Origin of the sequence: Nocardia sp. alder85J (genome assembly GCF_020176955.2) — a bacterium.
GTDB lineage: Bacteria > Actinomycetota > Actinomycetes > Mycobacteriales > Mycobacteriaceae > Nocardia.
The window spans coordinates 1-57,671 of sequence record NZ_JAIUCZ020000013.1; the positions used below are offsets into that span (position 1 = coordinate 1).

Genomic DNA, 57,671 nt, shown 5'->3' on the forward strand with positions numbered 1-57,671 from the left:
CTAACGCTAATCAATCCGAACCGTCTGACGGTAGATGGCCCCGCACTTCGGATCAAACCAGTAGGTACGCGTCCACCGATTCGCTGATATCCGCCTCCCTCGGGTCAGCGCAGGATGCAGGCGTGAGTTGTTCACCGGTATGCGGCATCACAGTGCGTTCGGCGATGCGGTGCCGATCAGGTCCCACGAGGACGACTCCGAGATTCCGGCAAACCTGCTATCGAGAACATCGGACCCGCCGTACAGCCGATGCGCCGACAGGAGTTGGCAGGATGTTGTCGCACCAGCAGGGGGTGTTAGGGCGCAGTACCGCCGGGACGAGTCCAGCGGTCGAGTGGCGGGACCTAATGGAGCGTGTGCTGGTGGCGACCCATGCCGCCCGGCGCAGGGCTCATCCCCGCACGCGCGGGGAGCGGGCGACACACCGTTTCTGCGGGCGGTGCAGGACCTGTGGCTCATCCCCGCACGCGCGGGGAGCGGGCCGAGCAGCTGGCCGCCGAGTTTGAGCAGCGGGGCTCATCCCCGCAAGCGCGGCGAGCGGGTGACCATAGTCGAGGGCAGTTACCTGTTGTGGGGCTCATCCCCGCACGCGCGGGGAGCGGGCAGAGGGCACACGACACATGGATCTGAGAGAGGGCTCATCCCCGCACGCGCGGGGAGCGGGGCGGGGTCGGCCACCGCGGGCCCGTCGCCGAGGGCTCATCCCCGCACGCGCGGGGAGCGGGATCAGGCCCGCGTCGGCGAACGCTTCGTACAGGGCTCATCCCCGCACGCGCGGGGAGCGGCCGAGAAGGTATTCGACGTCCTGGGTGCGGGCGGGCTCATCCCCGCACGCGCGGGGAGCGGTGTTGCAGCTTGGCCAGGTTGAGCCGGTACATGGGCTCATCCCCGCACGCGCGGGGAGCGGCTCGGATGCGAGCCTTTCGCGGTGTGCCGCGAGGGCTCATCCCCGCACGCGCGGGGAGCGGTTGTCGCCGGGCTTACGGCGTTGCGTTTCGGGGGGCTCATCCCCGCACGCGCGGGGAGCGGACGGTTCCGGTGCCGGTGGTGCTGTGGGAAGAGGGCTCATCCCCGCACGCGCGGGGAGCGGTCCAGGGCCGCCGCAGCCAGCGCGGCGGGCACGGGCTCATCCCCGCACGCGCGGGGAGCGGTGCGACGGAGTGATCGCCGACCGCACCTGGACGGGCTCATCCCCGCACGCGCGGGGAGCGGGCCCGTTCGCCGATCTTCGCGCCGGGCGAGGCGGGCTCATCCCCGCACGCGCGGGGAGCGGCCTACCCCCAGTCCCCCTCCCAGCGGGAGGGGGGGCTCATCCCCGCACGCGCGGGGAGCGGCACCGGCCGCCTCGGCGGCAGGTAAGGCAATCGGGCTCATCCCCGCACGCGCGGGGAGCGGCCCGGGTTGCCGCCGATCGTGGCACCGGACCCGGGCTCATCCCCGCACGCGCGGGGAGCGGAGCTGTCCGGCGCCCCGGTGCGGGGAGTTGGGGGGCTCATCCCCGCACGCGCGGGGAGCGGCGCCTCATCCACGGGCCCGAAACGAGAAGGGGCTCATCCCCGCACGCGCGGGGAGCGGCGGGCCGAGTGGGATCCGGCCGCCGCGCAGATGGGCTCATCCCCGCACGCGCGGGGAGCGGCGATCCTGGGAGGCCGATCTCCAGGGGCGGCGGGGCTCATCCCCGCACGCGCGGGGAGCGGACTTCCTGACCAGGGGGTTCCTGTGCGGTAACCGTGTTTCTCTTTCACTTTTCGTCGCCGTTGTGGGCGGTGCGGCGTTGGGTTGCTTTGCGGTATCTGCTGGCTTTGCTCCAGCCTGGTCGGGGTTTGACGGTGGTGCTGGTGTTGCCGGTGTGAGGTCGGCGCATGAGGTGGATGCCGTCGATGTCGACGGGTTCCCAGTCGTGGCGGTGGACTTTGAATGCGAGGCGTTGTTCGGTGCGGGTGGAGTAGATCATGATGGCGCGGCCGTCTTTGGCGAGTTCGACTACTCGCTGCCAGGCGAGGTCTCGGACGCGGGCGGTCGGCACGCCGACGAACACTCCGGGGCTGATCTCTAGGAACCAGCGGGTGAGGTGGCCGCGCAGGCCGGCTGGGCAGGCGGTGAGGACGAGTACTACCACGGGACTTCCTCGTCGTCGTAGGAGATTCCGGCGGTGACGTTGCCGGATCGGTCCCATAGTTCGACGATGTCGGCGTCCCAGGTGTCGGCGGCGTCGGGTTCGTCGGGCAGGAGCAGTGTGTGGATGTCTTTGCTGCAGCGGCCGAGTAGGCCGCCGGCGTGGATGGCGTCGCGGACGGCGCGGCGGGTGGCCGAGGGGATGTCGTCCACGTCGTCGGCGGCGATGTCGAAGGCGATGGGGATGGCGTATTCGGCTTTGTAGAGGTCGGCGAGGTCGAAGACGAACGAGCGTTCGTGGCCGGTGTGTACGAAGCCGAGTCCCGGGGTGCAGCCCAGTGCGACGACTACTGCGTGGACGAGGCCGTAGAGGCAGGTGGTGGCCGCGGAGAGGGCTTGGTTGACTGGGTCGCTGCCGCTGAAATCGTTGGGGTTGTAATCCCTTCTGGTCCATTCGATTCCGGTGCGTTCGGCGTGTTCGCGGTAGATCCGGCGGACGCGGGCGCCTTCGCGGCCGCGTAACTGTTGCATGGTCAGGCCGCTGGTGTCGTCGTCGGGGAATCGCATCGCGTACATGGCTCGGGCGACCTTGAGCCGGGTGGTCTGGTTGGACACGGCCAGTGCTTGGGCTTCCAGCAGTCGTGATGTTCGGGCCAGTGATCGGCCGTGTGCGTAGTAGCGGACGCCGCGCTCGCCGACCCAGACTGTGGTGGAACCGCTTTCGGCGAGCAGCATCATGGCGTGGTGGGTGATGCGGGTGCCGGGTCCGAGGATCAGCGCGCCGAGGGTCGCGGCGGGAATGTGGACCACGCCGCGTTCGTCGGTGGCGGTGATGGCGTTGGCGTCGCGGTGCACTACCGCTCGCTCGAGGTAGATGAACGACAAGCGGTCCTGGGCGCGGACGAGTTCGCCGATGCGGACCGGCCGGACGCCGGGGATCTCTTTCATTGGGTCGGCGCGATTGTCAGCAGGCCGCATCCGTATCCTTTGGCGCGGCCGATGCCGCCGGTCAGCGCTGCGCGCAACAGGATCGGATCGGACACGGTCAGTGTCCCTTCGAAGGTCGCGACGGACAAAGTGACCGGGGTGTTGTGGCGCTGAAACCGGAGTGTGTCGCGGGCGATGAGTCTGACGTCGTCCTCACGCTGGTCTTCCGGCCCGCATTCGGTGAGGATGAATCCGGCGCGAGTTGCTTTGCGGCGCAACCAGTCCAGTTGTTCGGCGGCGCTAAGGCCGGCGATTTTCCCGCGGTCTTTCACATGCCGGCCGGTGTTTTCGGTGCGGGTCCGGTCCAGTGTGGAGCGCACGGGGTTGGCGGTGAGCCGGAAGTGCCAGCGTTGCCCGGTGGTGAGGGTGTCGAGCAGCTGGTCGTATTTGCGGGTGGCCCATGCCGCGGTGGTCGGCCATCCGGTCTGCTCGACGATGTGGGTGAAGTCCGGTTCGTGGGGGCTGACGACGTAGAGGTGGATTGTGGCATCGCGCTGGTCCAGTCGCCACAGCACGCGGCCCTCGCCGGATGCAGGGCCGGGGGTGTCGGGTGGGAACGCCGACAGGACCGCGGCGTGGATGACCTGTGGTGAGGCGAGGAATTTGCGGGTGTCACGGCGGGCGGGGTTGATGGGGATTCGGGAGAGAAACATCAGGCACCGCCGAGCGCGGACATCGGGTCGTGGGTGTGCGCGGTGCCGTGCGGGTTGTCGACCGGTGCGTGGTCGGTGATCACCGTGCGCCAGGCGTATTCCCGATGGGTGGGGTCGAAACTCACCGGGACGTCGCGGACTCGTTCGGTGAGGACATCGACGGCGTCGGGTGCGCCGGTGTCGGTGTCGCGTAGCTGGTCCCGGAAGATGGGCAGGTGCAGTAGTTGTGGTTGCCGGCACCTGTACCAGTGGGCGGCTTGCCAGGTGCTGGTGTCGTGCAGCACGTCCGGCAGCAGGCCCTCGCGGATGCCGCCGAGGACGACAGGTTCGGTCACCGGGCAGGATCTGCGGCCCAGATACAGCGGGAACGCGGGGTTCAGCAGGGCGGTCCGGATACCGTCGAGCAGATTGCGGTCGCCTTGGATACCGGCGACGAAGACCGCGTCGGCGAGGTAGTAACGCTGTGACAGGGGCAGTTGTTTGCCATCGGTGCGGCGGACCGCGACCTGGAAATCGCGGATCAGGGTGCCGGGCTGGTCGATACGGACGCCGAAGGCCAGGCCGACGAGTGCGGTTTCGATCGGGTCGGTGCGGCGGCGGCCCTGGGCGGCGGCGATCAATCCGAGTACGCCGCTCTTGGAGGGGTAGTGCTGGGTGTCGCGGCGGGCGAATCTGCTGGCCACACCCCAGGATTGCAGCGGCGCGGCCAGTCTGAGCAGCAGGACGCTCACGACGCCTCGCCCAGCGCCGCGGTGACCCTGGCTGCGACCTCGGTGACGATGTCCGACAGCGGTGCGGGTTCGGCGAGGGTGGTGAGTTCGGCGGCGCCGTCGCCGGCGGCGACGACGAAATTCACGGTGCCGCCGTTGCCGTAGGCGTTTTCGATGGCCTGGTAGCGGTCGGCCAGTGCTTTCGCGGCACCGATCGCGCGGGCGGATCCGGCCGCGTTGACCGGTTCCTCGAACGCGGTCACCAGGTTCACTGGTTGATCGGTGCGCAGGCTGACCAGGACCGCGTCGGGGAGGGTGCGGTGGGCGAAGGTGTTCTGTTTCCCGGTCGGCATACTGCGGACGAACGCGGTCACGAACGCGGCGACCGCGCGGACGGTCGCGATGTCGTCGCCGAGGTTGGTGCGCAGGGCTTCGATGTTGACCGTGGCGTATCGGTACAAGGTGGAGGAGTTGAATTCGACGAAGCCGATCATCCCGGCGCCGGTGTTGTCCTCGGGGGCACGGTCGTCCACGGCGGTGTAGTAGTCGAATTCGTTGTTCACCGCGTGAACGCTGATCGCGTGTGCCACTTGTGCTGCCGCGTCCACGTTGAGGTCGGCGGCGTCGGCGACCATGCGGCCGAATAGGGCGACGTCGATACTGTGCGTGGATTGCGCCGCGGCGCGCGCGGCGGCCTTGTCGACCGGTTCCCCGGTGCGGGCGGCCTCGATCGCCAGTGCTGCCAGACGCTGAATCTGTGTGGCACTGAGGAAGATCAGATATTTCGATTGTTCCACCTCGTCCTCGGCGGCCTCGTTCTTCTTGCCGCGTTTGGGTTTTTCGAGGTCCTTGACGCCGGCGGCCTTGATCACCTCGATCGCGGCGGCTTCGGGTTCGGTGATATCGGTGGAGGTGGCGGTGATTGCGGCGGCGACCAGTTCCACGACCCGTTTGGTGCGGACTCCGAGTGTGGCGGGGTCGACCAGGTCGGCGAACATCGTCCGGGTCGCGCGTTTCCATGCCTGGCTTGAGACCCGGGCTCGTGGAACACCCCCGTAGACAGCGGATTTCGGGCTGCCGGTGTCGTCGCGGTTGACGTTGCTCGGCGGCACCGTCTGCAGGACGTGTACGTCGACGAACAAGCGGGTCATTCGGAATCGCCTTTCACTGTGGTGTTCTTGAGGTCGTCGGTGCCGGTGTCCGGCTCGTTGCGGTGGTAGTCGCGGCCCCACTGCAACAGCACCCCGGTGGCAGTGGCCCGGTCACCGAGGCGGCGGAGATCCCGGGCCAGGCGCCCGTAGTCCACGGGAATCGCCTGGGTACGCAGCTGGCTGAGCAGCGCGCGCAGGGATGTCATTCGCAGGTCCCGGTGTTGCGCGGTGCCCAGGACGTGGAACCGGCGGCGTACTGCGTCAACGGCCTCGGTGCGGCGGCCGAGGGTGTTCAGTGCGGCGCCGAACGAGGCGCCGCGGCGGTGCATGGGTTCCGGTCGTGACTGTTGGTGCCACGCGTGCAGGGTGATCGCGTCGTGTGCGGCCTGCTCCCACGCCGTCGGTGCCCCGTCCCGCTCGGCGGCCCGGAACTCGCGGGGATCGGTCAGCGATTCGGGCAGGTCGCCGAGGGTCGGTTTCCAGATGTCGGGCCGGCTTCCGGCCGGGGTGGCCACTGCGCGGCGCAGCCGGGCCATGATGGCGACGGCCTGTGGGTCGTCGCGCAGGTATTTCTTTTGCAGGGCTGCGACGCGGTCGGCGACGAATGTCTCCAGCGCGCTGTCCTTGTCGCCGAATGTACTCACGCAGCAGGCTCTTTCTCGGTCGTCGTGCGGGGATACGCCGCGGGCAACGTGCGGCGTAGTCGGGCGTGGAACCACTTCTGGGCCAGGCCGGTGTCGAGGTGCCGGCCCTGGACTTCCCGGCCGACCCACGCCGGTGCACCTGCCGCGGACACCAGATCGTGTGCGACGGGCTCGATCACGGTGCGCACCGTCTGCTGCCAGTGGTCTTCGTAGGGGGCGCTGCGCTGGTCGGCGCGTGGTGCCAGCCCGGCCAGCCAGCGCCGGTACGGGGCCTCCAGATCGAAGAAGCTGCGTTCGCGGGCTCTGTCCCGTGCGCCCTGAGAATCACCACCGGCGGCGAGGGCGAGGTTGCCGGCCAGGGTGGCGATCGCCTCGACGCAGTCCTCGGCAACCTGCACGGCGCCGATCGCGCAAGTACGCAGGTCGGGGTCCGACGACAGCAATCCGACCCGGAACCCCAGGGTGTCGTCGAAGATGTCGCCGACCACCGACTGGTTGTTGATGTACTGCATTCCCGTCGCGTGCAACCGCACGGGATGCGTCGGGGACAGCGCTTCTTCGTCGAGGAGGTAGCGGATCCATTCCATCACCCCGGCAGCGATCGCCCGTTGCTGGGTGTCGCCGGTGTTGGCGACCTCGGCGATCAGCGACGCGAACCCGCGCCACAGCGCACGCCGAGGATCATGGGTCATCGGATAATGCTGTGGCCGACCGGATTTCTTGGTCTGCGCCGGGCTGTACCGCCACGCGGTCATCGGTTCCAGCAGATGCTGATTGGCCGGGTCGAGTGCGTCACCGTTGCACAGCACCACCCCGGTGACGTGTGCCCCGTCGTGCACCAGACGGACCCGCCGGCTCTGCCAGGTGCACAGATCCGCAGGACCGGCCGGGCGGCGGTCCTGCCGTTGCGCCGGGCCGTACGGATCACGCTCCCACACCGGCAGATCGTCACCGTCGAACCGTGCTCCGTTGGTGTCCAGCAGGACCAGATTCAGCAGCAGCGTCTCGCGCACGGTCGCACCCTCGACGAACACCCCGCCGAGATTGCCGGTCCAGGCCACGCCGATCGGATACCCCTTGTTGTTCTTCACCCGCGCGTCACCGACCGCGCCGGTCTTGATTCCCGACGGATCGAACGCGTGCACGTGCACCACCCAGCGCGCGGCCTCGGCGAAACCGATCCGCTGCACAGCCTCACCGGCACGGGTGGTGAAGTACTTCTCCCCGTTGGGCACATCCGCGATCACCCGGTCCAGACCGCTGACCGCGTCGGCCGCCGACCGCAGACCCGCCACCTGAAAGAACGGCTTCTCCGGATCGAGCAGATGGAAACGGTCCGCATACCGGGCCAGGTACTCATCGATCTCGGCCACCGGCAGTATCGGGGCCCGCCACAGGTCTTCCCACACGGTCGCCGCCGATCCCGGCCGTGCGGCGACGCTGCGGCGCAGCACCGTCAGCAACAGCCGCAGGATCGCGAACGCCTGGGTGGGCAACTCGCCGGTGATCGCCGACAGGTCGTGCGCGGCCGCGAACACGTCACGCAGCGACAACTGCTGTGGTGTTCCGTGGGTGTCGATCGCCGATATCCAGGGCTGGTCCAGAAGGTCGAAATCGTTTGTGCTCGTTGTCATGTCAGTTCCCGATCCGTTCGATGAGCAACCCGAGACGGTTGTCGTAGCGCAGCTGGTGGCCGGCGACCACCGCGCAGCCGTCCTCGTCGAGCTCGAGGACGAGTTCACCGGCCAGCCATGGTGATTGCTGCCATCCCGGATAACACGCGGCTTCCAAGGCGTCGATGACGACACCCATCCTCCCGTAATTGGTCAGCATCGCCGGAAGCCGGATCGTGCACGCCGCCAACGCTTTCGCCAACCCAGGATCCGGCGGCGCGTCGGTGGGGACCAGCCGACCACCGTAACCCGCCGCCTCGTCCAGCGCGTACACCTCGGCCCCGGCTCTGCGGACCATGATCGCCTCGATCGTGTCCTCCGCGTCACGCACCTGCGCCTGGCCTGCCACACCCTCGAGGTCGTCGGGTACTCCCACCGCGATCCAGCCCCGCAACGTGGACATCTCCCCGTACGGACTGCCGAGCAGGTAGTCGCGCGCGCGAACCTGCTGTCCCGCAACGAATTCACGCCATCTTCGCTCCGCGCCGGCCATCACGTCCTCCCAGCCGCCGGGACACACCACGGTCTCGGCATACGCGCCGGCCACCAGCTGTGGCACCTCGTCCGGAATCCGGATCACCGGATCGGACCGGCCTTCCAACACCGCCGCGGCGCGCAGCAGCCGCGCAGCGCCGTACACTGCCACCGACCCTTTACCGGGTACCGGCACCGCCGAGGTCCGGTCGACACCCCGAATCGGGCAGCGCGGCAGCGTAACCCGTGACGGCCGGTCCGGGCGGACGTGCCGGTGCAGGCGGCCGATCCGTTGCAGCAGCAGATCCATCGGCGCCAGATCGGTGATCAGCAGATCGACGTCGATATCGAGCGATTGCTCGATCACCTGCGTTCCCACCAGCACGAACCGGCCCGGCCGGACCGCCTTCGACGGTGGCCCGAGCGCGGCGCGCAGCCGAGCCTCCAGCGCGGCCCGATGCGAGGCCACGAAACGCGAATGCACCAGCAGCAACTCGTCCTCGGCGAATCCTGGATCCTCGGACAAGGCCGTGAACATCTGCTGCGCGCGAGCGACCGTGTTACAGACGATCCCCGCCACACCGCCTCCGGCCAGCGCATCACGTACCACCGCCACGACCCCGGCCAGATCGTCGGCGATCCACTCCGACACCACCTCGATAGACCGACCCGACGCCGGCACCGGCGCCGGATCCACCCCCGGTGGCCACACCGTCACACTCGGATAGGTCTCCGCAGTCACCGCCGCGACGGCCGGATTCCCGCCGGACGCACCCCGGCTGTAGGCATCGACCAGCGAAATACGCTGCGCTGGAGGCAATGTCGCAGACAACAGCAGCACCGGCACCCGGTAGGCGCCGAGCCACTCCAAGCAACGAGCCAGATACGTCGACATGTAACTGTCGGCGGCGTGCACCTCGTCGACGATCACGACCTTGTTCGCCAACGCCAGATGCCGCAACATCACATGCCGCGTCTTCAACGCCGCACGCAACACCTGATCGATGGTCCCCACCACGACATTCGCCAAAGGGCCCTTCTTGCCCACATACCAGGAATGCGCCGCGACGCCCGAATCGCCACAGTCGACACCGATCGACGCGAACCCCTTGTGGCGCAGCTCGCTGAACGAGGAGTTCAACGCCGCTTTCCCATGCGCCAGGAACATGCTGCCCACCGCATCCGGTAGCCGCTGCGCCCACTCCCGCACACGATCGAACATCGCATTCGACGTCGCCATCGTCGGCAGCGCCACGAATACCCCGCCGAACCCGAACCGGCGCGCCAAGATCTCCGCCGCCAACAGCGCCGCCTCGGTCTTCCCCTCACCCATCGGCGCCTCGACGATCATCAGCCCCGCCACCGGCATCCGCTCCGCCACCCGGACACACTCCGCCTGCAACGGCCGCACACCGGCACCGGCAGGCAGATCGAACCGGGCACGGAACAATTCCGTACCCGACAACCGCGCCGACGGGCGCCACGGTGCCGGCAAACCCAGCACCTCCCACGCCTCCACCGCCGCCACCGACGACACGCGTGCACTGTCCAGCGGGAACAGGTCCTGGTTGCTGGCAATCCAATCCGACACGATCACCGCCGCCGTCAGCAACGCCTGCACCGTCACCGGCAACGCGATCCGCTGCCACTGCGGCAAACGCCCCAGTACCCCCACCGATTTCGTGACATGCAACATCAACTCGTCACGACTGGAAATCCACTGCCCCTCACCGAGTAACGCCCGCTGATGCGGTGCCGACTGCGACTCCGAACGAGTCGGCGGCACACCGTGATGACTACCCACCACGATCGAATACGACTGCGCCACTTTCCTTCCCCACCCCAACCCCAGCAGGAACCGCTCCAGCTCGGCCTGCCCGGCCAGCCCGTGCGGCAACGCCCGACGATTCGCTGGAGGATTGCGCAGATCCAACCCCTTGTCATGCATTACATCAGCCAACGCCGGAACCTGACACGCGAACGCCGGCGTCAACTTCCCCACATCATGGACACCCGCCAGCCACCGCAACAACAGCCGACCATCGGCCGGTCCCTCTGGAAACCCCTCGGAAATCACACGTTTCGTGCTCTCCGGAAGCCACCGGTCCCACACCAGCCCCGCCACCGCCGCAGAATCCGCCAGATGCCTTACCAGAGAAAGGCTTCCGCCGTCACGATCACTTTTCGCCCACGCGGACAACGTCGACGCCGACAACATGAACCCCCCCGATCCAGAAGCAACGAGCTATGACAGCAACCCCAACGGCAACAGACTAGCGGGCACCATCGACACAAACAGCCGATCCGACCGAACACCCACATCGACGCGGCAGCGACACATCAACACAGTGACCATCGCTGCCAACTTCGCCGAGCTCCCCTCGCGGTGCCTCTGGAACCCCTCGCCGCCACCCGCGAGCCGTCGGAGAACCTCATCGGCCCGGACGTCTGAAGACCGCGACGGTTGCGATGAACACATTGGCGGCGACTTCCCAATCCGCCAGCACGCCAGCAACAGTCGCGAAGAACGACCCCATCACCAGGATCAGCACTGGATGAACACCCCATGTGGACGAACCGTCATCGGGTGAGCCATGGGAAGAGCTCTTCGCTGGCGGCCCTGGCAACTTCATGTCCGAACTCCTAACCTCGTGACCCTGAATTCATCTGTGCATCAACCCCTCCCGAGAGACGGGCGACGCAATCGAAGCTGCCGGGAAGCCAGCTTGTTTGACGTTGTAAACGCAAGCTTACGTCTCCAAGGTTGGCAATCAAAATGTAGTCGGTCAGCCGCGAGGGGAGGCACTGTTCGATAGGGGCAACCGGTCTCGTGTGGTTCATGGTGCCGGCCAAGCGGCGATGGCCGCGAGGATGGCCTTCGTTGCATGAAGGCCACCGACTCGGGTTCTGGAACCGGCGATCCCCGCAGGCGCGGGGAAGGTACTGCACAGCCCAGGTTTCGACGTCACCAAGGGGCTCATCCCTGCACGCGCGGGGAATGCGAACAGACTACCGAGCGTCCTGATACAGGGACCTGCTGGCCAGTGCTGCCGCGGCACAACGGATCACGGATATCGTTGCGACGAGGTCGGTTGTAGGCAGGGCCAAGTCGGGGTCGTGGTTTGCGAGCTACCCTGATGTCTACGGTGACATCGACACGTGTCAAGATCGACTTGGGTCGATCGAAAGTGAATGAAAAACCGGCTTGGGCGCCAAGAACCGCGAGGCCAATAAGTGCTCCCCGCACGCGCGGGGATGAGCCCGGGCAATGCCGCCGTGCGTGGCCGGGTTGCCAGTGCTCCCCGCACGCGCGGGGATGAGCCCTACTGGCTGGCGTCGCGCTGGCGCTCGAGGAAGTGCTCCCCGCACGCGCGGGGATGAGCCCATGGATTTCATCCCACGCGGCCTCAACCGCCCGTGCTCCCCGCACGCGCGGGGATGAGCCCGAGGCCGCGGGTGCGATCTTGGCTACCGGGTCGTGCTCCCCGCACGCGCGGGGATGAGCCCTCACGCAGCACGATCAGAGACCGGGTACCGTCGTGCTCCCCGCACGCGCGGGGATGAGCCCTCCAGCTCGACGCGCACCGGTCCGGCCAGCACGTGCTCCCCGCACGCGCGGGGATGAGCCCGGATCTTCGCCGTCGTGGGCCTGGTAGTGATTGTGCTCCCCGCACGCGCGGGGATGAGCCGTACGTGTGGCTCACGCAGGGCCCCGACGGGGTGTGCTCCCCGCACGCGCGGGGATGAGCCCATTCCCACCGGTGTCAACGGCCAGCGTGATGTCGCCGCTGGTGGCCGACCGAAGTCTCCACCGCTTCGCCCTGGAATGATCAGTTCACCGGTCACCTCCTCCCTGTCGTGCGGTGCCGCATCCGGTAGGAATCACCCTCGGTGACCACCACCGTGCAGTGATGCAGCAACCGATCCAAAATGCTTGCCGCGGTGGTGTGTTCGGGCAGGAACCGCCCCCACTGTTCGAACGGCCAATGCGACGCGACAGCCAACGACCGCCGCTCGTAAGCCGCCGCAACCAGCCGGAACAACAACTGCGTCCCGGTATCGTCGAGCGGCGCGAACCCGACCTCGTCACAGATCACCAGGTCAGCCCGTAGAACCGACTCGATCACCTTCCCCACGGTGTTGTCGGCAAGACCCCGGTAGAGCGTGTCGATCAACTCGGCGGCGGTGAAGTACCGGACCTTCAACCCCGCCGTCACCGCGGCGTGTCCGAGCCCGACCAGCGTGTGGCTCTTGCCCGTTCCCGGTGGCCCGATCAACGCCAGATTCTGTTGCGTGCCAACCCATTCGAGACTTGCCAGGTAGTCATAGGTCGCAGCCGGGATCGACGACCCGGCGACGTCGAACGTGTCCAAGGTCTTCGTCACCGGGAACGCGGCGGCTTTGAGCCGGTTCGCGGCGTTCGACGCGTCCCGGGCAGCGATCTCGGCCTCGATCAGCGTGCGCAGCACTTCTTCCGGGGTCCAGCGTTGCGTCTTCGCGGTCTGCATCACCTCCGCCGCCAACCGCCGGACCGTCGACAACTTCAACCGCCGCAGGCCGGCGTCCAGGTCCGCGGCCAGTTCCGGGACCGGTTTCGGCGCGGCCGTTCCCGGACGAGCAGCGGTGGTCATGACGCGCTCCCGTCACCGGTGATCCGGTAGGCGTCCAGCGACCTGGTCGTCGCGGCGGGCAGGTCGAGGACCAGGGCGTCGCCGGCCGGGCGGGGTTGCGGGGCCCCGGCGCCCGCGGCGAGGATCGACCGGACGTCCGCGGCCCGGAACCGTTTGAACGCCACCGCCCTGCGCAGGGCGGCGACCAGATTCGTCGTGCCGTGCGCGGCCCCGAGCGCGAGCAGGATCTCGAGATCCTGGCTCAGACGGGTGTTGCCGATCGCGGCGGCACCGACCAGGAACGCTTCCGCGTCCTGTCCGAGCGCGCAGAACTGTTTCTCGACAGGGGTTTTCGGGCGCGGTCCCCGGTTCGGGGCCGGGCGCGGCCCGTCGTAATGCTCGTCGAGGATCGACGTCGAACCGGGTGCGACGAGTTCGTGTTCGGCGATGATCACCCCGGTGCCCGGTTCGATGATCAGCAGGGCGCCGCAGTCGACGACGAGCGCGACACTGGCGCCGATCAACCGCATCGGGACCGAGTAACGCGCGGATCCGTAACGGACACAAGAGAGTTTGTCGACCTTGCGGGTCACCGACGCCGCCGCGATCTCCAACCGCAGCGACGGTAACGCCGCCAGGACCTCCCGTTCGCCGGTGAGGCGTTCGTCGGGAACCGCGCAGATCTCCGAATGCATCGTCGAATTCACTTCCGCGCACCACGCTTTCGCCGCGATATTGGCCTCGCGCAGTGTGACGGTCCGGCCAGCGATCGCTGCTTCGGTGACCAGCGGGACCGCGAGATCTGTCTGGGCATAACCACACAGGTGTTCCACGACACCTTTCGATTCCGGATCCGAGGCGTTGCACCAGTCCGGCGAGAAACCGTAATGCGTTGCGAAGCGGACGTATTCAGCGGTCGGGACCACGACGTTCGCGACGACACCGCCTTTGAGGCAGCCCATCCGGTCGGCCAGGACCTTGCGGGGGACGCCGCCGATCCCGGCGAGCGCGTCGGCGATCATGGCCAGGGTGGTGGACTGCCGCTGGTCGGCGGCGAACGCGGCGAACCGCCACCTGGAGAACGCCAGGACCGCGCAGAACACGTGCAGGCCGGGCGCGGCTTCGGCCCAGTCGATGACCAGGAACTCGCCCGGGACCCAGATCCCGGGGCGGCGGCCGCGGTGGTTCTCGGTGCGCCACAACTGTTTCTCCTCGGCGACCAGGCGTCGGAAGTTGCGTGGTGACCCGTCGTAGCCGGCCGCGCGAGCGACCGGGAGCAGTCGTTTCGCTGTGATCCGGCCGTGGGAGGTCTTGACACGTTTCGCGACGAGGTCGCGGTATTGGTCGTAGTTGTGGGGCGCGGGCCGGTGTTCGGGCCGGGTGCCGCCGTTGGCGGCGCGTTCGACGACTCGTTTCACCGTTTTGTGTGTGGTGCCGCACAATTCGGCGGCGCCTCGGTAGGTTCCGACCTCTCGATAGGCGGAAATGATGTCCATTCGCTCTCTCGCAGACTTCAATAGAACTCCCCGGGGTCGGTGGGAGGTGACAGTTGGCGCTATCACCGTCCACCGCCCCGGGCCTGGTTCCGGGGTTGACACGAGGAGCGAAGTGGCGGGGACTTCTACTTGGCCGCCCGCGGCGACCTACACACGGCCACCAGCGGGGACTTTAGGATGGCCACGGACATCCCACCGGAGAAACCTATTCCCTCGGTGTGTGCTCCCCGCACGCGCGGGGATGAGCCCACTTCCCGAACCGGGAGATCAACCACGTCAGTGTGCTCCCCGCACGCGCGGGGATGAGCCCCGGTTGAACTGCCGACGACCGATCGGCCACGAGTGCTCCCCGCACGCGCGGGGATGAGCCCCGATCCACCTGCACTGCAAGTGCGGTGTGGTGGTGCTCCCCGCACGCGCGGGGATGAGCCCCGCGAAGGTGGTGGAAGACCGTTCTGTGTCAGGTGCTCCCCGCACGCGCGGGGATTCGGCCACCTGCGCACCCGCAATTTTCAGGGTTTCCGGGTGCTCCCCGCACGCGCGGGGATGAGCCCTACACAAAGAATACCCACTTCATATCAAGGTGGTGCTCCCCGCACGCGCGGGATGAGCCCTTAGGGTTTGGACCTGATCCGGAGGGGGTAACGTGCTCCCCGCACGCGCGGGGATGAGCCCACGCTGACGATCATTTTGATGCGAGGCTCACTGTGCTCCCCGCACGCGCGGGGATGAGCCCGCACCGGTGATCGCCAGACCGGCGGTGTTCATGTGCTCCCCGCACGCGCGGGGATGAGCCCTGCGCAGCGCCAATGTCGCTTCCGCCTGAAGACTGGCCGGGGTGGATGCTCGCGGTGACGTCGGCGATATCGGGCAGGTCCTGGTTCCCGGATTCCGCGGTGGCGGCGGTCAGGGCGGCTCGGTGTCGGGCCACGGTGCGTTCGACCGCGTCGCCGAGGTTGTTGAACAGTTGGTGATCGAAGCGGATTACCAGCTGTAGGTGGTCGACTGGGACGCTCGACCGGGAGTGCCTGGACCCCGAACTCACTCTTGTGGGTTCGGGGTTTCCCTGTGTCGGGCGAGTAGCTCGCGTTGCTGGATTGTCGCGACCGGTGCCGCCATTTGGTTGGCGTCGTGGTCCTGCCGCGCGTGGGTGGCGTGGCGCATCAAATGTGAACCCCCGCGCCGACACGACGTCCTCGACACGGTCCACCGTCGCACTGGAGTAGAGAAGAACCACACGGTCTCAGGCTTCCGCGATGGTCCCGAGTAGTTCCCGTACTTCCGGTATTCGTGAGTGTGGGCGAATGTCGTGGGCGATGCCTGTGACGATGGTGTGTAGTCGTGTGGATGCGATGGCGGTGATGGTGTCGAAGTGGGTGGTGAGTAGTGCGCTGCCTTCGGCGATGTCACCGGCGTGGATGTGGTTTTGGGCCAGTCTGACGGTGGTGTGGGCTTGGAATGGTCCGCTGTCGCCGTGCTGGAGTGCGGTGTGCAGGTGCCGGTGGGCTTGCTGGTGGTTTCCGGTGGCCATGTGCGCTATGCCGGTCAGGGCGTCGAGTTCGTGTTCGGGCAGGTACACCCAGTCCGGGTCGTGCCCGCGCGTGGATTCGTAGGCGCGGTGTGCCCGGCCGATCGCTGTGTCGACTGCGGTCTTGTCGCCGGTGGCTCCGTGGGCGACTGCTTCCCGGAGGGCGGCCAGTGCCCGCAGGTGCGGGCCGCCGTGTCGTAGTGCGGTGGGCTGGGCGGCTTCGGCGAGCTGGATTCCTTCTTTGGGGCGGGAGCCGGTGCCGTAGGAGATCGCGCCGGTGGTGGCGAGAGTGCTGGCGTTGAGCAGTGCGTGGGCGACGGCGAGAGTGTCGCCGGAGGTGTTGGCCGCTATCACTGCGCGGGCGTAGTACTGGCGTGCTTCGTCGCGGCGACCGGCGTCGAAGTGGATCCATCCGGTGGCGGTCATCATTTCCGCTGCGGCGCTGGTCAGTTCGCGGCCGATGGTGTCGGTGTAGTGGGCGGTGTCGAGCAGGTGCTCGATGTAGCGGACGTGGCTGGCGGCGGTCCGGCACAGTCCGTCGCCGCCGACGACCCAGTCGAGATCACGGATCTCGCGGATGGTGGCTTCGATGTCGGCGATATCGTTTGCGCCGACCGTGACGCTGGTGGCGGTGCGTTCTCTGGCCGGTGGTGGTGTGAGCGCTGCTGGGGCGGTGGCGGCCCCGAGTGCTGTTGCTTTGAAGAACTGGCGTCGTTTCACGTCCGCCTCCTCGTCCGAGTCCACCACCAGTATGGCAAGCGGGACGTGCAGTGCCTCGGCGATGCGCCGCAGGACCCGCACGTCGTGGACGGCGGCGCTGTTGTGCTCGAGTTGGGAGATGGCGGGCTGGGTGTAGCCGAGGAGGGCTCCCAGCTCCGCTTGGGTCATGCCTGATGCCTGACGGATCCGGCGGATGACCTCCCCGGTCGTCATCCTCATGTCTGCCCCCACAGTCGGTGAACGCGTGCGCGGGATCGCCGCGATGTCGAGATGAGTTGCTGGTCAACGGATTCGGTCCGTGACGACACGATATACGGATTGCCGAATATTTCACAGGGATCGCGTATACGCACCGGGGGACGTCGCGGACCCCGATCTACGGTCGGGTCCGCACCCGGCACCGGGCCGGTACATCCGGCCCGGCGGCGATGGCACCGGCAGCGCTGCACCGCCGGTCGCGTGCCGCTTTCGATGCCGAGTGCGCCTGTCGAAGCCGCTGATCGGAACGAGGTCCGATATGCACACCCTGGCCATGCACCAGACGGTCGCCATGATCGCGCAGGAACACCACCGGGCACCGTCGACACCGTTCACGGTCGCCTCCGCCCACCGGGTGGCGCAATTCCACATCGCCTGCCGCGCGCAGCGCTGCCCCCGCAAAGCCGCCGCGCTGGAGGCCCTCGCCACCGCCGGCCGACTCGTGCCCTCGACCAGACATCCGCGGTGACCCCCGATGAATGCACCGTCCAGTCACGGTGGCCAGGCTGCCGGGAGCGGTACCGGTCGGCGTGTATCGCAGGGGAAGTGATCGGCCATGCGGCCCACCCGTGCGCCCCGGCGTATCCGCCATCTCCATATCGAGTCCGGCGCACTGACACTGGACTACCAAGCCTGCGCCGAACAAGCCCAGCAGGTCGCTGCCGAACTGGCGGCCACCTTCGCCGACACCGGGCTGACCGTGACCGTCGACGACAACGTCAGCGCCGACATGCCACCGCTGCCGTGCGCGCGACTGTGGCCGTGACCACCACAGTGACTGCCCGGCAGCCATTGCCCCCCAACCTCGATATCAAGGAGCGCCGTGACCAGCCAGCTCGCCTGGATCCTGTGGCCGGGCTCGGTCTTCGCCACAGCGGTGATCAGCTACCGGATCGGGACACGCGTCCGCGCACACGACAGCACCAGCCGCGACCCGGCAGAGGGCCCGATACCGGCCCAGGATCTGCGAGATAGTGTGCCGATGAACCGCGACGAGGCCGAGTTGCCGCCGTTGCCTCCGCCTCCGGTGCGCTGGTGGATCGACGAGGACGACACCGCGATCTTGCCTCGCATTCCATGACCCGGCACCTCCCGGTCCGCCGCAGACCCCCTGCCTCCTCGCCTCAGTCCGGCAGGTGCTCAACCATGGACACGACACCGGACTCTGTCGGCCGATCTGCCGATACATGTCACGTCAACATATAATCGAAACTATGTTCTCCAGGGTTGTCCCTGGTGATTCAGTCTTCAACGTAGTCGTCGTAGGGGTTTGTCCTGCTTGGCTTCTGGCCCTGGGCTGTTATCTCGGGTGTCCGCGACGGGCTGTTGGTGATCGTTCGGCGCGTTGCCTCCATCGAGACGTCGGCCCGCCACTTCGGCGCCGGGCGGCCGAGAAGCTGGCATGCTCTCGCCCGTATTACGGCGTCCCGCAGCGGATCCGGCGGTGACGGCCTATCGTTTCGGGATATGTGGCTGTATGCCGTATGGGGGTGTGTCGGCGCGGCCGTCAACTGCGGAATCATCTATGTCGAGGCCACCCGGAGAGTGAAGGGCTGGCCCTGGTCCAAGCCCCACGGCCCGGGTGGCGGTCCGTACGCTGTCTCGATTCTGGTGCAACTCGGCATCGGGGCAGGTGCCGCCGCCGGTATCGTCGACAGTGGACTGATCGTCACGAACGTCGCGGCGAGCGGCTTGGCCTTCGTGATCGGTACGGCCACACCGGTGGTCGTGAAGAAGGTCAGCCAATACGTAGAAGCGCTTCTGCCCGACGAGGACGATTTCGCGAAGAAAGGCCACGGCGACCGCGACACCATGACGGAACAGCCGGTGCCGCAAGGCGAGATGGGCCTCGCGAACAGGAGCCGCGGCGACCTGGAGTCACCATGAGCACTCGTCTCTTCGGCCGCCAGTTGCTGGCGGCGCTGGCCGGGTCGACCCCGGCATTCACCCCGGTCGCGACCGAGGAACCCCGTAACAGTGCGTATCGCATCCTGGCGGCGCTGGCCGGGTCGACCCCGGCATTCACCGCAGGTAGCTCTGACGAATGTCGACGCCAGTCCGCCTCCCCACAATCGCCTGAGGAGCCAGCCGATACGAATTCCGCCCAGGCAACCCCGCCTATCGACCCAGCTGCGCTCGGCGACACTGATCGAGACCTTGCTGGTGAAGACCTGCACAACACGGACCTGAGCGACGCGGACCTTTACAGCCGGAACCTGTACAACGTGAACTTGGCCGGCGCGGACCTGACCGGCGCGGACATGGCCGACAGGGACCTGGAAGACGCGAATCTGACCGGCGCGGACCTGACCGGCGCGGACTTGACCGGCGCGGACCTGACCGGCGCGGACCTGACCGGCGCGGACCTGGAAGACGCGGACTTGACCGGCGCGATCCTGACCGATGCGATCCTGACCGTCGCGGATTTGACCGGCGCGATCCTGACCGACGCCAACCTGACCGGCGCGGACTTGACCGGCGCGATCCTGACCGGCGCGGATTTGACCGGCGCGATCCTGACCGGCGCGAACCTGCCGGTAGTAAGCAGTATCTCTAACGTGGCGTGGTCGGATGAAACCAGGTGGGGCCCTGCTGCCGATGAGATTCGTGCCCGCTCGGTCCGGCAGAGCGACGACACCTACATTCTGAATCCCGGTAAAGGCCAGCGAGCAAAAATTTTCACCGGTGCCAACCTCCTGTCGTAGTGACTCCTGCACCGAGTCCCGTGCGGGCCCGCGCACATCGCGGCCCAGCTACTCTCGGCCGCCGCCCCCGCTGTCCCGGGGCGAACGGTTCACTGCCGCCAGCGAAGCGGCATAGATTGCTGTCCGTGAGCGGCTTCTCCGGCTTCCCGCCCCATAGCGCGGCCATACAGCGGCCCGGCCGAACCGCACCGCGACCGATGTCCCGCGCCGAACGCACCGGTGCCTGCCGCACTTGCGGCGAATTGCTAGCCCGAGTCGAGCAACTTGAGCAGCGGATCGCGCGACGGGAAGCGCGTCTCGACGTTCTCAGGCAGCCGCCCCCGGTGCCGTCGCGGCCCGCGCAGCGCGTTGAAACCGGCTGAGATCCTCACTATCCGTGCGCGGTACCTCGAAGACGAGACCTTGACCTAACGGCCGTTGAGTTCGGCTGCGGCTACGTCACATCGCCAAGATCGGCGACGGAAAGATCCACGACGGGCCCGGCGGGCGCTGGTCCTCGCCATTGGGCACCACACCCGCCCGCAGCCGCACGCTGGGACCATCCGCGCCGGAAGGAAGCACCACCTACCTCAACGCCACATCAAAGACACCGTCCACACCGCAAACAGCACGGTCACGGGCGTTGCCGACACGCAAACCCTGGGGAACGTATGTTCGAAGACTGGCCAGATGCCTTTCAACCGTCGCCGCGACGAGTGATCGACCCGCCCAGGCCAGTGATGGTCCACCTCCCGACCCTCCTGCCCGCCAACGCGCCACGAGGATTCGGCCAGGACAAGATACTGATGCGAGTCAAGGCCGGCGGGCTCGATCTCACCTGTACCGTCCCGGGCCTGCTGCACGCGTGGGTCCTCGGTAACGAGGGCACCTGGTACGGAATCGTCGAGTTGATCGTCTACACCGGCAACGGCCATGGCCGGTTGAGGGTAACGCAGCTGTGCCCGGCCTCGTCCCTTGCCCGGCCAGGCGAAGCCGGGGGCGGTCGATAGTCGTGTATCGCCACTCCCGCTGAGCCCCACGCGATCGCTGGGGCCGATACGCGACCTTGCGGGTAACTTGTGACTGCGGGACGACCAAGCGGTTGTTCGCATGCGCGGGGAATACTGCGAACATAATGCAGACGTTTAAGAAATTCTCGCACTAATGACTATTTCCCATAGTTCGGCGGCTCATCTTGTGGATCGCTCGATATTCTGAAGATATTTTCAGCTAGCTGCATGGCTGAACTCGTCGTTTCTTGGGCGATCAGGTGCGAAAGTGGCTCGTGTGAGTCGCGGCTCAGATGTGTTCCGTCATGTCCGGAATGTGCAACGGTAGCAGCATCCGCGAACCTAACTTTTCGCTTCTCGGCAACGCGGTGTATTGCCGGACCAAGCTCGCATGATTTGCGTACAGAATCGAGGTCATATTCTGAACTGAGTTCAGCGAATCCGGGCTTAGCGGCATCAAGATGTGTTGGACTGACCAATAGTATTGCAGGCACGCTACTTGTCCGGGTCCAGGCTATGCGCTCGATGTCATCAATATATCCATCCAGCGCCGCCGCAATCTCGTCCGGCTCTCGATTAAACCTGGATTTCAGATCATTTACACCCAGCATGATAACCACCATGTCTAATGGCGAGTGGCTACGTATGCAGGGCCGAAAATAGGTTCGGCCATTGCGATCATCGCGTTCCGGATCGTCTAGGTCAGTTGTGCGACCGCCTAGACCTTCCTCGAGAATGGAATATTCGCTACCTAAACACTCTTGCAAACGACCAGTCCAGCGTACATCGGCGGGCCATCGGCCCCGCCCTTCCGAACGTTGACCGAAGGTGTTGGAGTCGCCGTAGCACAAGACGGTGAAAGCGTTAGGGTTAACAATCAATGTTCGGATTCCTACAGGTCAGATGGGCACACCAATGTGTTCGGCAACGCTGGCAAGTCCATCCAAGCGTTGTTTGCCTCGTCGGGTCAGTAGCTCGTTGGTCAGCGCGTGGGCCAAGGGTACGTGACCGATGAACTCTGGTGCCAGCGAGCACGCCTGGCGAAGTGTACTCACCGCTTCAGTATTTTCCTGATTATGAACCTGAGCATGTGCATAGTTAATCAGCCTGCGGCTGCGCAATACCGGCGGAACCCCGTTTCCGCCGTCGCTGCCGACGGCAAGTTTAATAGCTTCGCGTGGCTGATCCGCTGCCATCTCGTTTACAACACCGAAGCTAGCGGCAGATGTACGGCCAAAAACATTGGACGCCTCGGGCCTCGTTGCATAGTCATAATCTAACTGCCTCTCGGCCGATTCGCATAAGCGCAAATACTGCCGCGCTTGCCGGTAGTCTCCCGTTCGCGAGGCCGCGAATGCGGCGTAACACAGAAGTTCTCCCCAAATAGCGACGTGACGCGGTGTAGCGGTAGACAATCGTGGTTCGATTTCTGTGGCGGCGCGTTCGGCATAAGCTGCCGAATCGTCGTACATACCATTCTTTGCCAATAGCCACGAATAGGACCCTTTGATTGCCGCTCGTGTCAGTTCATCTCCGCTTTCTGCTGCAAGTGTGTCGGCACGAATGAGCGCCAGAGCTGCCAAGTCTTCCTGCGCCACATAACCCAATAGATTCGATGAGGCATGCAGTAATTGAGCAAGCGAAATATTCACCCGACGCCGTGGCTCACCTATCGCAGCCTCGGCGGCGTTATATGCGCTTGCTAAGACGGCAGGAAGCAAACTTTCCATTTCGCCGAACCGGGCGGAAAAAACAAATTCCATGTGCGCGCTACCGCAGTCGTAAGCTCTATCGGTGTGCCTGGCGGTGTATCTGGTATTCCCCCCATGAGCACCCGGCGCAAATTGAACATACCGCCATCGGGTGAACTGCTAATTGAGCTATCAAAAGTTAGATTTCCGCTTGGGTGGGCTGCCGCTGTAAGCGGCTGTGGTGGCGAGTGGGTAACCGCGCCAAGGGAGCTTTTGGCGAGTAGGTCGGCAAGCTGTTCGGGTGTAACTTTCAGTGCTGCTGCAAGTTTCGGCCACAGCCACGCTTGGGGCTGGCTCTTGCCTGCCTCCCAGCGAACTACCGTGGAGCGCTCCACTTTGAGACGGGCGGCTAAAGACTCCTGGGTGAATCCCAGCGCTATCCGGCGCTGTGCGAATCTGCGTCGCGCCTCGCGCCCGGCAACCCCCATGCCTTTACCGCCTTCCGTCCCTGCGTAACACCCGAGCTCAGCGGGGCAATGCCTCTTTTTCGCCTCATTAGTGCACAGCGGGCGCTCTGGCTGGTGACCGCTGCGAACGGTTTGCTACAGGGTACGGCCCGCACCCATCGGGCGGCAATGGAGGCACACGCTATGACCAGCCACGACTCACCGCCGCACCTTGCCGGTGTCGCCTGGGCGGGCCAACACCACCGAGTTCATCGACCTTCGCGCGACGGTGAGTCCTGTCGGGGGTGGGGCTGATGAGTTTTACCGGTCAGTCCATCGCGGACGCGGTTGTCCTGCGTGCCAGCGATTATCGGGTCGCTGGGAGGCTGTACTGCCGGATCGACAGTACTCACCATCGAATCTTGTTGCGGGCCACCGATATCGGTGCGATCACTATGCCCGAGCGGCTGGGGTGCCTCGTGCAGGCCCGGTGCGAGAGTATTCGTGCGCGGGGGCCGGTGTTCGAGTACGGGGGCCGGTGGACGTTCCTCACGACGCCGCATCGGTGGGATGCGGATCTCGGGACCGTCGCCAGGCTGAACTCGTTGAACGTGCAGGTTGTGCCGTTCTCGGCCACCATGCTGCTGCCGTCGCCGGGTGATCCGGTCAGGGAGCGTCGCCGCTGGGTCGTGCCGCCGCGTGATCCGTTACGGCCGGCGATGGATACCGTCCTCGCCGTACTCGATGAGATCGCCGGCGGCCACCGAGCCCGATGCGCGGTGGATTCCTCTCGTAGTTCGGTCTGAAAGAAATTCGCGCGCACCGTGTCCCGGTGTCACGTCCGGGCGGTGTGGATCGAACCGGACGAACTGCCCGGGGCTCATCTTGTCCGTACGCGGGCGGCGTGAGAAGTGCGGAAGTCGTTGTCGGACAGTGATTTATGAGAGAGGAGTGATCGATGATTGTCGGTTGGGGGAACGGCACGGTACTGCTGGTGATCGGCTTGGTACTAGGGCGTGTCTCCCAATAGATCGGTGGCGGTGCGGCAGCATGGTCGTCGTGGTTGTGGTTGGTGATCGGTTTCGGGTGTTGACGGATGCGCAGTGGGAGTTGCTGGAGTTGCTGCTGCCGAAATCCGAAGGGCGCGTGGGCCGTAACTTCAGTGATAGCCGCCTGATCGTGGAGGGATTGCTGTACCGGCTGCGGGTCAGCGGGCCGTGGCGGGACCTGCCGGCGGTGTTCGGGCCGTGGCAGACGGTGTGGAAGCGCCATCGCCGCTATGCCGCTGATGGGACGTGGGACAAGGTGCTGATCGCGTTGGCCGCGCTGGCCGACGTGTCCGGTGATCTGGACTGGGTGGCGTCGATCGACACCACGATCGTGCGGGTTCACCAGCACGGTGCGAACGCCGCCCGCCACACAGGGGGCTCCCTCGAATTACACGAATCTGCTCGATGAGCCTGCCGATCACGGGATCGGCCGGTCTCGTGGCGGGCTGACGACGAAGATCCACCTGATCACCGATGGTGCCGGTCGCGGCCTGTCGGTGCTGATCACGCCCGGTCAGGCCGGCGACAGTCCCTTTCTCGGTGAGGTGCTCGACGGTGTCAGGGTGCCCCGCCTCGGCGGCGGGGCACCACGGACGAATCCGGACGCACTGCTCGGCGACAAGGCGTATTCGTCGGCAGCGAATCGGAAACTGCTGCGCCGCAGACGGATACGAGCTGTCATTCCCGAGCGTGCCGATCAGCTCGCCAATCGGAAACGCAAGGGCCGTGACGGTGGCAGGGCGCCCTCGTTCGACCGGGAGGCGTACAAGGGACGCAACGTCGTCGAACGGGCCTTCAACAAGGCCAAACAGTGGCGGGCCGTCGCCACCCGCTACGACAAGCTGGCGCTGACCTACCGTGCAGGCGTCGTCATGGCCCTCGTAGTCGAATGGCTCAAACTATTGGGAGACAAGACCTAGTACTCCAGCATCACTTCGTGATGTGATTGGGTAGCATGTGTTTTCGTGGTGGTTGGTGAGGATCTGGCTGCGTGGTCGGCTGGGCTGGAGGAGTTGTTCGGTCGGGTGGCGGGCCGGTTTCATCGGGCCGAGCCGCGGTTGCGGGCCAGGATGTATGTGCGGGGGTTGCTGGCGCCGCTGGCGGGGAAGAACGGCTGGACGCTGGCCGAGGCGGCGGGTGATCTGACGCCGATCGGGATGCAGCGGCTGTTGAACGCGGCGGCGTGGGATGTCGACGGGGTGCGTGACGACGCGCGTGCCTATGCCGTCGAGCACCTGGGCGACGTGGACGGTGTGCTCGTGGTCGACGAGACCGGGTTCCTGAAGAAGGGCGTGAAATCCGCTGGCGTGCAACGGCAATACTCGGGAACGGCCGGTCGTATCGAGAACTGTCAGCTCGGTGTGTTCTGTGCCTATACGAGCGTGAAGGGCCGGACGCTGATCGATCGGGAGTTGTATCTGCCCAAGTCGTGGACCACCGATCGGGACCGCTGCCGGGCCGCCGGGGTGCCGGACGAAGTGGAGTTCGAGACGAAACAGGTTCTGGCGCAACGAATGCTGGAGCGGGCGCTGGATGCGGGTGTGCCGGCGCGGTGGGTCACCGCCGACGAGGCCTACGGGGGTGATTCGAAATTCCGCCGCTGGCTGGAGCGGCGCCGGATCGGATACGTGGTGGCCGTGCCCAGCAGCGCACCGGTCGTGGTGTCACTGAGAGGCAGCCGGCGCGCCGACCAGATCGTCGCTGGCGCACCACCGGACGCGTGGAAGCGCCGTAGCTGCGGCGACGGCGCGAAAGGCCTTCGGATCTTCGATTGGGCCGTGGCCACCGTGCCGACCGAGAGCGAGGCCGGGCCCGGCTGGCGGCGCTGGCTGCTGTCCCGGCGGTCGCTGACCCCGAATGCCAAGGGCGAGCTCGAGATTGCCTACTACCTGTGCGGTGCCCCGATCGGCACCAGCGACGACGACCTCGTCCGGGTCGCCGGTGCCCGCTGGGCGGTCGAGGACTGCTTCCAGACCGCGAAAACCGAAGTAGGCCTCGACCAATACCAGGTCCGCCGCTACGACGCCTGGTACCGGCACATCACCCTCGCGATGCTCGCCCACACCTACCTCGCCGTCACCGCAGCGATCGCCCCAAAAGTGTTGGCAGCGGCCTCATTCCACTCACCCTCGGAGAAATCAAACGTCTCCTGGCACACCTGATCACCCCGATCCCGGACCTCACCGCGGCACTGCACTGGTCGGCCTGGCGCAGACGACACCAGTACCATGCCAAACAAGCCCACCACCAGCGGCGACGCCGATTACATCACGAAGTGATGCTGGAGTACTAGCAGGGCTTGTGTATGCGGGGTTGATGGCGTTCCCGCCACGCGTTCCCCGGCGGAGGTCCGTGAAGGTAAGCCGGCGGCGGGTCACCGAGCAGGGCCGCGCTGATGGATGACGGACCAGTCCTCGCCGCGGACGCTCACTGTCGGTTGGATCCGGCCGCCTCTGATGATCCGGACATCTTCGACGCGTTGTTCAGGGTGCTGGAGGCCGCGACCGGCCGTATATCGTTCGCGCAGCAGCCTGCGGGGATCCCGCTGCCGATGGTCAGCGGAGCCGATGGTGATTTCGCGGTGTGGGTCGCCGACGGCCCGGTCGTCCGTGTCCTCGGGATTCACGTCCGCGGCAACGAACCGCTGGGGTTCGCGCGGTGGCCGACGCTGGGCGAGTGCGTCGATCTCCTGCCGGACCGTCTGGTCGAGGCGATCCACCAGCACCGTGACGAACTGCCTGCGCCGACTCGGGCGCATGTCGGGTAGCGGCGGGCGGAGGGCGCACGCGGATGAGCCCAGCGTCGGCCAGCACACCGCTACCACCACTACCCGCTGCACCCGCGACGGCGGATTCGCCGCTGGGCAGCCCCATCTCGTTGTGATCATCTCCTTCGACTACGGAAAGACAGCAATGCTCGCGAATCAGTCCTCGTTGCTATCGCACCAGCGGCCGTTCACTTCTCGGCTGGCGGCGAGTGTGTTCACCGGTGCCCGCACTGTCGTTCTCGACAATGATTTCGGTTTCGACGCCGACGCCTCCGTCATGCTGGCCGCCGCGGCGATGCTGATCCCGAAGCTCGTCGTCGTCACCGGCGACGAATGCGGCGGTCGGCGTGCGCAACTCGCGCGGCGGCTGCTGGATCTGGTCGGCCGGAGTGATGTCCCGGTCTGGCGTGGCCTGGACGTGCCCGGCGGGCACGATCGGTTCGTCGGTGACGGTCTCGATCTCGGCCCGGAGGTGCCCGCTCCCGTCGATCTGGTCGCCGTCGCGCGCGATCTGTGTGGTGCGTCCGAGGAGCCGCTGCTGTGGCTGGGATGCGGCCCGATGACGAATCTCGCCGAGATCGCCACCCGCGCACCGGAACTGACCGACCACATGGACGTCACCTGGATGGGCGGGTGGCTCGACGGCACCGGCTATCGCGACCCCAGCCGCGCCTCGCACATTGTCCCCGCTTAGTTCCCGTGTTGCATTAGCACGGAAAAGACAGGGCACCAGCATGTTTGGGTGTTGCGTCGGGACGTGTGGTGTTCCTACCGTGGCCGGTCATGATCTTGAGTTACTTCAGCTCGGCGGGCTGGCAGTCCTGGGATGTCGAGCACCGGCCGGTGATTGCGGAGGGTATGGCGTTGTTGGTCGATGAGGATCTGTTGTTCGAGGACGGCCAGGCCGCGCCGCGTCCGGTGACGGTGATCAACCAGTGGTTGCGGTTGCTTCCGGCCAGTGGGGCGCCGGCGCCGAGTTCGTGGGAGAACTATGCGCGGGCGGTCAAGGAGTGGACGGAGTTCCTGGCTGAACATGGTGTGGGACTGTTCGATTCGCGAGATCAGCTCAAGGCCGGCTTGAGCCGTTACGCCGAGCATCGCGCGGCCGGGCCGATCCGGTCGCGGTTCGCCGCGACCACGTGGGGCCAGCACATGAGCATTCTGTCGATATTCTACCGGTGGGCGATGCAGGAGGGCTTCGCGACCGCGGAGCCGTTCACCTACCGTTCGGCGCGGGCGGTGTTCTCCGGGACCGGCCGTGCGATGCAGATGAATCTGGCGGTGCGCCGCACCCCGAAACCGCACGTCACGATCAAGTATCTGGAACCGGATTTCCTTGATTTGTTCCGTAAAGGTCTGCGTGGGCTCGCTCCGGACGGCACCCGCGACACCGGGTATTCGGGGCGGGAGATGACCCGCAACGCCGCGGTCGGGGACCTCGCGCTGGCGACCGGGCTGCGGCGCAGCGAGTTCACCCACCTGCTGCCGTGGGAAATCCCGGCACTGCCACCGGCACCGACGGCGATCCCGATCCCGTTCCCGGTGCCGGCCGCAATCACCAAGGGCCGCAAGTTCCGCACCACCTGGATCTCCTACGACGCGTTGGCCGGGTTGCACGACTACCTGCAGCTGGACCGCGCCGCGGTCACCGGCGGATCGGACTGGCGGCCACCACGGCGCTGGGGTGAGGCGCTGCTGGTGACCGACCCTGACCCATGTGGCGGCCGGGTCAACGGTGTCCGCAGGTCGTGGGGGTCGTTGACCCCGGCCGAGCGGCAGCGGCTGGTGGCACCCGAGGGCGGGTCGTGTCTGCTGGCGGTCAAGGGCGATGGTGGCCCGTTCACGGCATGGGCGACGGTGTTCGAGCGCACCGCCGACCGGATCCGCGCGAGGTTCGAACCCCGGTTTCCGCACGTTCATCCGCACCGGCTGCGGCATTCGTTTTCCATGCAGACGTTGGAGTATCTGGTGACCGGCTACTACCGGCACGCAGCGAAGCTGGTGTGTGACACCGACGCCGACGCGGCGTTGATCTTCTACCTGAGCAAGGCCGATCCGCTGCTGGTGCTGCGGGATCTGCTCGGGCATTCGACCGTGTTGACCACCGAGAAATACCTCAAACGTCTTGATACGACGCGGATTTACCGGCAAGCCTACGAAACCGCCGGAACGGCAGCGGGACTCAGCGAGGACACCGCGGCGCGGCAGGAAGCCCACGCCGAATTCGGTGACGACACCGACGGGGAATTGTGATGCCCGCCTCGGTGACCGGCGAGCCGCTGGGGCTGCACTGCGTGTTCAGTGACGGCAGCACAGCGGAATTCGACCTGGCGGGACTGCCGAACCCCACGCTGGCGTGTGATCTGGCCGTGAGCCTGGTGGAATTGATCCATCCGCACGGCAGTGTCGACACCGCCAACACCGTCGATGCCTACGCGGGTGCGCTGCGGACGATGGTTCGCCGGCTCGCCGATCAGGGCTTCACCGGCGGTGCGCCGGACTTGCGCCGCGGGCAGCTGGCACAGTTCTGGATGGCGGGTCCTCGCCGGCTGGAAGCATTGACCCGAAGCCTGGTGGAAGGCTGGGCGCGATCCGGCGGCAGCCTCGCCGAAGGCGTGTTGGAGCTGGCGGCGGGCCGCCACTTCCACATCCAGTCCTACCGCCGGCCGCTGCCGCCCTACTCCGAGCCCGAGTGGCAACGCTTGACCGTGACCTGCCGCCGGGTGGTCGATGACACCTACAGCGAGCATCGGCGCGCGCAGGCTGCGATGGTGCGGGCGGGGGATCCGGCCGGGCACGAGTGGACGTGGGAGAGCTTCTGTCAGCTGCTGGGGCAGCTCGGACCGGTCCGCACTCCGACCGCGACACAAGCAACGGGCTTGACACACAGCGCATTTCGAAAACTGCGGCCGGAATACGACGCTGCCGTGCAGGCGATGTTTCCGCACCTGGACGTCGTCATCGCCTACCGATTGCTGTTCGGCATCTACTCGGGCATCGTCCCGGACGGCATCGCCGACCTCGGCGTCGCCGATATCGACTGGGCCGGGGACTCCACCGTCCTGCTGTCCTACATCAAACGACGCACCGCCACCGAGAGCATCAACCTGCCGCGGCCGGCGGTCAGGCTGCTCGAGCATGGCTGTCGCATTCGGCACTGCTGCGCAGCTGGGTCGGACCCGCCCACCGTGATCGGCTCTGGCTGGGGCTCAGTTTCGTCGTTCAGCCCGTGTTGATTCGAGACCCCGACACCTTCCCGAACCATCGGTGGAGCCGCCGCCATGGCCTGCTCGGCGAGGACGGCACACCGATGAAGATCCTCCGATCACGCATCCGCACGACGCACCACGCGATGCGCGAGAAGAAGACCTGGACCGGCAACGCCCGCGCCACGATCGACCCGAACCACACGCCCGCGGTCGAGGGCGATCACTACCTGTCGGTGACGACGCCCGGCCAGCGGCACGCCATCGAGACCATCATCGAGGACGCTCAGCACGACCTGCTGCGGCGCGCGCATCCGCCCACGGTGCTCACCGAGGAGGACACCGCCGCGCTCGCCGAGGGCTATCCGCAACTGGTCGCGGCGATGCACCTGGACGAGGGCGCTCTCGCCGAGTTGGTCGGTGGCGCACGAGATGTGTTCACCGCGGCCTGCGGTGATCAGCTGGCCGGGCTGCACGGTCCGGCCGGCAAGCCGTGTCCGGCCCGGCCGTGGGTTTGCCTGCTCTGCCCGCTGGCGGTGTTCGCGCCACGCCACGCGGTGAACCTGCTGCGGCTCAAGGCGTTCTTCTCCCGCCAATGGCGGCAGATGCCCGCTGACCACTTCATGGCCGTTTTCGGGCCCTACGCCATCCGGATCGATCAGATCCTGGGCCGGTTCGATCCGGTCGAACTCACTGCCGCCGCGGCCCGGGTCACCGATACCGACGACGAAATCCCCCTTCGCCCGGAGGAACTCACCGCATGACGACATTCGCCGCTGGGCGCACCCACGAAGACCGGCGGTCACCGTTCGCCGGTGCCGACATCTGTCGGCAGGCGGGGCTGGCGCTGCCGGAGGGTGCTCACCGCCCACTGTTCGACGACGACATGTGGGACTTCACCGATGTCGCCGGGCTCGCGATCCACATCCCGCCATCGGTGCGGCGCTTCGATTTCACCGCGATCGGCAACCCCCGATGGCGCCTGGTCGCCAAGGAACTGATCATGGCCACCCTCGCACCGCGGCACCCCGCCGTCACCGAAATATCGAGGGCATACCGCATACCGCTTCACCTGCGCAGTGCCAACGGGCGGTTGCGCGAGCTGATCCGATTCTTCCGATGGCTGCAGCAGCGGCATCTCACCTCGCTGGCCGAGCTCGACAATCCCACCTGCGAGGCATACCTGGCGTTCCGGCGCCACGTTCTCGACGAGAACGGCGTCGTTGTCGGTGAGCTGAGCCCCATGGTCCGCGGTTCTGTCGCGCGAACCGTCATCGACCTGATCAACTACCGGGATCTCTTCACCACCGACCGCGTCCGCACCGATCTGCGGCCGTGGGGCGGCGCATCCGCAGCGTCGGTCGCCGAACCACGCGGCAGGGGCGCCAACAGCACGCCACCGGTCCCGGACGAGATGTTCCGGCCGATGCTGGCCGCGGCACTACACCTGGTGCAAGTCCTCGGGCCGCACGCGGTCGCCCTGAACCAGCAGGTCCGCGAACACGACCGCGTTCATGGCACCAAGCCCGAACAGTTGCGTCCCTTCACTGCGGTCCCGGTCGACGACATCCTCACCGTGCTGGCCGACTACACCTCGACCGGCACACCGCTGCCCCGGACCGAGGATCACATAGTCGCTATGAGATTGGCGGCAGGATGGTCCGCTGAGGACCCGCTACTGCCCGTCGCCACCGGGATGCTGGCCAGACAAGCCGGCCGCGGCGAATTCGAGTTCCGATGGATGCCGCATCTGCGCGGGCCGCTCACCGAGGCGATCGGCGCAGTCGGAGTCGAGAAGATCTTCGCCCGCGATGCCAGCCACGCGCCGGCCGCCGACGGCACGATCAAGCCCTGGAGCCTGCCGTTGCACCGGTTGGAGGCCATCGCCGTGGTCGGGGTCGTCCGGACAGCCGCGATCATCGTGCTGGCGGCATCGTCAGGGATGCGCAGCAGTGAACTGATGGAACTGCGTGTCGGCTGCCGCCGCCCGGTCACCGAACCGGTCCCGGGACTCGAGCGCTACCGCATCGCCAGCAAGATCGTGAAGGGTCGGCCCCTCGGCGGCGTCGAAGACGAATGGGTTGTGATCGAACCTGCGTTCCGCGCAGCCGAACTGCTCGAACAGTTGCACGACGATCCACACGATGGTGTTCCGTTGTTGTCCCGATTCAGCTTCCGGTCCCGCGACATCAAGTTCCGCAGCTGGGTCAACTCGCCGCCAGGACAACGCCTGGGGCTGGCTCCAATTCCCGATGGTCCTGTCTCCCTGCGCATGATCAGACGGACCGTCGCACTGGAGTTGGCCTACCGCCCCGGCGGGGTTCTCGCAGCGAAACTGCAGCTCAAACACATTGCAATCGCGACCACGGAGGGTTACGCGGCACGACCGGGAGGGGCGCAAGCCGAGTTACTGGCCGAGGTCAACAAGCACGAAGCCGAACGGAACCTGCAACTGGTGCTCACCGAGTTCCACAACTACCGCAACGGCGTCCTGCCCGCCGGACCCGGCGCACGCAACCTGATCGACTTCTTCACCAGCATCGACACCGGCCCCGGCACCGAACCGGCTGCAGCACCGAAGGTCCAGCGCAACGACCGCGACATCCTCAACCTACTGTCCAAACGCGCCGAAACCCTGCACCTCGGCACCGCGAACTACTGCTGGTTCACCGACCCCTCCCGCGCACTCTGCCTGAAACTGGCCGGCACCCCCACCGCGGACCGGCCGCTGATCGGAATGTGTGACTCGGCCCGCTGCCCGCAAGCCACCCACCACCAGGTCCACCGGCCCGTCTGGTCCCAGCACGCCGAAACCACCAAGACCTTCCTCGGCCAACTCGGCAAGACCCGCACCACCGAACGCACTCGCCTGCAAGCCGACCACGACCGCGCCCTGCGCGTCATCACCAGCATCGACACCGCCACGACAGAGAAGAAGCAATGAAAATCTCTGCTGCCCAACGTGTTCAGAACGAGAACCGGATCCGCTCCGCGATGGACAGGCTGCTACGCGGCGAGATCCCACTCGGCGGGAGCTGCGACATCAAGACCCTCGCCCGGGAAGCGGGAGTCGACCGCACCGCCTTCTACGGAACCCGCCCCTACACACACCTCCGAGAAGAGTTCGAACACCGCATCCAGCAACAACAAGCCGCCGGACACAACCCCGACCCGAAGACCGCGCAGATCGACCGGTTGAAATCCGACATCGAGAAACTCAAAACCAATCTGGCCCAAGCCAACTCGGCAATCGAAGAACTCTCCAGTTTCCGAACCCTCGCCCTGGCGCGGCTCGCCGCGCAGCACGAAGAGATCCAGCGACTCCGCGCGGCCACCCATCCAGGATCCAGCATCACCCGCCTCCCAGCGGCACGACAGAAAGTCATAGGCCCATGCTGACACTCGCGACAGTGATACCCATCACGCCATCGAACCGGATATCGCCACACGACGACGATCCACGGCGCAAACTCCACACCCGGAATCCCCACAGCTCCAATACAACACGAACCCCACCGCACACAGCCTCTGCGGACACAACGCACAATTTGCATACCGATATCCCCTCGGCGGCATGGGCTTTGCGGATGGTGCACCGGCCCCGGCTGGTGCTGTCCGAGCACACCGCTGTACCGCAGTTGCGGATCACCGCCGAACACCCGCTGTACCGGCGAGTGTCGGCTCCCGGCGCAGGGTCGTCGGCGGAGGTGCTGGCCGACGGGCTGGGGACCTGGTTCGGGTATCAGCGTGGTCGTGGCCTGGACCAGGGCAGCTGGATGCACGACGTGCTCACCCTCGCCGCCGCACTCGACCTGCCGTTCGTCCCCTTCACGCCCGCGTGCGTATCGGTGCGGACGCACGCCTGTACCACGACCCCGACGGCCGTGAGTTCCTCGTCAGCAGCGACGGGGTCGACTACGCCGCGGTCAACGACTGGATGACCGAGACCCTGCTCGCCTGACCAGCCGCAACCAGCGGACTTGCCCAATGCAGAGAATTTCGTGGAAGGACGATGCTGTGACCTTGACAGTGACGGTGCACGCGGACGCGGAGGAGGTCACAGCCGATGCGGCGGGATTCCTGGCCGCGCAGATCGGTGAGGTGATCCGGGTGCGAGGCGGGTGCGTGATCGCGTTGTCCGGTGGCTCGACCCCGCTGCCGGTGTACCAGCGGCTGCGCCGGCTACCGGTCCACTGGCCGAAAGTGGCGGTGATCCAAACCGACGAACGGCTCGACCGGCCGTATGCCGTCGAGATCGGCAGGGCGCTCGGCCTGGATCGCAGCCAGCCGCAGCACACCGATGTCGCTGTGTGGTCACCGATTCCGGCCGGGGCTCCGGGCAACGCGGCCGTGGCGTATGCCCGGCAGCTGGCAGTTCTGCGGCCCGGTGATGTGCCCGATATCGCGGTGCTCGGCCTCGGGACCGACGGCCACACCGCCGCCGTGTTCGACCACCTGACCGGCAGTGGAACCGGCGAGCCGGTGGTGGCCACCGTCTACCGGGAGGAGCCGCGGGTGGGGCTGACTGCTGCGTATCTGCGGGCGATCCCGACGAAGGTTCTGCTCGCCACCGGTGCCGGGAAACGCGACGCGCTGTCCCGGGTCGTGTCGCCGCCGGGTGATCGGCCGCGAGTGCCGGCGGCGGTGGTTCTCGCCGGGGACGGGTATGTGTTCGCTGATCGCGCCGCCTGCCCGGAAGGGTATTGAGATGACCGTCGAGACAGCGCCGGTGATCGTGTTCGATATCGGCGGAACATCATGGCGCACAGCCCGTTCGGCCGGTACCGGCATACTGACCGGGCTCGCGGTGCAGTCCGCGGTGACGCGGTCGCGTACGGGTGCGCACGCGGCGAGCCTGCACGAGGTGATGGTGGCGTTCCTACTGCGGCGAGTGCGCGAAATCCGGGAATCCGACCCCGATATCTCGACAGTGGGGATTTCCCTCGGTGCGGCGACCAACGGCCACACCGGGCACGTGCTGGCGAGCGCCCCGTTGTGGGGTGACTACACCCAGCCGTTCGACCTGCGGGCCGTCCTGACAGCGGCCGAACCGGGCCTGGATTGGTGCGTGGTCAACGACGTCACCGCGCTGGCGCTGGCGATCACCGACACCGACACCATCCGTGACAGCGGGCTGCAAGTGGTGACGGCGGTGACGGTGGGCAGCGGGATCGCCGCCCGCACCATCGATGTCGCCTCCGGCGAACCGTGCCTGGACCGCGTGTACGGGATGCAGGGTGAGATCGGGCATTTGCCTGCGGTGCTCGTGGGCGGGCCCGGTCATGATGCCCCGGTCTGCGAGTGCGGTGTCGCCGGGCATGTGTCCGCGTTCTCCTCCGGCAAGGCGATCGAGGCGCAGCTGCGGCAGCTGGCCGGCGTGCTGGGACTGGGCGACACCGACGGTGAGGACCCGGCCTCGCTGACCGGGCAGCTGGCCGCCGCCCTCGCCGCCAGACACCCCGCGGCGCTGGAGTTCCTCGACCATGTGACCGCGCCGCTGGCGCGGGCTCTGCTGTACACCCTGGCTATCGACGCGCGCGTCGACCGGGTGATGTTGTCCGGCGGGGTCGTCGACGCGCTCGGTGAGGACTACCTGGCCAGTGTGTACCGGCATCTGGAAGCCGACGGCCTCTACCTGTACCCGCCTGGCGTATTCCGGGACAAGGTCGTGTGGTGGCGCTCCGACGGCCTGGACCCCCTGCGCGGCGCAGCCGTGTACGCCCGCCGCCAGCGTGCCCAGGCCGCCGGTCCTGTCTCGGGGAACAGGTGCTGACATGGACCGGGTATGGACGGTGAACGCGACTCGGACCGTGTCCTATCAGGTTCGTACCACGCGAGGGTGCCTCGACCCCGGGAATCCGGACCTGGCCACCGCGATCGGGCCCCGCCGCCGCACCCTGGTGATCGCCGACTCCACCGTGCTCACCGGGTTCGGTGACCGGCTCACCGCGTATCTCATGGCCCACGCCGGAGATTGCACGGTGCTGCCGATCGATGCCGCCGAGTCGCGGAAGAACGCGGACTCGGCGGCGCGGATCCTGAAGGCGTTCGACCGGATCGGGGTCAGCCGCCGCTCCGATGCCGTCGTGGCCGTCGGTGGGGGTGTGGTGACCGATCTGGTCGGGTTCGCGGCCAGCGTCTATCGGCGGGGCGTCCCGTATGTGCGGGTGCCGACGACGCTGCTGGGCATGGTCGACGCGGCCGTCGGAGTGAAGACCGGCCTGAATTTCAACGGCCGGAAGAACCGGGTCGGCACCTACTATCCCGCCACCGTCACCGTGATCGACCCCGGATTCCTGGCCACGCTGCCGGATCGGCAGATCGCCAACGGGATGGCCGAAATCCTCAAGATCGCGCTGGTGAAAGACGGCGGGCTGTTCGACCGGATCGACCGGCACTGGACCACCGCCGCCGCCTTCCGCGCGGAGGCGGGGTTCAGCGGGCCGGTGATCGACGCGGCGGTCACCGCGATGCTCGAAGAGCTGGAACCGAACCTGTGGGAAGACGACCTCGCGCGGCTGGCCGATTTCGGGCACACGATCAGCCCCGCACTGGAACTCGCCGCGCGCCCGCGCCTGTATCACGGGGAGGCGGTCGCCATCGATATCGCGCTGTCGTGCGTGCTGGCCCGCGACCGCGGGCTCATCGACGGCCACTGCCTGGACCAGATCCTGAGCCTGCTGGCACGGGTCGGGTTGCCGACCACCCACCCCAGCCTGTCGGAAGACATTCTGCACGCCGGCCTGTCGGATTCGGTACGCCACCGCGACGGGCACCAGAACTTCCCGCTGCTCACCAAGATCGGGACCGCGATCTTCGCCCAAGACATCCAACCGGCCGAACTGATCCTCGCCGAACGCACGCTGCGGTCCGCCCGGCCGGTAGGAGCGTGACCATGATGGACACCTCGGGACACCGGACGCTGGTGCGTGCCGGTGACGGCCTGCGCCTGGAATACACCACCGGCGTGTCCGGGTCGGCCCGTCCCGGGCGGCGGATTCTGCGGGTGGGAGTGTGCGGGACGGATCGGCAGATCCTCCGTGGCGCGCGCGGCGACCAGGCTCGGGTACTCGGCCACGAAGGGATCGCCGACACTCTGACCGACGGGGGCCGCCGGTGGTGCGAGATCTTCAATCCGGTCGACCCCATCGACCAGGACGCGATCCTCGGCCACAGCTACGACGGCCTGCTACAGGATCGGCTGCCCGCGGACTGCCCGGTCGGCACTATCGCTGCCGACCTGCGGCTGCCGGTGGATTTCGGGCCTCTGGTCGAGCCGGCCGCCACCGCCGTCTACGCCTGGGAACTGCTGGGCCCGCACCTGCGCACCGGTGACCGGGTCTCGGTGTTCGGTGGCGGATCGGCGGCCGTGCTGCTGGCGATGGCCGGGGAAGACCTCGGCTATCGGATCCAGCTGATCCACCCCCGGCCCGAACGGCTGAGCTTCCTCGCCCACTCGCACCTTCTCCCCTCGACCGAATTCACCACCACCGCCGCATCCGGCACTGCCGCCGGGGCGGTGGTCTGCCTACCCCGCGAAGCCGCCCACGACGGGGTCGGCCACGCCGTGGACGCGCTCACCGACGGCGGCGTGCTGGACCTGTTCGGCGGCATCCCGGCCGGGTTCCGCCACCGTGTACTGCCCGGCATCGACGCCGCCGGGATCCGGCGAGCCAATGTCTGCGGAAACAATGGTGCCGCAACCACTTCGATCACCGTAGCGGGGAAGACGGTGCACGTCACCGGGCATCGGGGCACAGCGCCACGGCATCTCGAGTCCGCTCAGCAGCGCCTGCTGGCGGGGATCACCCGGTACGCGGGAGTGATCACGCACGTGATCTCGCTGGAGGAAGCCGTACATCGGATCCCGGCCATGGCCCGTGGTGGCCGGTCCGGGTCCGGCGAGTACCTGAAAGTCGTCGTCGACCTCACCATGGCGCGCCCCCACCGGGCCGCCGATCCCGCGCTCACCGTCGCCGACCAGGTGAGGAGCCCGCGATGACCCCCGAGTTCCCGCTCACCTACCAGCGCATCGAGCACCATGACGGCATCGCGATCCACACGACCGTGCCGCTGCCGCCACCGACCGGCGACGCGCCGGTGGTGCGGCTGGCACCGGAGATCGCCGGTGTGTGCCGCTCCGACCTGCGGGAAATCACCGGAAACCGGTACGCGCGCAGAGACTTCGGGCACGAGATCGTCGCCACCGTCGTCCACGCCCCGCCCGGACTCGCCGAACTCCACCAGCGGGTGCTGCTCGACCCGCACCCGGTCCTCACCCGCGGTTCCGGGTTCGCCGAATACGTCGACCTCCGCGGCACTCCCGCGCACCTGCAGGCCGCCCTGGTCCCGATCCCGCACGCCCTCCCGGCCGACGTCGCGGTGTTCGGTGAACCCCTGGCCTGCGCCGTGCACTGCACCACCCGCCTGCACGAGGTCAGCGCCGCACTGCGTTTCGACCGGCAGGAACCGATCGGGGTGTACGGGGCGGGGATGGCCGGGACCTTGATCACCGCCGCGCTGACCGCCGAGGGCCACCGGTGCGTCCTGCTCAACCCACGACCACACCGGATCGAATTCCTCCGCCGCAGCGGTGCCCTGCCTCCCGCGATCCCCAGCCACGACACCGGGCAGCGTTTCACCCGGATCGTGCTGGTCACCGCGACCGCGACACCGGCTCTGCTGACCGAGTGCACCGGCATGCTCAGTGACGGAGGGCTTCTGCTGGTGTTCGCCGGCACCAGCCCCGGCCTGCGTTACCACGGTCTCGACATCGACCGGGTACGCCGCGAGCAACTGACCGCCACCACCGCGGGCAGGACCCTCACCGTCGCCGGCACCTACGGCGCCCGCCGCGAGGACTTCACCACCGCACTGGCCCTGCTGCACCGCGAACCCGACACACACGGCTGGTCACCGGCGGATTGCGTGCGGCGGGTCACCACCGGTGTGCTCGAACTCCGCACCGCCGCCGCGTTTCTCACCACCGCCGCCGCACACGGTGCGGTCGGGAAAACCCTCATCCGGATCCGGGAGGCATCGTGAAAGTACCCCGCTACCACTACGCCGCGCAGTTCCCCGACCTGGCGGCGGTGACCGGCCAGATCCAGCGGGCCCTCACCGGCGGGGACTACATCCTCGGCGACACCGTCACCGGATTCGAGGACCGGTTCGCCGCCTACCTCGGCGCCGGGTACGTCATCGGCGTGGGCAGTGGCACCGACGCGCTGATCCTCACCCTCACCGCCCTCGGTATCGGGCCCGGCGACGAGGTGATAACCGTCGCCAACACCTTCCACGCCACCGCCCTGGCCATCACCGCCGCCGGCGCGACCCCGGTCCTGGTCGACTGCGACCCCGCGACCTACCTGATGGACCTCGACGCCACGACCGCAGCCTGTACGCCCCGCACCCGCGCGATCCTCGCCGTGCACCTGTTCGGCCGCACCCTCGACATGGACCGCCTCACCGCCCTGACCACCCGCCACGGGCTCGCCCTCGTCGAGGACTGCGCCCAAGCCGCCGGCGCCACCTGGCGAGGCCGCCGTGTCGGCACCTACGGGATCGCCGGCACCTACAGCTTCCACCCCAGCAAGAACCTCGCCGCCGCCGGAGACGCCGGAGCCGTCGCCACCAGCGACACACACCTGGCCCGCACGCTGCGGATCCTGCGCGGCCTGGGCCAAGACGGCCAGAACAACCACGTCCTCCGCGGCATGAACTCGAAACTCGATGCGCTGCAAGCGATCATCCTCACCGCGAAACTCCCCCACCTCGACACCTGGAACACCGCCCGCCGCCACGCCGCCGCCCACTACACCCAGCGCCTGGCCGCCACAGCGGTTTCCTGCCCGCCACCCGCCCCTGTGCCCGGCGATCACGTCCACCATCTGTCCCGGTCACCGTCGACCACCGGGACACCGTCCTGGCCACGCTGCGCGCCGCCGGAATCGACGCGGTCGTCCGATACCCGGTCCCCATCCACCGCCAGCCCGCCTTCGCCGACCACCGATTCGGCGGCCCCTTCCCGCACACCGACCACCAGGCCACCGCCACGGTGTGCCTGCCGATCCGCCCCGACCTCACCGGCGACGACATCGACTACGTCACCGCCACCCTGCACCACGCCAGCAATATCGGACAGGAGACCCACCCATGACCCGCATCGCCGCCGCCCTGCTCGGCGCCGACCCCCTGTACCTCGCTACCGCGATCACCGCCGTCGAGCACAGCACAGCCGCCTACCTCCACCTCGACATCATGGACGGCCACTACACTCCCGACATCTCCTTCGGCCTGCGCACCGTCCGCGCCATCGCCGCCAGCACCCAGCTCGCCCTGGACATCCACCTGCAAACCCTGCCCGCCCAGCGATACATCGAGGGTCTCGCCGACCTCGGCGCCGCCCGTATCGCCTTCCACACCGACACCGTCGACGACATCGACGACGCCCTCGACATGCTCACCGGCACCGGCACCGCCGTCGGCCTGGTCCTCAACCCCGACCAGCCCCTCGAACTACTCGACGCCTACCTCACCCGCCTGGACTACATCGTCCTCATGACCAGCCGTCCCGGCACCAGCACCTTCGAACCCGTTGTGCTGGACAAGATCCGGGCACTACGCGAACTAGTGGATCAGCGAGGCCACACCGGCATCGAACTCGTCGCCGACGGCGGCATCACCTCCCACACCGCCCCCGAGGTCACCGCCGCCGGCGCCGACATCCTCGTCGCCGCCAGCGCCCTCTTCCAGACACCCGACCACGACATCCCCGCCGCCGTCACCCACCTCACCACCGCCAGCGGCACGCGGCCTGCAAGGCACTGACGACCCGGACGCTCCCCCGGCACCGAGGGACCGGTGACGCGAAGCCAGCGGGCCATCACGCCCGGCCCGCTAAGCTGCACGCCCAAGGACACTGCCTGCTTGAACCGCGGTCCCCCTGTCCACATCTGCCGGATCCCGCACCGCCGCACAATCCGCCCGAAAGGTACTGCTCGTGCAGACACCGGATGCGCCCAGCACCACGGTCACCATCGACACCGTCACCTGGCCCGACCCCGACGTGTACACCGCGCTCGCCCGGCTCCTGCCCCAGCTGTCCACCTCCGCGCCTCCGCTGACCCGTGAACAGTTCGACGACCTGATCGCCTGTCCGGCAACAGAATTACTCATCGCGCGCACCGGCGACGGTGTCATCGCCGGGGCGCTCACCCTCGTGGTCCACCCGCTGGCCACCGGCGTCCGGGCCCGCATCGAGGACGTCGTCGTCGACCACCGCGCCCGAGGCCAGGGCATCGCGAAAAGACTCACCGCCACTGCGGTGACGATCGCCAAGACACACCACGCCCGCACCGTGGACCTCACCTCCGGCCCCAGCCGCGCCGAGGCTCACCAGCTGTACCTGAGCATGGGCTTCCAGCCCCGCGACTCCACCACCTACCGCCTCGCCCCCTGACCGGCTCGGCAGCCCCGCCGTCTCGGACCGGATCACCCGACCCCGGAAGGACCGACCCTTGAACAACCCGGCCACCTCGACTGAACAGCGACTCCGCGAGATCGCCGTGACTCTGTCGTCGATCGGTAACAACGGCCTCGTCTTCGCCACCGATGTCTTCGACAGGCAACGCTACGAGCAAACCCGTTCCGCCGCAGCGGAACTGATGGCGCTGATCAGCGACGGCACCCCCGAACAACTACTCGAGATCATCTCCGCCGAACACGGCTACATGACACCCAAAGTCGACGTCCGCGGCGGCGTCTTCAACGACACCGGCCAGATCCTGCTGATCCGCGACCGCAGCGACGAACAATGGACCCTGCCCGGCGGATGGTGCGACCCCCTCGAACCCCCCTCCCTCGCCGTCGAACGCGAAGTCGAGGAAGAATCCGGCCTCACCGTCCGCGCCACCAAACTCGCCGCCGTCCTCGACCGCGAAAAACAAGGACACCAACCCGTCTTCGCTTACCACGTGTACAAAATGTTCTTCCTCTGCGAGAAGATCTCCGACGGGACACCCAGCCCCATCGAAACCCTCGACGTCGACTGGTTCGACGTCAACGACCTTCCAGCCCTCTCCCATACCCGAATTCTCCCCAGTCAAATTCAACTGCTTCACGACCACTGGACCAAGCCCGACTTGCCCACGGCCTTCGACTGAAATCAATGCTCTGAAGTACCGGAGATTGATATTATGGGCCGAGGATGCGCGATCCCGAATATGAGATGAACAAGTTTGCGAGCGTGGCCTTTTTCGTCGGCCTGTGGAGAGCCTTTCGCCGGAGCAGCCGGAATCTGCTGCGGGAACCGGCCATTGCGTCCCTGGAACCGGCCGACGCATGACCACCACATTTCACCACCAATGTGAGGTGCTGCGGCTGCGGCTGCGAGAGCTTCGCCGCCGTGCAGGACTGTCGGGTGCGGAGTTGGCGCGCCGGGCCGGGTGGCATCAGACGAAAGTTTCGAAATTGGAGCGTGGGCAGATCAGGCCGTCGCACGCCGATATTCGTGCATGGTGCCAGCTGTGCGATGCTGTCGACCAGATTCCCGATCTGATCGACAGCGTGGAGAACCTCCATGCCGCCTACGAGGAACAGCGCAAGATCCTCGGGAAAGGTGTGCCGGACCGGCCGCGCGCGTCGGAGGCATCCCGGTTCATTCGGGTCTACAGTCCGTTCCACATCCCGGAGTATCTCCAGACTGCGGAATACGCGTCTGGGTTGCTTCATTCCTTTAGTGTCTTCTCTCCGACGGCCGGCGATGTCGACGCCGGTGTGGCCGCGACGATGGAGATGCAGGAGCTCTTGTATCGGGGGGGAGCGGCGGTTCCACTTCGTGGTGGGGGAGCAAGCGTTGGCGACCACGGTGGTGGATGTCGATGTCATGCTGGGGCAACACGATTAGACTGCCGCCGCCGCGTGGACAGGCGTCGGCGCGACCTGGTCTGTGAGTACTCGCGCTCGGTGCGCACCGCGGGCGGGTGTGGTCATGGTGGTGGCAGTGAGGATCCGTTGTAGGGGGTGCAGTAGGCGAGGTAGAAGCGGACGTCGTGGGTGTGCGTGTCGCCGAGTTGGATTCTCAGTGAGTGGGGTGCGCCGGTGGCGGTGCGGTGGCGTCCGAGTGCGGCGCGCAGGGTGGCCGTGAAGAAAGTGCAGTCGTGGTCCCGGTGCGGGGCCGCTGCTGTGGCAGCGTCACTTAAGGCCCAGAGGGCCAGGTTGCCGTTGTAGGCGTCCATGCTGGGAAGGCGTGGTGGAATCGCTGGTTGGCAATCACTGTGTGCCACAGCGGATCCAGGTATGCGCAGGCGATGCCCGCGTGGTCGAGGCGGGCCAGGCGTGCCTGCTGGGCGGGGGTGGCGTAGCGGTGCCGTAGGTGATCGAGCGGGGTGAGGTCCATCGGTGGCGCGGCCAGTTCGCGGGTGTGGCGTGCCTGTGCATGGTCGAGTCCGTAGCCGAGGATGATCCGGTCCACTGTTGTCGGGGTGGGCGCGGAGAGGTGGTTTTCGACGCTTTTGAGGGTGTCGGGGTGGAGGTGCGGGCGTGCGGCGGCCTGCGGGCGCGACCAGCCGTGGTAGGCGCGGATCTGGCGTGCCCAGCACCCGAGGTCCGGCCACCGCACGAGCGGGGTCGGCGGCCCCAGCGGGGTGGCCTGCCAGGACATCGAAATTGCTGCGGCGAGGCCGGACATCCGAAATGTGCTGCCCTGCGCAAGTGGTCGAGTCTCGGATCGCAACTGGGTGATGCGGCCGGCCGGAATCACCATCCCTGGTCGACGTCCGCTGATGATTCGTCAAGCGGCTGGCGATGCAGCAGGGACCGGTCGGCCGGGACGAGGGGGTGCGGTTCTCCGGTGAGTGCCGAAAGTGCTTGGGCGACTTCCCATTGTGAGGCGCGTACGTAGGTGAGGGTGGTGGCGTCGTGGCGGGTGGGTTGGGTGTGTCCGGCGTAGGCGCGCGTGACGGCGTAGCCGAAGTGGCGTTCGACCCAGGTGAGGGTGGTGTGGCGGAGCCAGTGGGCGGTGATCTGCTGGGTTGCCACCCAGGGGAGGTGGGTGCCGATGCGGGTCCAGAGGCTGTCGTATCGGCGGCCGGTGAGTGGTCGGCCGTTGCGGTAGCGCAGGAGTGGTTGTTCGGGGTCGTTGCGGCCGCGTTCGTGGTGGTGTTGCAGGAGTGCCTGCATGAGGGTGGGGGAGATGGGTTGCCAGCGGGTGGTGTGGCCTTTTTCCCGGAGGAGGATGAGGCATTGGGTGGGGTCCAGGTCGCGGGGGCGGAGGTTGAGGACGCCGCTGCGTCGGCAGGCGGTTTCGATGTGGAGGCGGAGGATCAGGGTGTCGAGGTCGGGATCGTTGCCGGTGGTGGTCGCGGTGTCGATGATCGCGGCGAGCAGAGGTGTGGGCAGCGAGGTGCGCAGGCTGGGGTGGCGTGGCGGTTGGAGGATCGCGCCGGCGGGATTGCCACTTGCGAGGTAGCCGTCCTCGGCGGCGTGCTTGTAGAGGTAGCGCAGTGCGTTGGTCATGTGTTCGGCTGCGGATCGGCCGTCACGAGAGTTGCTGCGGATGCGGGCGGTTCGGCGTGTGCGCTCGATGAGTTGTTCGAGTTCGAGTGGGGTTGGTTCGTCGAGTCGGCGGTCGCCCCAGGTGTCGGTGAGTCGGCGTAAGTAGGGGCTGTAGGTGCGGAGGGTGCCTGGGGTGAGGGTGTTCTGGAGTTGCGGGATGTATTGCCGGAAGGTCGGTATCGGTACGGTCGTGCTGGGCTGGTCGATGAGTTGCTCGGGACGGATGCCGAGTTTGTCGAGGATCAGGCGCGCGGCGTCCAGATCGGGGGAGTTCATCGGTGGTCCGGGGTGCTGTGTTCGGCGAGGTGCAGCAGCTCGTACAGGGCCCCCGGCGCGTAGATGAGTACCTGCTCGTGGAGGGCTATGAGCAGCAGGCGATCTCCGGTGTCGAGGTGGATTCTGGCTCGGATTGCCGCCGGTATCCGGAAGTGGCGGTGACGGTCGAGCCGGTGTTTCGACGATTCGGCCGCGGCAGTGAGTATCAGCGCGGGGCCACGGACCGTCGGGTGGAGGTGGTGGCCGGGGTGCCATCCGAGGCGCTCGAAGACCGACGAGGCCGCGAGCCGGCCATCGGCGGTGAGCGTGGAGACAGCGATATACGGCTGTTCGGCCCCGGGGAGATCCCGGTGGATCAGCGGTAGCGGGAGCTGTACTGGGTGAGCGCGTGATGTGCTGGGTGGGAAGTAGTGCACCATTCGGTCCTCGATCGGCGTGTGACGCGAGTCGAGTCCCCTGCTCATTCCATAGAAGCCGAAAAACGGTCCGTGCGCCACCCCGACGGCAGTTCGCGGCGTGCGCAGGCGGAAGGAATTGGCCGGTCTGCGGTGGCCGCGGGTGATGTCACGAGGCCTTCGCCGACTGCCGGTGAGGCGGTGGCCTTCTGGGGATGCCGGGGTGGTCAGGGTCCGATGTCGTGGGGAGGCTGAATCGTCGGGTCGTGGTGCCCGAGATCGTGGGGTTCGACGCTGTTCTCACCCGTGGGGTCCGTAGCGTGACGATTTTTCCGTTCGGCTGCCAGTTGGTCGGGCGTGAGGTGGTGACGGCGGTCCCGCTCTGCGTGGAGACCGTCGAGTTGTGCACGCAGCCGAGAACTTTCGCTCGGTTCATCCGAGGAGAACAGGAACGTGTAGGTGTCGGCGAGGGTGAGACGCTGGTGCAGGTCGTCGATCTGCTGGATGAGTTCGGTGTCGGTCAGGGTGCGCAGTGGCTCGTCGAACGGATCCTCGGGTGCGGTGTCCGGTATCGGGTCGGCGGGAGATACCGGTGCTGAGCCGATATCGGTGTGCAGCAGTGCTTCGGCGCGCCAGGCCAGCGCGGTGGTGAGTTGGTGGGGGCGGATGCTGCCGGTGTCGGCTTGGCCGCCGAGGAGCAGTTCGTAGGCGGTGGCAAGGATATCGCGGGGTGTCCAGCCGCTGGCGGTGGCGTGATCGATGGCGGCGACGAGGCGTGGCCAGGCCGGATCGTTGATCAGGAGGTCGGCGGTGTCGGTGCCGAGGAGTTCGGCCAGTTGTGGTGTCCAATACGGCCTCAGGGCGTCGGTGGTGGTGTGCAGCGCGGCGGGTTCGATCTGCAGGCGTGACCACAGTGCGGCAGCGGGCATGTCGTCGGGCAGTGGCCGGCTGGCGGCGGCGGTGCCGAGGAGGGTTTCGATGGGGAGGCCGGCGCGGGCAGCGAGGTCGATCTTGTCGGCGAGGACCGGCCAGTACGGGTCGGTGAGCAGGCGGGCGTCGAGGCGTTTGGCCAGGGCGGACCAGGTATGGGTGGCGTAGTGGAGATCACCGATGGTGTCGGTGACGCGGGCGTCGAGTAGCTGCTGGTAGATGCGTTCCAGGGCGGGGTAGCGCGGCGGTCCGGTCGGGCGAGTGTCGGTGTCGTCGATGTGGTGGGCGGCACGCCAGACGGCGAGGTCGGCGAGGAGGCGGGGGTCGCTGTGCAGCAGCGGTTGTGCCCACCTGGGTGCGGTGACGGGTGTCCAGGCGGCGGTGTCGTGGGCGATCTGGGCGGCGAGGTCGGCGATGATGTGCGCGCGGGCGTGCAGGTGTTCGGAACCGAGGGCGTTGGGGAAGCAGTGGGTCCAGGGCAGGGGTCCGGTTCCGGTGGAGTGTCTTCCGGTGGGATCGAGACGTCGGTCGAGGACGGCGGCGATGTCGGTGGCGGTGTCGAGTTCGCGTTCGGTCGCGGCCATGTGCAAGGCGGCGACGGGGTCGCGGCCTCGGGTGGCGAGGATGGCGAGGTGCTGACGGAGGACAGGGTAGGAGGGGCTGTCGGTGAGGTGGGGGTCGATGGTTTCGGCGGCGGCGTCGAGGCGGGCGAGGACGGTGTCGCCGACGGCGTGTTCGGCGGCCATGCCGACGGCGTCGAGGTAGATGTCCACGGCCCGACCCAGTCGCCGCGCCGGGTCGAGGGCTGTGCGTAGCTCGGCGTACGGGGACATCGGGGTGGTGTCGCGGCCGAGGATCCGGCAGAGGATTTCGACGGCGGTGCGGGGGAGCACGGCGGGTTCGGTCCAGAAGGAGGCTTCGCTGCCGTCGAGGGCGGTGGGGACGTAGGCGTGGTTGGCGTGGACGCCGCGGGTCAGGGCGACGTAGAGCTGGTTGTGGGTTTCGCGGCCGGTGAGGGCGACGTGGCAGGTGTCGACGGTCAGCCCTTGTGCGGCGTTGATGGTGACGGCGTAGCCGAGGCGGACATGTGCGCGCAAATAGTCGGCCGGGAGGTGCACGGTGCCGGGCCGGAGGTGGCCGGCGTGCAGGCGGCGGGCGGTGAGGCTGCCGTCGGGATGGACGGTGGTGACGGTCCACCGGTAGCCGTTGCGCACCCAGTCGGTGTCACCGACGCGCAGCCGGGGATTGTTGCGGCGGGTGCAGATGAGGTCACCGGCGGAGGCGTAATTGGTGTCGGACAGCAGCGTGTTCGGTCCGGGCGGGTGGTGGGTGCGGGCGAGGCGGTCGCTACGGGCGCGGTGGTTGAGTTCGCGGACGATGTCGTGGGTCGGGGCGAGCATGAGGGCGTCGTGGCCGCTGATGTGGTCGTCGATCCAGGCGGTGTAGGCGTCGTCGCAGGTGGCGGCCGGGCTGCCGGTGTGGATGCGGCCGTTGTCCAGATACCAGCCGAGCCCGGCGGGGTCACCGTCGCGGAGTTGCAGGCAGGCGGCGGCTTCTCCGGGGGAGGCGAACCGGACGACCTGTGTCAAGGTGGCGGGGGGATTGGCCTCGGCCATGTCGGTTGCGGCGTCGGCGGCGTCGATGGCGGGTAGCTGCCGGTCGTCGCCGAGGCAGCGGACGGTCGCGTCACGCGAGGCCAGGAACTCCAGCAGCCGTACCCGTTTCGCGTCCGCGAGCTGGATGTGCTCGTCGACGAGGACCAGGGTCGACGGACCTATGTCGAGGACCCATTGTGGCAGCGGAGGCGGTCCTCGACGATCGGTGTCGTGTGCGTGGCCGGGGGTGTGGGCGGCGAGGACGGTGAGGAGTTTGTCGACGGTTTCGGCACGGGCACTGGTGGATTCGCGGAGCACGTCGGCGGCGGCCGCGGTCGGGGTGAGCCCGACAACGGTGCCGCCGCTGCGGTGCCAGGCGTCCACCAGCACTCGCATCGTGGTGGTTTTGCCGGTGCCGGCGGGTGCGTTCGCGGTATGGATCCGCATCGGTGAGTGCGCGAACATGGTCAGGACAGCCAGTTGGCCTTCGTTGAGTTGCCGGTCTCGATGGGCCGGATCGCGCTGGTAGGCGTCGACTGCGGCGGCCAGCACGTCCGGGGTGAGCGCGCGGCCGCCGGGCTGTAGCGACAGGTCGATCAGTCGCGCACCGATATCGAGGGCTGAGGCGGTGGTGTAGTGCTGCGCTCCGGCGACGGCGTGGACGCTGCTGCCGTCGCGATGCGCGAACATCGCCGGCACCCGGCGTAGGACCGGATGCGCGGCGGCGTCGGGATTGCCGCGCGCGATCACCCGTGACGGCGACAACGCTTCGCGTTCCAGCTGATCGGCGATGACATCGACGTCGTGTGGGGCGACCCGGCCCCGGATGTGCCGCTCGATCTCGCTGCGCAGATGATGCCGCTGCCATACCGACCGTTGCGCCGACACCTGCGCCACCACCCGGTCGGCGGCAGCGGTCAGCCAGGCACGATCGGTCACCGGACGTTCGCGCTGCGAGCCATTGGTCACAGCGGACAGCATGTGGGCCAGCGCATCCCGGCCGCCGAGGATGGTGGCGGCGTGAGCACGCCAGTCGGCGTGCTGCTCCGCGCGGGTGCGTAGCCCGTGTTTGGCGGGTCGGGTTTCGAGGGTGGCGCGTTCGGCCAGCCGGTACATTTCCGCGGGCATCGGCTCCCGCCCGAGTTGCTGCTGGAAGGCGACGGACAGTTCGCCGAGCCGGCGCGTGATCGCGGCATCGCGCTGCGACCAGTGCTCGATCAGCTCCATCGGAATGCCGACGATTTCACGGATCGGCCGCTTCGAGGGATCGGTTCCCGGGCGTTCGGTGAATGTCACGCCCAGCAGACGTTCGAGGTGGGCCTCGAGACGGGTGTTGTAGATCTCGCTGACGGTGACCACAGCCCGGTAGATCATGGCGCCGTCGAGGGTGCGCCAGCGGCCGTCGAGGGTACGGACCCGGTTCGCGATCAAAACGTGGGTGTGCAGATCCGGGTCCCCACAGCGGCTGTCGCGGTGCAGGAATCGCGCGGCGACCATTCCCTCCACCTCCACCTGCCGGACTCCGTTGCGGCCCAGCCGGGTGTAGAGGGCGTGCTGTTGCAGCCACGTGAGCGCGTCGTCGACCGCCGCCTCGTGCGCGGCCTGGACCAGGTCGCCGGTCTCTCGTGGTGCGACCGCCCACAGCACCGACACCGATTTCACCGGCGAGAAGGTGATGTCGAACCCCGCGACCGCCGCCGAGGACGGGCGGGAAATCTGTGCCACCCAGCCTGACAGTTCACGCTGATCGAGCGGTGCGCGACCGTACCGGTCGGCGAACATCTCCCGCGCCACACGGGTCCGCAGGCGAGCACGGTCGGCCTCGGGGATCGCCGCGTGCGGATCGTGGCCTCGCGCAGTGTTGAAGGCGGCGAACGCTTCTGCTGATCGCCGCCGGAATTCGGAACCGCCGGAATACATTCGATAGGGGTTGCCCAGCCGTGATGCCCGCTCGGCCGCACGTGTCGCCTCTCCGGGTTTCGCGCCCGCGGCGATCTCGGCCGTGATCACCTGGGCCTCGATCGCATCGGCGTTCGGATGTCGGCCGACACCCCACAGGGCCTTCATCTGCGCCTCGGTGACCTCGTCTCCGGGCTGGATTCCCAACGCGGACAAGCCGTCACCGTGCCAGCGGCCCGGGGCTTCACCTCGGGCGCTGTAGTAGTCGGACAGGCTCGACGAGCCTCGGTCGGACACGTCGTAGGCGGCGGTCTGACGGAGGTAGTACAGGTAGCCGTTGCCTGCCATCACCTTGTGCAGCGTCGCTGTCACCCTTCCAGCGAACGCTCGATGACAGGTTTTGGCGAGCCCTAGTATATACACTGAAATTGTCGAATTAGTAAAATCCTTAGGTGTTTACGAAATTGTGATCCTGAATGCAAGAGGTCTGCCTGTCGTGAATTGAGATGTGGGCGTTGTGCATCGAATATCAGCAGGTTGGGTGAGTCTGTGGCATGGATCGGTATGACTGGTGATGTCTGCGTGATCAGAGGTGAGTATCGGTGGTGTAGAAGGTGTCTCAGGATCTCCGGTTTCAGCACGTCAGCGCGGCGCGACGACCGCCGATGCGTCTCGGCGGGAAGCGCGGCCGGTGAGCGCGAACCGAGGACGACCTGACCTGGACGGCGGCCCGCCGGAGCCGGCCGCGCGGCAGTGAGCGTCGATCGTGCAGGATGCCGGTGCTCTCGCCGAACCTGCCCAACGGCTGCCGTCGTCGTGCCGATCGAAGAGGCGCAGTGCGCGGCGGACAGCGGCGATGATGACCTGATGGGCAATCTCCTGGTGTTGATCAACGGTTTGCCCGGTGCCGGTAAAACGACACTGGGGCGAGCGCTTGCCCCGGTCCTGAACGCGCGATTGTTGTCGAAGGACGCCGTCAAGGAAGCGCTGGCGTCCTGCCTGGACAACGCCGACGACATCCCGGCGTTGGGCGGGATCGCGATGGATACGGTGTGGGCTCTGGCCCGCGCGATTCCGTCCAACGTGGTCGTCGACTCGTGGTCGTTCAGGCCGCGCGATCTCGGCTTCGCGAGGATGGGAATCGAGATGGTCGGCGCCGACCGTGTCGTGGAGATCTGGTGTGATGTCCCGGCCACCGTCGCCAGGAAGCGGTACCGGAGCCGGCGCCGGGCCGCCGTCCACCGTGACGAACAGCGTCTGGCCGACGACTGGGACACCTGGGCCGAGCACGCCGCGCCGTTGGGCCTGGCCGCGACCGTCTTCGTCGACACCACCGGACCGGTCGACTGTGCCGTCCTCGCCGAGCAGGTCGACCGTGTCGGCAGCGCACCGTGGTGACGACCGGAACCGACGTCACTGCACAGGATCCGGCCGCGGCGGACCGACAACCTTCTCCGCCGTCACCGGAAGGCGGCCGGATGTGGTGGCGCAGGAATTCGATTCGCGTGCTGCCGGTGCCGGGTCACGGTGCGCCGGTGGCGGCGCGTCCATACTCCGAGGGCGCGGTGGCTGCTCGGTGGCTGCCGTGTGGTCGGTCAGCGTGGCCGCGAGGCGGAGGATTCTGCTGACGCCGGAGCGGCTGCGGCCCGCTCGGCGTGCGATCGCGCTCGGGGTCAAGCCGTCGTCGTAATGCCAGGCGAGCATCCGGGCCACATCGTCCGGATTCCGGCGGCGCGCCGGGTCACGGTCGCAGATGGTTGTGGCGATGTGCGTCCAGTCGCGCCGCGGCACAGGTGGTCCGGCGTCGGTGCTCTCGGTGTGGGCAACGCCGGTGCCGATTTCGTTGTGCGCACGACTTTCGCCGCTTGTGCTCCGACTTGGGTCGAGTGTGCGCTGCTCGGTGTCCGGCTCGTGCACACGGGTCGTTTGCGCGAGTGCGAGTATCGCCACGGTCGCTTGGGTCATCGAGCCTTCGATGATCGTCGGCCACAGCCATGCCTGTCCTGCCGGGACTGCGGCCAGGATCGCCAGGGCGCGCAGGGCGGTGAACGAAAGCCAGAAGGCCCCGCCGGCGATGAGCACGGTCATGAACGTGGCGACGATGTGCACGCCGCGGGATCGGGTGTGGGTGCGCAGGAGAACGGTCACGCCGTGCACGGCCGCGATCAACGCGATGGGCGGGACGACCGCGACACCGGCGGCCAGACCGGGCAGGGTGTGGGCGTGAAGGACAGCGTGAACGGCGTTGCCGGTCACGCTGACACCAGCGGCCGTGGTCAGCACGCACCAGAAGAAGACGTGTGCACGAGCGTGATGGATGTCCGGAGCAACGGGGTGTGCCGGGCCGGGGTGTGGTGCCCGCGCCGCAGCCGTGGAACGTCGGGACATGGTGGGGTCCTGTTCGGGCGGTGATGGGTCGGCCGTGCGCGCACTGTGCGCACGGCCGACCGGTTCACCGCTGATCGGTGTGCGCGGACACCAGCGGATGTGGTTCGCCGGTGAGCACTGCGACGGCGGTCGCGATCTCGAGGAGGCTGGCTTTCACATAGGTCGCTGTCACGCTGCCGCCTTTGCCGTCGCGGTGTCCGGCGAAGGCGTGGGCGATGGCGTAGCTGTAGGTTCGCTCGACCCAGGTGAGGGTGGTGTGGCGCAGCCAGTGTGTGGTGATGCCCTGGACGGCCACCCACGGCAGTTCGACGCCGACGCGCGCCCACAGGGTGTCGTAGCGGCGGCGGGTGATCGGTCGTCCGCTGCTGTAGCGCAGCAGTTGACCGTGGGCCGGTGCATGCCGGTCGTGGGCGTGCTGGAGCAGGTGGCGCATCATGGTGGGCGACACCGGTTGCCAGCGGTCGCTGCATCCTTTCTCACGCAGGTAGAGCAGGCACTGGTCCGGGTCGAGATCGATCGGCCGCAACGCCAACACGCCACCGACACGGCACGCGGTTTCGGTGTGCAGCCGGATCAGCAGGCAGTCCAGCTCAGGATCGTCACTGGTATCGACGACGGCCCGATTGATTTCTGCCAGCCGATGCGAGGGGATCGCGTACCGGTTCGAGGTCCGGCGCAACGGGACCGCCACCTGGCGGGCGGGGTTGTCCGCCGGACGGATCCAGCCCTTGTCTTCGGCGTACCGGTAGACGCAGCGGGTGGCGGTCACGAAATGTTCGGCGGCGCTGGACCCGGTCCCGGAGCGCCGATCGCGGCGGGCACCGGCCTGCACAGCTCGTGACTGTTCCTCCAGGTCGGTTTTCGACACCTCGTCCAGACGCCGGTCGCTCCAGAGGTTCAGCAGGCGCGTGAAGTGAGTGTTGTAGGTGCGCAACGTCCCCGGCGACAGGGTCGCGGCGACCAAGGGGACGATCTCGGCGAAGGTCGGAGCCGGCGCTGCGGAGCCGACGAGGTCGGCAGGCGACAAACCCATCTGCGACAACAACACCCGTGCCGCCGCGATCGCCTCCTGCGATACCTCCGTGGAAGTGGTCACCGGCTCACGTCCTCGAGGAGGTCGAAGCTGGTGGTGAACAGCGTGTCGATCGCCGCGGGCGGGTGGATCGCGAGCCGCCCGCGGGTGACGCGGCCCAGCAACAGGACCCGGTCACCGACGAACAGGTTCACCCGCCGCCGCATCCGGTACGGGATCGCGAAACAGCCACTGCCACGGACGATCACCGGGCCGTCGGTGTCCCGCTCGACCACCAGCACGCCCGCGTCGGCGATCCGGATCCGCAGCCGGGTACCCGGTGCCCAGCCCAGTTTCCGCATGAGGGTCCGGTCCACGACGCGCCCGGCCTGCCCGACCGTCGAGATCCCGACCAGCACGTCCGCTCCGGTCATCGGTGGCCGCACATACACCGGCATCGGACCTCGTGCGGTGGGCGTGGGCGCCGGGACGGATGGCGACGGCGGCAGCGCGGTTGCCGCCGACGAGGGCGGTATCACCGGGGCGATCATCGCCGCACCACCGTGCGAAGCCCGGCGATGGGCAGACGTGCTCGAAACTGCCCCTGGATCGACGCCGGGGCAGGGGAAGTTCGCTGGTAGAAGTACCGCATACAGGTCTCCTCACCGTGTTCGAGCGCCCTCGAACACGCTCGTGCGGGAAACCTCACGAATGCCGAAACCTGGTGCGCGAGGGGGGACTTGAACCCCCACGTCCGAAGACACTGGAACCTAAATCCAGCGCGTCTGCCTATTTCGCCACTCGCGCGTGCTGGTACGACCGTCCAAACTCTACCGGGCTTGACCGAGATCGCGAAGCTCGCCACGAACGTTTCATACTCGCGAGTAGGTCTACCTGGATTTATAACAATTCGGTAACCCTCAATATGAGGGACCCTCAGCTTTCCTTCGCCGGTGTAACCACGGCAGACCAGGCAGTTCAAACATGAGGGAGGGTCATATTTGTGTTTCATTCTTGTACGAACGTACCGGAATACTCGGGGGTAGCCGGACGGCTCAGGGGGAAACGTGAGGCTTTCCTCATGATTTTGTGCCACCCTGGCCAGGTATCGGGTCCGCGGGGCCGCGGGGTGTTCACGGTGTGTGAGCGCCTGGGCCAGGACGAGCCGCCAGAGAAGGAAGTCGAACGTCTTGACGATCAACGAGAGCGCCGGAACGAACGCGAAGGTGGCCCGGGGAGCCGGGCAGAGCTCGAACTCGGGAATCAAGTCGTCACTGCTGGACCGCCTGCTGGCCGGCGAGACCTATGCGCTCGCCTTCGGTGGGCAAGGGGCGCAGTGGCTGCGGGAGCTGGAGGAGATCGGGCGGGACTCCGCGCTCGAGCCCGAGCTCACCGCGCTGGTGAACGAGGCCGCCGCGCTGCTGGAGCCGGTTGCGGACCAGTTGCTGGTGGTCCGGCCCGTGGGCTTCGACCCGGTGGCGTGGATGCTGGAAGACGAGATCGCCGATACGGAGGCCGGGGAGGTCTCCGCTGCTCCGTCGGAGCAGGTGCTGCGGTCGGCCGCCATCTCCATGCCGGGTGTTTTCCTGACCCAGGTCGCGGCGCTGCGGGCGTTGCGGTTGCAGGGGCTGGATTCCGAGCAGCATCCACCCGTCGCGATCGTGGGGCACTCGCAGGGACTGCTGGCCGCCGCGGCCGCCGAGGCCAATGGGGAGCGCGATGTCGAGCTGCTCGCGCTGGCTCAGTTGGTCGGGGCTTCGGCTTCCCTGGTCGCGCGGCGGCGTGGGCTGATTCCGGTCGGGGACAAGTCGTCGATGGTGGCGGTGTCCAATGTCGATCCGGAGCAGTTGCGGGCCGTGGTGGCCGAGGTTTCGGTGGGGGTGGATCCGCAGGCCGCGGCCGTGGTGTCCATTCGCAACGGGCGGCGGCGGGTCGTGCTGTCGGGCACGGTCGCTCAGCTGGAGCGGGTGCGGCAGCGGTGTGCGGAGATCAATGCCGAGCAAACCCGGGATCGGGACGCCAAGAAGCGCGGTGGCGCGGTGTTCGCGCCGGTGTTCGAGGATGTCGAGGTCGAGGTCGCGTTCCATCATCCGGCGCTCGCCGACACGGTCGAGCTCGTGGCGGGCTGGGCCCGGCAGTGCGGGCTGGACACCGAGCTGGCGGCGAAGCTGGCCAAGGCGATCCTGGTGGATCCGGTCGACTGGGTCAGCATCGTGGACTCGACGATCGAGGCGGGGGCGCACTGGATTCTGGATCTCGGGCCCAGTGATCTGCTGAGCCGGTTGACCGTCGGCTCGCTGAAGGGCTCGGGGGTGGGCGTGGTGTCGGCCGCCACCCGGCCGGGGCAGCGCAGTCTGTTCACTCCGGGAGCCGCGCCCGAGGTGGCCGCGCCCTGGACCTCGTTCGCGCCGCAGCCGATTCGGCTGCCCAACGGGCGGATCGTCGTCGAGACGTCGTTCACGCGGCTGACCGGTCGGTCGCCGATCCTGCTGGCGGGTATGACCCCGACCACCGTGGACGCGAAAATCGTTGCTGCCGCGGCCAATGCGGGGCACTGGGCGGAGCTGGCCGGTGGCGGCCAGGTCACCGAGCAGATCTTCGCCGATCGGGTCGCGGAGCTCGGGACGCTGCTGCATCCGGGGCGGGCGGTGCAGTTCAACTCGCTGTTCCTGGATCCCTACCTGTGGAAGCTCCAGCTCGGCGGGAAGCGGCTGGTGCAGAAGGCCCGTGCGGCCGGCGCTCCGCTGGACGGCGTGATCGTCACCGCCGGTATCCCGGAGCTGGACGAGGCCGTCGCGCTGATCGAGGAGCTGTCCGAGGTCGGCATCGCCCATGTGGCGTTCAAGCCGGGCACCGTGGCGCAGATCCGGGCCGTGCTGCGGATCGCGGACGCGGTGCCGGACTACCCGGTGATCATGCACATCGAGGGCGGGCGCGCCGGTGGCCACCACTCCTGGGAGGATCTCGACGACCTGCTGCTGGAGACCTACGCCGAGCTGCGCAACCGCGGCAACGTGGTGGTCTGCGTCGGCGGCGGCATCGGGACGCCGGAGCGGGCCACCGTATACCTGACCGGCGAATGGTCCACCGCGCACGGCTATCCGGCGATGCCGCTGGACGGTGTGCTGGTGGGTACCGCGGCGATGGCGACCCTGGAGGCCACCACCGCTCCCGAGGTGAAGCAGCTGCTGGTCGACACCCCCGGAACTCCCGAGTGGGTCGGGGCGGGCACCGCGTCGGCCGGAATGGCTTCCGGTCGCAGTCAGCTCGGCGCGGATATTCACGAGATCGACAACGCGGCCTCGCGGACCGGTCGCCTGCTGGACGAGGTCGCCGGTGACGGCGAGGCCGTCGCCGCCCGTCGCGCCGAGATCATCGAGGCGCTGAACCGCACGGCCAAGCCGTATTTCGGCGACGTCGCCACCATGACCTATCGGCAGTGGCTGGACCGGTACGTCGAACTGGCCGCATACCTGCCGCATCAGCAGCCGCGCAGCGCGGACTTCGGTAGCGACATCGGTGAGGCGATCGCCGACGCCACCCGGTCGGTCTGGCTGGACATCACCTGGCGGGACCGGTTCGCGGAGATGGTGCGGCGCACCGAATCCCGCCTGAACCCGGCCGACCACGGTGAGATCGCCACCCTGTTCGAGGTGGACAGTGCGTTCGAGGCGCCGGTGGAGGCGCTGGCCGTGCTGGCCGAGCGGTACCCGGCGATCGCCGACACCGTGCTGCATCCGGCCGATGTGCCGTTCTTCGTGTCGCTGTGCAAGATTCCGGGCAAGCCGGTCAACTTCGTGCCGGTTGTCGACGGTGACGTCCGCCGCTGGTGGCGGTCGGATTCGCTGTGGCAGGCCCACGATCCGCGCTACTCCGCCGACGGGGTGTGCATCATCCCGGGCACCGTCGCGGTCGCGGGCATCACCCGCGTCGACGAGCCGGTCGGGGAGCTGCTGGATCGGTTCGAGCAGGCCACCGCGTACTCGCTGATCCGCGGCGGGGTCACCCCGATGGCCGTCGACGGCCGCCGGCGCGCCGAGGTCACCCACGGCGCTCTCGATATCGTGCTGGCCGCTCCCGATGTGCAATGGGCCGGGCGCACCACCCTCAACCCGGTGCATCGCCTGGGCGACCTGGATCGCTGGGTCACCGACGAGAAGGGCGCGATCCACCCGCCGACCGGTGCCACCCTGGAGCCCACCACGGGCCCCGACACCGACAACGCGTACGTCGAGCTGACCGTGCCGCTGTCGGCTCGGGACGCGGTCCGGATCCGGATCACCGTGCCCGCCTCGGTCTACAACGGCGGCGCGCCGGTGATCACCGAGGACGACGCCGATGCCGCCATGTCGGCACTGCTGGGTGTCGCAGCCGGGCAGGCGCTGCCGGAGGTCAAGGGCAGCAACGGGATTCCGGTCGCGCATGCCACGCTGGCCTGGACCCCGGATCTGATCGCCGATCACGCCGGCGTCACCGGCTCGGGCCTGCCCGCCGGACTGAGCACCATCGGCCGTACCGTGCCGGACGTGCTGGTCGGCGCCTGCTGGCCGGCCGTGTTCGCGGCGTTGGGCGCCACGCGGACCGCCGGTGACCGCAGTGTCATCGAGGGCATGCTGGATCTGGTCCACCTGGACCACCGGATCGAGCTGCTCGCCGAATTGCCCGGTGAGCCCGCGGTTCTCGCGGTGCGCGCCGAATCGGCGGGGGTCACCGACACCGATCTGGGCCGGGTGGTCGAGGTGCGGGTC

Annotated in this window: 51 protein-coding genes, 1 tRNA gene, 2 pseudogenes and 3 CRISPR repeat arrays (1 of these 57 running past the window's edge); of the genes and pseudogenes, 32 read left to right on the forward strand and 22 right to left on the reverse strand. The window is 67.5% G+C overall.

Annotated features, from left to right (window positions below; all coding sequences use genetic code 11):
* Positions 1-387 precede the first annotated feature (387 nt).
* Positions 388-1,697: a CRISPR direct-repeat array (repeat unit 29 nt; unit sequence GGGCTCATCCCCGCACGCGCGGGGAGCGG).
* Between the two features lie 44 nt (positions 1,698-1,741).
* The 10 genes from cas2e to istA form a co-directional block, all read right to left on the reverse strand.
* Positions 1,742-2,119: a type I-E CRISPR-associated endoribonuclease Cas2e gene (cas2e, locus tag LBW94_RS36665; RefSeq protein ID WP_225062668.1), complete on the reverse strand. Its 378-nt coding sequence runs from the start codon at positions 2,117-2,119 to the stop codon at positions 1,742-1,744.
* Positions 2,113-3,063 (reverse strand): type I-E CRISPR-associated endonuclease Cas1e, encoded by a 951-nt coding sequence (gene cas1e, locus LBW94_RS36670; RefSeq protein WP_225062669.1) that lies wholly within the window; start codon positions 3,061-3,063, stop codon positions 2,113-2,115. Before cas1e ends, cas2e begins: the two co-directional genes overlap by 7 nt.
* On the reverse strand, positions 3,060-3,755 hold the full coding sequence (gene cas6e / locus LBW94_RS36675; RefSeq protein ID WP_225062670.1) for a type I-E CRISPR-associated protein Cas6/Cse3/CasE: 696 nt from the start codon (positions 3,753-3,755) through the stop codon (positions 3,060-3,062). Before cas6e ends, cas1e begins: the two co-directional genes overlap by 4 nt.
* A complete protein-coding gene (gene cas5e, locus LBW94_RS36680) occupies positions 3,755-4,486 on the reverse strand; it encodes a type I-E CRISPR-associated protein Cas5/CasD (RefSeq protein ID WP_225062671.1) in 732 nt (243 codons plus the stop codon). The genes cas6e and cas5e overlap by 1 nt, the downstream gene beginning before the upstream one ends.
* On the reverse strand, positions 4,483-5,616 hold the full coding sequence (cas7e, locus tag LBW94_RS36685) for a type I-E CRISPR-associated protein Cas7/Cse4/CasC (protein WP_225062672.1): 1,134 nt from the start codon (positions 5,614-5,616) through the stop codon (positions 4,483-4,485). The genes cas5e and cas7e overlap by 4 nt, the downstream gene beginning before the upstream one ends.
* Positions 5,613-6,260 carry a type I-E CRISPR-associated protein Cse2/CasB gene (casB, locus tag LBW94_RS36690; protein ID WP_225062673.1) on the reverse strand — a complete coding sequence of 216 codons (648 nt, stop codon included), beginning with the start codon at positions 6,258-6,260 and terminating at the stop codon, positions 5,613-5,615. The genes cas7e and casB overlap by 4 nt, the downstream gene beginning before the upstream one ends.
* Positions 6,257-7,894, reverse strand: coding sequence for a type I-E CRISPR-associated protein Cse1/CasA (casA, locus tag LBW94_RS36695; protein ID WP_225062674.1), 1,638 nt, complete (start codon positions 7,892-7,894; stop codon positions 6,257-6,259). The genes casB and casA overlap by 4 nt, the downstream gene beginning before the upstream one ends.
* A 1-nt stretch (position 7,895) precedes the next feature.
* Positions 7,896-10,625: a CRISPR-associated helicase Cas3' gene (gene cas3, locus LBW94_RS36700; RefSeq protein WP_255635373.1), complete on the reverse strand. Its 2,730-nt coding sequence runs from the start codon at positions 10,623-10,625 to the stop codon at positions 7,896-7,898.
* Positions 10,626-11,641: 1,016 nt separating this feature from the next.
* Positions 11,642-12,158: direct repeats of the CRISPR family, unit length 29 nt; unit sequence GTGCTCCCCGCACGCGCGGGGATGAGCCC.
* A gap of 91 nt (positions 12,159-12,249) precedes the next feature.
* Positions 12,250-13,038, reverse strand: a complete 789-nt coding sequence (gene istB / locus LBW94_RS36705) for an IS21-like element helper ATPase IstB (protein ID WP_225062764.1) — start codon at positions 13,036-13,038, stop codon at positions 12,250-12,252.
* Entirely contained in the window at positions 13,035-14,534 is a 1,500-nt protein-coding gene (istA, locus tag LBW94_RS36710) for an IS21 family transposase (RefSeq protein ID WP_225062765.1), read from the reverse strand. Before istA ends, istB begins: the two co-directional genes overlap by 4 nt.
* 199 nt (positions 14,535-14,733) lie before the next feature.
* Positions 14,734-15,068: a CRISPR direct-repeat array (repeat unit 29 nt; unit sequence GTGCTCCCCGCACGCGCGGGGATGAGCCC).
* A gap of 283 nt (positions 15,069-15,351) precedes the next feature.
* On the opposite strand from istA, the gene LBW94_RS36715 reads away from it, so the two are divergent.
* The gene (locus LBW94_RS36715; protein WP_225062829.1) at positions 15,352-15,510 is read left to right on the forward strand and encodes a hypothetical protein; all 159 of its coding nucleotides are present in this window, start codon (positions 15,352-15,354) and stop codon (positions 15,508-15,510) included.
* 246 nt (positions 15,511-15,756) lie between these two features.
* On the opposite strand, the gene LBW94_RS36720 is transcribed toward LBW94_RS36715, so the two are convergent.
* A complete protein-coding gene (locus tag LBW94_RS36720) occupies positions 15,757-16,980 on the reverse strand; it encodes a helix-turn-helix transcriptional regulator (RefSeq protein WP_323138024.1) in 1,224 nt (407 codons plus the stop codon).
* Positions 16,981-17,278: 298 nt separating this feature from the next.
* Here LBW94_RS36720 and LBW94_RS36725 point away from each other — a divergent pair, with 298 nt between their 5' ends.
* From LBW94_RS36725 to LBW94_RS36750, 6 genes are all read left to right on the forward strand, one after another.
* Entirely contained in the window at positions 17,279-17,488 is a 210-nt protein-coding gene (locus LBW94_RS36725; RefSeq protein ID WP_225062758.1) for a hypothetical protein, read from the forward strand.
* 87 nt (positions 17,489-17,575) lie between these two features.
* Positions 17,576-17,785: a hypothetical protein gene (locus LBW94_RS36730; protein WP_225062757.1), complete on the forward strand. Its 210-nt coding sequence runs from the start codon at positions 17,576-17,578 to the stop codon at positions 17,783-17,785.
* Between the two features lie 57 nt (positions 17,786-17,842).
* A complete protein-coding gene (locus tag LBW94_RS36735) occupies positions 17,843-18,100 on the forward strand; it encodes a hypothetical protein (RefSeq protein ID WP_225062756.1) in 258 nt (85 codons plus the stop codon).
* A 386-nt stretch (positions 18,101-18,486) separates the two neighbouring features.
* A complete protein-coding gene (locus tag LBW94_RS36740) occupies positions 18,487-18,906 on the forward strand; it encodes a hypothetical protein (protein WP_225062768.1) in 420 nt (139 codons plus the stop codon).
* The gene (locus LBW94_RS36745; protein ID WP_225062767.1) at positions 18,903-19,724 is read left to right on the forward strand and encodes a pentapeptide repeat-containing protein; all 822 of its coding nucleotides are present in this window, start codon (positions 18,903-18,905) and stop codon (positions 19,722-19,724) included. The genes LBW94_RS36740 and LBW94_RS36745 overlap by 4 nt, the downstream gene beginning before the upstream one ends.
* A 650-nt stretch (positions 19,725-20,374) precedes the next feature.
* On the forward strand, positions 20,375-20,713 hold the full coding sequence (locus tag LBW94_RS36750) for a hypothetical protein (RefSeq protein ID WP_225062852.1): 339 nt from the start codon (positions 20,375-20,377) through the stop codon (positions 20,711-20,713).
* A 158-nt stretch (positions 20,714-20,871) separates the two neighbouring features.
* On the opposite strand, the gene LBW94_RS36755 is transcribed toward LBW94_RS36750, so the two are convergent.
* From LBW94_RS36755 to LBW94_RS44550, 3 genes are read right to left on the reverse strand one after another with little or no spacing between them, the layout of a single operon-like run.
* Positions 20,872-21,594: a GDSL-type esterase/lipase family protein gene (locus LBW94_RS36755; RefSeq protein WP_323138025.1), complete on the reverse strand. Its 723-nt coding sequence runs from the start codon at positions 21,592-21,594 to the stop codon at positions 20,872-20,874.
* An 18-nt stretch (positions 21,595-21,612) separates the two neighbouring features.
* Positions 21,613-22,476, reverse strand: a complete 864-nt coding sequence (locus LBW94_RS36760; RefSeq protein WP_225062803.1) for a hypothetical protein — start codon at positions 22,474-22,476, stop codon at positions 21,613-21,615.
* Entirely contained in the window at positions 22,416-22,892 is a 477-nt protein-coding gene (locus tag LBW94_RS44550; RefSeq protein WP_416277025.1) for a helix-turn-helix transcriptional regulator, read from the reverse strand. The genes LBW94_RS36760 and LBW94_RS44550 overlap by 61 nt, the downstream gene beginning before the upstream one ends.
* A 272-nt stretch (positions 22,893-23,164) precedes the next feature.
* Between LBW94_RS44550 and LBW94_RS36765 the strand changes: the two genes are divergently transcribed.
* The 22 genes and pseudogenes from LBW94_RS36765 (at position 23,165) to LBW94_RS44565 (ending at position 42,892) form a co-directional block, all read left to right on the forward strand.
* Positions 23,165-23,656 (forward strand): hypothetical protein, encoded by a 492-nt coding sequence (locus tag LBW94_RS36765; RefSeq protein ID WP_225062816.1) that lies wholly within the window; start codon positions 23,165-23,167, stop codon positions 23,654-23,656.
* 244 nt (positions 23,657-23,900) lie between these two features.
* Positions 23,901-24,819 (forward strand): IS5 family transposase gene (locus LBW94_RS36770; protein ID WP_266271503.1). Its coding sequence is split into 2 segments (ribosomal slippage): positions 23,901-24,268 and positions 24,267-24,819, totalling 921 coding nucleotides; the frame shifts between segments, so codons are not numbered across the junction.
* Between the two features lie 63 nt (positions 24,820-24,882).
* Positions 24,883-26,192 (forward strand): annotated as a pseudogene (locus LBW94_RS36775) (IS701 family transposase).
* Between the two features lie 102 nt (positions 26,193-26,294).
* Entirely contained in the window at positions 26,295-26,666 is a 372-nt protein-coding gene (locus LBW94_RS36780; RefSeq protein ID WP_225060480.1) for a hypothetical protein, read from the forward strand.
* 112 nt (positions 26,667-26,778) lie between these two features.
* Positions 26,779-27,360, forward strand: a complete 582-nt coding sequence (locus LBW94_RS36785) for a nucleoside hydrolase (protein ID WP_225060479.1) — start codon at positions 26,779-26,781, stop codon at positions 27,358-27,360.
* Positions 27,361-27,449: 89 nt separating this feature from the next.
* Positions 27,450-28,919 (forward strand): tyrosine-type recombinase/integrase, encoded by a 1,470-nt coding sequence (locus tag LBW94_RS36790; protein WP_225060478.1) that lies wholly within the window; start codon positions 27,450-27,452, stop codon positions 28,917-28,919.
* Positions 28,919-29,902, forward strand: coding sequence for a hypothetical protein (locus tag LBW94_RS36795; protein WP_225060477.1), 984 nt, complete (start codon positions 28,919-28,921; stop codon positions 29,900-29,902). Before LBW94_RS36790 ends, LBW94_RS36795 begins: the two co-directional genes overlap by 1 nt.
* Positions 29,896-30,636 carry a hypothetical protein gene (locus LBW94_RS36800; RefSeq protein ID WP_225060476.1) on the forward strand — a complete coding sequence of 247 codons (741 nt, stop codon included), beginning with the start codon at positions 29,896-29,898 and terminating at the stop codon, positions 30,634-30,636. Before LBW94_RS36795 ends, LBW94_RS36800 begins: the two co-directional genes overlap by 7 nt.
* Entirely contained in the window at positions 30,633-32,816 is a 2,184-nt protein-coding gene (locus tag LBW94_RS36805; RefSeq protein ID WP_225060475.1) for a site-specific integrase, read from the forward strand. Before LBW94_RS36800 ends, LBW94_RS36805 begins: the two co-directional genes overlap by 4 nt.
* A complete protein-coding gene (locus LBW94_RS36810; protein ID WP_225060474.1) occupies positions 32,813-33,271 on the forward strand; it encodes a hypothetical protein in 459 nt (152 codons plus the stop codon). Before LBW94_RS36805 ends, LBW94_RS36810 begins: the two co-directional genes overlap by 4 nt.
* A 439-nt stretch (positions 33,272-33,710) precedes the next feature.
* Entirely contained in the window at positions 33,711-33,833 is a 123-nt protein-coding gene (locus LBW94_RS36815) for a hypothetical protein (RefSeq protein ID WP_255634829.1), read from the forward strand.
* Positions 33,834-33,889: 56 nt separating this feature from the next.
* Positions 33,890-34,579 (forward strand): 6-phosphogluconolactonase, encoded by a 690-nt coding sequence (locus tag LBW94_RS36820; RefSeq protein WP_225060473.1) that lies wholly within the window; start codon positions 33,890-33,892, stop codon positions 34,577-34,579.
* Position 34,580: 1 nt separating this feature from the next.
* Positions 34,581-35,645, forward strand: coding sequence for an ROK family protein (locus LBW94_RS36825; protein WP_225060472.1), 1,065 nt, complete (start codon positions 34,581-34,583; stop codon positions 35,643-35,645).
* A 1-nt stretch (position 35,646) separates the two neighbouring features.
* Positions 35,647-36,765, forward strand: coding sequence for a sedoheptulose 7-phosphate cyclase (locus LBW94_RS36830; RefSeq protein WP_225060471.1), 1,119 nt, complete (start codon positions 35,647-35,649; stop codon positions 36,763-36,765).
* A gap of 2 nt (positions 36,766-36,767) precedes the next feature.
* A complete protein-coding gene (locus tag LBW94_RS36835) occupies positions 36,768-37,874 on the forward strand; it encodes a hypothetical protein (RefSeq protein ID WP_225060470.1) in 1,107 nt (368 codons plus the stop codon).
* On the forward strand, positions 37,871-38,917 hold the full coding sequence (locus tag LBW94_RS36840; protein ID WP_225060469.1) for a hypothetical protein: 1,047 nt from the start codon (positions 37,871-37,873) through the stop codon (positions 38,915-38,917). The genes LBW94_RS36835 and LBW94_RS36840 overlap by 4 nt, the downstream gene beginning before the upstream one ends.
* Positions 38,918-38,964: 47 nt before the next feature.
* Positions 38,965-39,702, forward strand: a pseudogene (locus LBW94_RS44555) (DegT/DnrJ/EryC1/StrS family aminotransferase); the annotation flags it as partial.
* A gap of 119 nt (positions 39,703-39,821) precedes the next feature.
* Positions 39,822-40,031, forward strand: a complete 210-nt coding sequence (locus LBW94_RS44560) for a DegT/DnrJ/EryC1/StrS family aminotransferase (RefSeq protein WP_416277036.1) — start codon at positions 39,822-39,824, stop codon at positions 40,029-40,031.
* Positions 40,028-40,702, forward strand: coding sequence for a ribulose-phosphate 3-epimerase (locus LBW94_RS36850; RefSeq protein ID WP_225060468.1), 675 nt, complete (start codon positions 40,028-40,030; stop codon positions 40,700-40,702). Before LBW94_RS44560 ends, LBW94_RS36850 begins: the two co-directional genes overlap by 4 nt.
* A gap of 172 nt (positions 40,703-40,874) precedes the next feature.
* On the forward strand, positions 40,875-41,333 hold the full coding sequence (locus LBW94_RS36855) for a GNAT family N-acetyltransferase (RefSeq protein ID WP_225060467.1): 459 nt from the start codon (positions 40,875-40,877) through the stop codon (positions 41,331-41,333).
* A gap of 58 nt (positions 41,334-41,391) precedes the next feature.
* Entirely contained in the window at positions 41,392-42,036 is a 645-nt protein-coding gene (locus LBW94_RS36860; RefSeq protein ID WP_225060466.1) for an NUDIX hydrolase, read from the forward strand.
* Between the two features lie 178 nt (positions 42,037-42,214).
* Positions 42,215-42,892 (forward strand): Scr1 family TA system antitoxin-like transcriptional regulator, encoded by a 678-nt coding sequence (locus LBW94_RS44565; RefSeq protein ID WP_225060465.1) that lies wholly within the window; start codon positions 42,215-42,217, stop codon positions 42,890-42,892.
* On the opposite strand, the gene LBW94_RS36865 is transcribed toward LBW94_RS44565, so the two are convergent.
* The 3 genes from LBW94_RS36865 to LBW94_RS36875 form a co-directional block, all read right to left on the reverse strand.
* Positions 42,862-43,110: a hypothetical protein gene (locus tag LBW94_RS36865; protein ID WP_225060464.1), complete on the reverse strand. Its 249-nt coding sequence runs from the start codon at positions 43,108-43,110 to the stop codon at positions 42,862-42,864. The genes LBW94_RS44565 and LBW94_RS36865 overlap by 31 nt on opposite strands.
* Complete coding sequence (locus tag LBW94_RS36870; protein ID WP_225060463.1) at positions 43,071-43,562, reverse strand: helix-turn-helix domain-containing protein; 492 nt, start codon at positions 43,560-43,562, stop codon at positions 43,071-43,073. The genes LBW94_RS36865 and LBW94_RS36870 overlap by 40 nt, the downstream gene beginning before the upstream one ends.
* A gap of 68 nt (positions 43,563-43,630) precedes the next feature.
* Positions 43,631-44,704, reverse strand: a complete 1,074-nt coding sequence (locus LBW94_RS36875; protein ID WP_225060462.1) for a tyrosine-type recombinase/integrase — start codon at positions 44,702-44,704, stop codon at positions 43,631-43,633.
* A 17-nt stretch (positions 44,705-44,721) separates the two neighbouring features.
* Here LBW94_RS36875 and LBW94_RS36880 point away from each other — a divergent pair, with 17 nt between their 5' ends.
* Entirely contained in the window at positions 44,722-45,069 is a 348-nt protein-coding gene (locus tag LBW94_RS36880) for a hypothetical protein (protein ID WP_225060461.1), read from the forward strand.
* 257 nt (positions 45,070-45,326) lie between these two features.
* Here LBW94_RS36880 and mobF read toward each other — a convergent pair whose 3' ends face one another.
* Complete coding sequence (gene mobF / locus LBW94_RS36885; RefSeq protein WP_225060460.1) at positions 45,327-49,895, reverse strand: MobF family relaxase; 4,569 nt, start codon at positions 49,893-49,895, stop codon at positions 45,327-45,329.
* 495 nt (positions 49,896-50,390) lie between these two features.
* On the opposite strand from mobF, the gene LBW94_RS36890 reads away from it, so the two are divergent.
* Positions 50,391-50,921 (forward strand): AAA family ATPase, encoded by a 531-nt coding sequence (locus LBW94_RS36890; protein WP_225060459.1) that lies wholly within the window; start codon positions 50,391-50,393, stop codon positions 50,919-50,921.
* A gap of 15 nt (positions 50,922-50,936) precedes the next feature.
* On the opposite strand, the gene LBW94_RS36895 is transcribed toward LBW94_RS36890, so the two are convergent.
* The 4 genes from LBW94_RS36895 to LBW94_RS36910 all read right to left on the reverse strand — a co-directional run bounded on the left by LBW94_RS36895 (position 50,937) and on the right by LBW94_RS36910 (position 53,730).
* Positions 50,937-51,911 (reverse strand): helix-turn-helix domain-containing protein, encoded by a 975-nt coding sequence (locus LBW94_RS36895; RefSeq protein WP_225060458.1) that lies wholly within the window; start codon positions 51,909-51,911, stop codon positions 50,937-50,939.
* A 64-nt stretch (positions 51,912-51,975) separates the two neighbouring features.
* Positions 51,976-53,007, reverse strand: a complete 1,032-nt coding sequence (locus LBW94_RS36900) for a tyrosine-type recombinase/integrase (protein WP_225060457.1) — start codon at positions 53,005-53,007, stop codon at positions 51,976-51,978.
* Positions 53,004-53,357 (reverse strand): hypothetical protein, encoded by a 354-nt coding sequence (locus LBW94_RS36905; protein ID WP_225060456.1) that lies wholly within the window; start codon positions 53,355-53,357, stop codon positions 53,004-53,006. The genes LBW94_RS36900 and LBW94_RS36905 overlap by 4 nt, the downstream gene beginning before the upstream one ends.
* Before the next feature lie 288 nt (positions 53,358-53,645).
* Positions 53,646-53,730, reverse strand: a tRNA-Leu gene (locus LBW94_RS36910).
* Positions 53,731-54,113: 383 nt separating this feature from the next.
* On the opposite strand from LBW94_RS36910, the gene LBW94_RS36915 reads away from it, so the two are divergent.
* Positions 54,114-57,671 carry the beginning of a fatty acid synthase subunit beta domain-containing protein gene (locus LBW94_RS36915; protein ID WP_416277026.1) on the forward strand. The gene runs 5,760 nt beyond the window's last position, so only the first 3,558 of its 9,318 coding nucleotides appear in the window; the start codon lies at positions 54,114-54,116; its stop codon lies off the right edge, out of view.

Coding starts and splice junctions, on each gene's coding strand:
- cas1e (WP_225062669.1), bottom strand. CDS start 3,063: ATGAAAGAGATCCCCGGCGTCCGGCCGGTCCGCATCGGCGAACTCGTC.
- cas6e (WP_225062670.1), bottom strand. CDS start 3,755: ATGTTTCTCTCCCGAATCCCCATCAACCCCGCCCGCCGTGACACCCGC.
- cas7e (WP_225062672.1), bottom strand. CDS start 5,616: ATGACCCGCTTGTTCGTCGACGTACACGTCCTGCAGACGGTGCCGCCG.
- casA (WP_225062674.1), bottom strand. CDS start 7,894: ATGACAACGAGCACAAACGATTTCGACCTTCTGGACCAGCCCTGGATA.
- cas3 (WP_255635373.1), bottom strand. CDS start 10,625: ATGTTGTCGGCGTCGACGTTGTCCGCGTGGGCGAAAAGTGATCGTGAC.
- istB (WP_225062764.1), bottom strand. CDS start 13,038: ATGACCACCGCTGCTCGTCCGGGAACGGCCGCGCCGAAACCGGTCCCG.
- LBW94_RS36720 (WP_323138024.1), bottom strand. CDS start 16,980: ATGAGGATGACGACCGGGGAGGTCATCCGCCGGATCCGTCAGGCATCA.
- LBW94_RS36725 (WP_225062758.1), top strand. CDS start 17,279: ATGCACACCCTGGCCATGCACCAGACGGTCGCCATGATCGCGCAGGAA.
- LBW94_RS36730 (WP_225062757.1), top strand. CDS start 17,576: ATGCGGCCCACCCGTGCGCCCCGGCGTATCCGCCATCTCCATATCGAG.
- LBW94_RS36740 (WP_225062768.1), top strand. CDS start 18,487: ATGTGGCTGTATGCCGTATGGGGGTGTGTCGGCGCGGCCGTCAACTGC.
- LBW94_RS36745 (WP_225062767.1), top strand. CDS start 18,903: ATGAGCACTCGTCTCTTCGGCCGCCAGTTGCTGGCGGCGCTGGCCGGG.
- LBW94_RS36750 (WP_225062852.1), top strand. CDS start 20,375: ATGTTCGAAGACTGGCCAGATGCCTTTCAACCGTCGCCGCGACGAGTG.
- LBW94_RS36760 (WP_225062803.1), bottom strand. CDS start 22,476: ATGGAATTTGTTTTTTCCGCCCGGTTCGGCGAAATGGAAAGTTTGCTT.
- LBW94_RS44550 (WP_416277025.1), bottom strand. CDS start 22,892: ATGGGGGTTGCCGGGCGCGAGGCGCGACGCAGATTCGCACAGCGCCGG.
- LBW94_RS36765 (WP_225062816.1), top strand. CDS start 23,165: ATGAGTTTTACCGGTCAGTCCATCGCGGACGCGGTTGTCCTGCGTGCC.
- LBW94_RS36780 (WP_225060480.1), top strand. CDS start 26,295: ATGGATGACGGACCAGTCCTCGCCGCGGACGCTCACTGTCGGTTGGAT.
- LBW94_RS36790 (WP_225060478.1), top strand. CDS start 27,450: ATGATCTTGAGTTACTTCAGCTCGGCGGGCTGGCAGTCCTGGGATGTC.
- LBW94_RS36795 (WP_225060477.1), top strand. CDS start 28,919: ATGCCCGCCTCGGTGACCGGCGAGCCGCTGGGGCTGCACTGCGTGTTC.
- LBW94_RS36805 (WP_225060475.1), top strand. CDS start 30,633: ATGACGACATTCGCCGCTGGGCGCACCCACGAAGACCGGCGGTCACCG.
- LBW94_RS36810 (WP_225060474.1), top strand. CDS start 32,813: ATGAAAATCTCTGCTGCCCAACGTGTTCAGAACGAGAACCGGATCCGC.
- LBW94_RS36825 (WP_225060472.1), top strand. CDS start 34,581: ATGACCGTCGAGACAGCGCCGGTGATCGTGTTCGATATCGGCGGAACA.
- LBW94_RS36830 (WP_225060471.1), top strand. CDS start 35,647: ATGGACCGGGTATGGACGGTGAACGCGACTCGGACCGTGTCCTATCAG.
- LBW94_RS36835 (WP_225060470.1), top strand. CDS start 36,768: ATGATGGACACCTCGGGACACCGGACGCTGGTGCGTGCCGGTGACGGC.
- LBW94_RS36840 (WP_225060469.1), top strand. CDS start 37,871: ATGACCCCCGAGTTCCCGCTCACCTACCAGCGCATCGAGCACCATGAC.
- LBW94_RS36850 (WP_225060468.1), top strand. CDS start 40,028: ATGACCCGCATCGCCGCCGCCCTGCTCGGCGCCGACCCCCTGTACCTC.
- LBW94_RS44565 (WP_225060465.1), top strand. CDS start 42,215: ATGACCACCACATTTCACCACCAATGTGAGGTGCTGCGGCTGCGGCTG.
- LBW94_RS36865 (WP_225060464.1), bottom strand. CDS start 43,110: ATGGACGCCTACAACGGCAACCTGGCCCTCTGGGCCTTAAGTGACGCT.
- LBW94_RS36870 (WP_225060463.1), bottom strand. CDS start 43,562: ATGTCCGGCCTCGCCGCAGCAATTTCGATGTCCTGGCAGGCCACCCCG.
- LBW94_RS36875 (WP_225060462.1), bottom strand. CDS start 44,704: ATGAACTCCCCCGATCTGGACGCCGCGCGCCTGATCCTCGACAAACTC.
- LBW94_RS36890 (WP_225060459.1), top strand. CDS start 50,391: ATGGGCAATCTCCTGGTGTTGATCAACGGTTTGCCCGGTGCCGGTAAA.
- LBW94_RS36895 (WP_225060458.1), bottom strand. CDS start 51,911: ATGTCCCGACGTTCCACGGCTGCGGCGCGGGCACCACACCCCGGCCCG.
- LBW94_RS36905 (WP_225060456.1), bottom strand. CDS start 53,357: ATGACCGGAGCGGACGTGCTGGTCGGGATCTCGACGGTCGGGCAGGCC.